This window comes from Streptosporangium amethystogenes (assembly GCF_000721075.1).
GTDB lineage: Bacteria > Actinomycetota > Actinomycetes > Streptosporangiales > Streptosporangiaceae > Streptosporangium > Streptosporangium amethystogenes.
In genome coordinates, this window is the sequence record NZ_JOEQ01000007.1 from 173,015 (window position 1) to 230,028 (window position 57,014).

The window sequence follows — 57,014 nt, forward strand, 5'->3', positions numbered from 1 at the left end:
CGCTCGGTGGGCTTGTCGGCCCGTCGCAGGGGCGCCGCCCCCTGGTGCGGCGGCAGGATCGCCTGTCCGGACTCGGCGCTGATCCGCTGCCTGGGGACGGTCCGCTGAGAGTCCGGCCAGCTCACCGGCCACTGGGGAGTCCGCCCGTTGCCTTCTTTGATGCTGTTCAGCGTGATGGCTATCAGCGATACGGCGAGACCGGCCACCACGAAGACGGCCACGAGGATCAACAGGATGATGTCACCGGTCATGATGGTGTTTCCGATGTTCATGATGTCTCCCAACCTCCACCGGACGCTCGGTCCGGCCCCTTTCCAGCTTCTCTCGTTTCTTCGGACATATGTGAACAAAAGACGCATATGCCATTAATGCTTGTCCCAAATATGTAGTTTTCATACGATCTGTCCCCTGGTGCTCGCTGGAGAAGAGGCGGGTCGACTCCCACCCGACCGCGAAGGTCGGACACGATCGCGAGGGCCGTACCCTCTAGGAAAACGGCGCCCGCACGGAGGACCTACGACGATGCCCGAGTTCGACTACACCGACCTGCTTCCCATGGGACCGGACGAGACGGAGTACCGCCTGATCACCACCGAGGGGGTGCGGGTCGTCGAGGCCGCCGGGCGCAGGTTCCTGGAGGTCGAACCCGAGGCGCTGCGGCTGCTCACCGAGACCGCCGTCCACGACATCTCCCACTACCTGCGGTCGTCCCACCTGGCCCAGCTCCGCAAGATCATCGAGGACCCCGAGTCGAGCGGGAACGACCGCTTCGTCGCCCTCGACCTGCTGAAGAACGCCTCGATCTCGGCGGGCGGCGTGCTCCCGATGTGCCAGGACACCGGCACCGCGATCGTGATGGGCAAGCGCGGCCGCCACGTGCTCACCGACGGCGCCGACGCCGAGCACATCTCCCGCGGCGTCTACGACGCCTACACCCGGCTGAACCTGCGCTACTCCCAGATGGCCCCCATCACCATGTGGGAGGAGAAGAACACCGGCTCCAACCTCCCCGCGCAGATCGAGCTCTACGCCGAGGACCCGCTCGGTCACCCCGACGAGTACAAGCTGCTGTTCATGGCCAAGGGCGGCGGCAGCGCCAACAAGTCGTTCCTGTACCAGGAGACGAAGGCCGTGCTCAACGAGAAGCGGATGCTCCAGTTCCTGGAGGAGAAGATCCGCTCCCTCGGCACCGCCGCCTGTCCGCCGTACCACCTGGCGGTCGTCGTCGGCGGCACGTCCGCCGAGTTCGCCCTGAAGACCGCCAAGTACGCCAGCGCCCGCTACCTGGACTCCATCCCCACCGAAGGCTCCCCCTCCGGCCACGGATTCCGGGACACCGACCTGGAGGCCAAGGTCTTCGAGCTCACCCAGAAGCTCGGCATCGGCGCGCAGTTCGGCGGCAAGTACTTCTGCCACGACGTCCGCGTCATCCGCCTTCCCCGGCACGGCGCCTCCTGCCCCGTGGCCATCGCGGTCTCCTGCAGCGCCGATCGCCAGGCCCTGGCGAAGATCACCCCTGAGGGGGTCTTCCTGGAGCGGCTGGAGACCGACCCGGCCAGGTTCCTGCCCGAGACCACGGACGAGCACCTGTCGGACGACGTGGTGAAGATCGACCTCAACCGCCCGATGCAGGAGATCCTCTCCGAGCTGACCAGGTACCCGGTCAAGACCCGCCTGTCGCTGACCGGACCGCTCGTGGTGGCCCGCGACATCGCGCACGCCAAGATCGGCGAGCTGCTGGACGCCGGCGGCGAGATGCCGCAGTACCTCAAGGACCACGCGGTCTACTACGCCGGTCCCGCCAAGACCCCCGAGGGCTACGCCTCCGGCTCCTTCGGCCCGACCACCGCGGGCCGGATGGACTCCTACGTCGAACGCTTCCAGGCCGCCGGCGGCTCCAAGGTCATGCTCGCCAAGGGCAACCGCTCCAAGCAGGTCACGGACGCCTGCAAAACCCACGGCGGCTTCTACCTCGGTTCCATCGGCGGTCCCGCCGCCCGCCTCGCCCAGGACTGCATCAAGAAGGTGGAGGTGCTGGAATACCCCGAGCTGGGCATGGAGGCCGTCTGGAAGATCGAGGTCGAGGACTTCCCTGCCTTCATCGTGGTCGACGACAAGGGCGAGGACTTCTTCACGGACACGACCGGGCCCGTCCTGAGCATCGGCCGCCGCTGACCGCCCCCGGCCTTCTCCGGACTCCGTCGTACCGGCACCCGAGGTCGACGAACTCGACCTCGGGCGCCCATCGACGGCCTTCGACGGCCTTCGATGCCGGAAACATGCTCATTACCTATAGTATCGCCGCATACGTCCTGATTATCGGGAGAAGCCATGGCCCCTCGGCAATTTGTCAGATATCACGCAGCGTTTCTCAACAGTTACGAGCGCGAAAATCTGACCGAAGTTGGCAAGAAGATTCGGCCCGGTCTCTACTGGTCTCATTACGCAAATCGGTAAGCTGCACCACATGCGTGCGCCGCCCGGATACCTTCTTGCAGCGCGCTACCGGCTGTCAGAACCGGTTGGGCGCGGTGGCATGGGCACTGTCTGGCGCGCACACGACGAGTTGCTCAACCGCGAGGTGGCCGTCAAGGAGGTCCGCCTCCCCCTGGTCCTCGACGAGGATCTCCGCGCCGAGCTGTGCGCCAGGACCGAACGTGAGGGTCGGGCGACCGCGATGGTCGCCCACCCCTCGGTCATCACGGTCTTCGACGTCGTCACCGAGGACGAGCGCCCCTGGATCGTGATGGAGCTGCTCCGTGCCAGATCGCTGGAGCAGCTCCTGCAGGACCACGGCCCGCTGCCGCCACGCCAGGTGGCGGAGATCGGCCGTCAGGTCCTGGGGGCGCTGCGCGCCGTGCACGCCAAGGGGATCCTCCACCGCGACGTGAAGCCCAGCAACGTCCTGGTGACCGACGACCGGGCGGTGCTCACCGACTTCGGCCTGGCCGCACTGGAAGGTGACGTGTCGATCACCCAGGCGGGCATCGTGCTGGGCTCGGCCGGATACATCGCCCCCGAGCGCGTGCTGGGCTCCAAGGCCAGCCCGTCCGGCGACCTGTGGTCACTCGGCGCGACCCTCTACACCGCCGTCGAGGGCCGGGGCCTGCACGGCCGCCGTACGGCCGCCGCCGCGCTCGCCGCACTGACCAGTGGCGAGCCGATCCCCATGGAGCGGGCGGGCCCGCTGACGCCGGTGCTGCGGGGTCTCCTCACGATCGACCCGAACTCCCGGCTCGACACGGGACGGGCCTCGCTGATGCTCGCCCGGGTGGCGGCCGGCGGGCTGGTCGAGGATTCCTTCACCATGCCTCCGGCCCGGCCCGCACGGCCCGATGTCAGATCCGACATCAGGCCCGCCAGGCGCCCCGACGGCAGGCCACCCGTGGGCGGGTCCGGCGGGACCCTGGTTCCGCCGTTCAGCCGTCGTTCCCAGCACCGCGGGCTGCACCGGTTCGGCTCGGTGCCGACGCCGACCTCGGCGCCGCGGCTCTCGTCCCCCATGTCGGCCCCGCCACCGTCCGGACCGATGTCTGCACCGGTGTCCCAGCCTCGCGCACATCGGCGTCCGGGCGAAGGGGTGCACAGAAAGCCGACGGAGGTTTCGCCGACCTATCGCCCATTTGTCCGTTTTATGACACCCCTTATAAGGTTGATGCTCCCGCGTCTTCTCTGGCCGAGGGAACTCCGTAAGCGCGGGTAAAGCGCTTCTCAAGGTGGAATGGCTATCTTCTTCTCATGCCGGAACAGCAGATGCGTGTGCTCGCGGACCGTTACGAGCTGATCGCGCCGCTCGGCCGGGGCACGATGGGCACAGTTTGGAAAGCCCGTGACCGTTCCCTCGGCCGTGAAGTCGCGATCAAGGAGATCCGTCAGGAACCCGGCCTCAGCGAGGCGCAACGCGCCGAACTTCGGGAGCGGATGATCCGCGAGGGCCGCACGGCCGCCCGCATCAGTCATCCCTCGGTGGCCACCGTCCACGACGCCATCGTCGAGGACGGCAGCCCCTGGATCATCATGGAGCTCGTGCAGGCACGCTCCCTGGAGCAGGTGATCGAGGAGGAGGGGCCACTCCCGCCCCGCCTGGTCGCCGAGATCGGGGCCGACCTGCTGGGGGCGCTCCGCGCGGCCCACGCCCAGGGGGTGCTGCACCGCGACGTCAAGCCCGGCAATGTGCTGATCACCGAGAACGGCCGGGTGGTCCTCACCGACTTCGGCATCGCCAAGGCCGAGGGCGACACGAGCCTCACCAAGACCGGCATGGTGATCGGCTCTCCCGGATACACCGCGCCCGAGCGGGCCCGCGGCGAGCACAACGGCCCCGAGTCGGACCTGTGGTCCCTCGGCGCCACGCTGTACTTCGCGGTCGAGGGCCGCCCGGCCTACGAGCGGGCCTCGGTGGCGGAGACCCTGGCCGCGCTGATGAGCGAGCAGGTCGACCCGCCCACCCAGGCGGGGCCACTGCGCCCGGTGCTCGAACAGCTGCTGGAGAAGGACCACACGGCGCGGCTGACGGCCGCTCAGGCGGGCGCGATGCTCCGGGCCGTGGCGGACACCCCCTCACACCTCGCGGACTCCATCCCCGCCGTCCCCGCCCCCGCACCGCCCCCTTCCGCCCCGGAGACGCCCCTCGCACCGGACGCGGAGGAGGACGACGCCGACGGCTTCGACGCCGACCGCACCATGGTGGTCATCCGCCCCAAGGGCGGCCTGCGCATCCCCGGCGGAACGGCGCCCGTCGCGGAACCTCCCTCCACCGCGGCCCCCGGCCGTCCGACTGCCTCGCCCTACCCGGACAGCCAGCCCCCGGGGCGGCAGGGCCCTCCCGGTCTCGGGACTCCGGTCGCCCGGGGACCCGCGACCGCCGGTCGCGGCCCGGGCGCCTTCGGGCAGCAGGGAAACGAGCACGGATTCCCCGACAGCGGAAAGCCTGACCTCTCCGCCACCCCGCCGCACGGCTTCCCCCCGGTCGATCCGGAGTTCGGGGCGCCCGTCCCCGGACGCCCGGAAACCCCCGCCGCCCTCCCGCCGCACGGCCCACTCCCCGGCGACCGTCCCGCCGGCCCGGGAGTCCCGATGTCCTCGCAGCCCTGGCGCCCGCCGGGGCCTGAGTCCTCCGACGGCGCCTTCGGCCGCTCTCCCGGCCTGGGCACCGACCTGTTCGCGATCGCGGGTCAGAACGGTCGGCACGTCCCCGGTGCCCCCGGTGCTCCTGGGGAGCGGCAGACCCCCTCGAAAAAACCCCCGATCGGCATCCTCGCCCTCATGGGCGTGGCCGCGATCGCGCTGGTAGTGATCATGATTCTGGTGGTCGCCGCCCTCTCCTGAGTACTCCCCCGGTAAGGACCCGCACCTGCCGGTTTGATTCCCTCCCTGGGACGCAGACTGGACGTATGAGCGAGTATCGGATCGAGCATGACTCGATGGGCGAGGTGCGGGTGCCTGCGGGCGCGAAGTGGCGGGCGCAGACCCAGCGGGCAGTGGAGAACTTCCCCGTCTCCGGGCGCGGGCTGGAGATTCCACACATCTCCGCACTCGGCCTGATCAAGGCCCTCTCCGCCGAGGTCAACGCCGAACTGGGGGTGCTCGACAAGGAGATGGCGCAGGCGATCGCCGAGGCCGCCACCGACGTCGCGGAGAACGAGTGGGACGGTGAGTTCCCCGTCGACGTCTTCCAGACCGGCTCCGGCACCTCCTCCAACATGAACGCCAACGAGGTGATCGCCACCCTCGCCGAGGAGCGGCTGGGCCGCCCCGTCCACCCCAACGACCACGTGAACGCCTCACAGTCGTCCAACGACGTGTTTCCCACCTCCATCCACGTCGCCGCCCTGACCGAGGTGTCATACCACCTGATCCCCGCCCTACGGCACCTGGCCACCGCGCTGCGGGACAAGTCGCTGGAGTTCGACGGCGTGGTGAAGGCGGGGCGCACGCACCTGATGGACGCCACCCCGGTCACGCTGGGCCAGGAGTTCGGCGGGTACGCCACGCAGATCGACAACGCCATCGGGCGGGTGCGCGGCGCGCTCCCGCACCTCGCCCAGCTGCCCCTGGGCGGTACGGCGGTCGGCACCGGTGTCAACACCCCTCCCGGCTTCGCGGCCAAGGTCATCGAGAAGCTGCGCGAGGCCACCGGGCTGCCGTTCTCCGAGGCTCCCGACCACTTCGAGGCCCAGGGGGCCCGGGACGCCATCGTGGAGCTCTCCGGCCAGCTCCGTACGGTCGCGATCTCGCTCAACAAGATCGCCAACGATCTCCGCTGGATGGGTTCCGGCCCCCGGGCGGGGCTGGGCGAGATCAACCTGCCCGACCTCCAGCCCGGCTCGTCGATCATGCCGGGCAAGGTCAACCCGGTCGTCCCCGAGGCGGTGACCATGGTCGTCGCCCAGGTCATCGGGAACGACGCGGCCATCGCCTTCTCCGGTGCCTCGGGCACGTTCGAGCTCAACGTGATGCTCCCGGTCATCGCGCGCAACATCCTGGAGTCCATCCGGCTGATCGCCAACGCCTCCCGGCTACTGGCCGACCGTTGCGTGCACGGCGTGACCGCCAACGTCGACCGCCTGCGCGAGTACGCGGAGTCCTCGCCGTCGATCGTCACCCCGCTCAACCCCTACGTCGGGTACGAGGAGGCCGCCAAGATAGCGAAGCAGGCCCTGGCCGAGCGCAAGACCATCCGCGAGGTCGTCATCGAGCGCGGCCATGTGGCCAACGGCACCCTCACCGAGGAACGGCTCGACGACCTGCTCGACGTACTGTCCATGACCCGGCCTCCGTCATAGCTGCCGCCTGTCACGGTCGTCCGGGCGGCGCCCCGCCGTGTCGTCGGCCATCGCGGCACGCCGCCGCTTTCCCACCTCGTGCGGCACCACCTGGCCGATCCTCGCCACGGCGAGATCCGCGGTGACGGGGCCCAGAACGGCGACCCGACCGATGCCGTGGGGCGGCCGCCTGCGAGACTGCGAAACATGACCCAGATCAAGTTCTATGGTCGGCGGGACGTGTGGTCCGGCCGGCGTCAGGAGATCTCCGACGCCGTCCACGGCTGTCTGGTGGACGTCTGGCGACTCCCCGAGGACAAGCGGTTCCACCGGTTCCTGCTGCTGGACGCCGAGGACCTGATCTGCCCGCAGCGGAGCGAGCGGTACCTCATCGTGGAGATCGTCTGTTTCGGCGGCCGGTCGGACGAGGCCAAGCGCGCGCTGATCCGCGCCCTGTTCGCCAGGACCGGGGAGGAACTCGATCTCCCCGCCGAGGACCTGGAGATCGTGATCCTGGAGTCGCCCAAGGTCAACTGGGGCATCCGCGGTCTCCCCGGCGACGAGCTGACGCTCATGTATCCGGTCACCATCTGAGACGCCGCCTTCCCTCCGGCGGTGGCCGGCCCGGGAGGCTCGTACTCTGGCCCCCATCGGCATCCCCCGGGCCGGGCGGGAAGGCGGAGCCAGGCCACATATACCGGGAATGGAGTGTGGGGGTGGGCTACATGGGCTGGGATTCAGGTCATTGCCTAGATTCGGCAGCATGATGGACCTAGCGGGTCGACGAGCCGTGGTGACCGGCGCGGGCAGCGGGATCGGGCGCGCCTGCGCGCACCGGCTGGCCGAGGCCGGAGCACACGTACTGGTGGTCGACATCGACGCCGAGGCCGCGACCAAGGTCGCCGCGGAGATCTCGGGAACACCCGTCGTCGCGGACCTGTCGGCACCGGACTTCACCCGGGCGATCCCGCCCGGCACGGACATCCTGGTGAACAACGCGGGATTCCAGCACGTCGCCCCGATCGAGAAGTTCCCCCCCGAGGTGTTCGCCAGAATACTCAAAGTGATGGTGGAGGCCCCCTTCCTGCTGGTCAGGGAGACGCTGCCGGGAATGTACGAGCGCGGCTGGGGCCGGATCGTCAACATCTCCTCGGTCCACGGGCTCCGCGCCTCGCCCTACAAGTCCGCGTACGTCACCGCCAAACACGCTCTCGAAGGGCTGTCCAAGGTGATCGCCCTGGAGGGCGCCCCGCACGGCGTCACCTCCAACTGCGTCAGCCCCGCCTATGTCCGCACTCCCCTGGTGGAGAACCAGATCGGCGCCCAGGCCGGAACCCACGGCATCGGCAGGGACGAGGTGGTCGAGCAGATCATGCTCGCCCCCGCCGCCGTCAAACGGCTCATCGAACCCGCGGAGGTCGCCGAACTCGTCGCCTACCTCTGCGGCCCGCATGCCTCCTCCATAACCGGCGCCTCCCTCCCCCTGGACGGCGGCTGGACCGCCCGCTGACCCCCCACGAGACCGCGCCGGCGACTGTGCTGAAGAGTGAAGGAGCCGGATCCCAGCGGCCGGACCGCGACGCGCCAGCGTCGCCAACAACACGTAAGGACACAACACAGGGACGGGCCAAACGCCCCATCTCAAGGGACTACCCGCGAGGACGCGCCGGCGACTGGACTGAGGAGTAAAGGAGCGAAGCGGATGAACGACGAGGGAAGGAGCCGGACAAGAGCGTCCGAACCGCGACGCGCAGCGTCGCCAACAACACGCGTCGCCAACAACACTGTCTTCCTTGAGCTGCTGGCCCGGGAGGCGTCGGCGGTCGAGTTCGAAGGACCCGTTCTCGCCGCGAGGAGCGCCGGGATCGGCGCGGAGGCACTGGCCGAGCTGGAGGAGGCCAAGCTCACCGCGTTGAAGGTACGGGCGTTGCTGCGGCGCAGGGCGAAGCGTGAGGCGGAACTGTCCGCGCTGTTCGACACGGCCGGCGACCTCGCGGGACTACGGGATCTGGACGCCGTCCTGGAGGCCATCGTGCACCGGGCCAGGCAGCTGCTCGGCACCGATGCGGCCTACATGACGCTGCACGACCCCGAGCGGGGCGACACCTGGATGCGGGTGACCGACGGATCGGTCTCGGCGAAGTTCCGGGCGCTAAGGCTGCCCATGGGCGCGGGTCTCGGCGGGCTGGTGGCCCAGACCGCCACCCCGTACTCGACCGCCGACTACTTCGCCGACGCGCGCTTCCGGCACAAGAGCGACATCGACGACGCGGTGCTTGAGGAGGGGCTGGTCGCCATCCTCGGCGTGCCGCTCAAGCTGGGCACGCGGGTGATCGGGGTGCTGTTCGCGGCCAACCGGAGCGTGCGGCCCTTTACCCAGGACGAGGTCGTGCTGCTGGGCTCGCTGGCCGCGCACGCGGCGGTGGCGATCGACAACGCCCGGCTGCTGCAGGAGACCAGGAACGCGCTGGAGGAGCTCAGCGAGGCCAGCCGGCAGGTGAACGCGCACAGCCAGGCGGTGGAACGCGCCGCTCTCGCGCACGACCGGATGGCCGGTCTGGTGCTGCGCGGCGGCGGGGTCGAAGACGTGGCCGCGGTGGTGACGGAGGTCCTCGGTGGCTCGCTGACGGTGCTCGACGACGCCGGTCGTCCGATCGCCGGGGACGCGAGCGTGCTGGAGGGCACGCTGGACGAGGAAACGCTCGACCGGGCGGAATCCGAGCAGAGGTCGGCGCTGAGATCCGCACAGAGGTCGGCGCGGAGGTCCGGCGCCGGGCGCAAGGAGAGCGCCGGGCAGCCGCCGCGGAAGGCGGCGGACGTGATCGCGGACGCCGCGCGGTCGTCGAGGACGCTCGGGCGCACCGTGTGGCGGGGGAACCTGCTGGTCGCGTCGGTGGAGGTGAGCACGGAACCGCTGTGCACGCTGGTGTTGCGCAACGGCGTGCGGATGTCGGACGCCGATCACCGCATCCTGGAACGGGCCGCGCTGGTCACCGCGCTGCTGCTGTTGTTCCGGCGTACGGTGGCCGAGGCGGAGGGCCGGGTCAGGGGTGAGCTGCTCGACGACCTGATCTCACGGCCCGCCCTCGACGGCCTGGCCGACCGCGCCCGGCGGGTGGGGGTGAACCTGGACGCCGACCACGTGGTGGTCGTGGTCCGCCACGGCGGCGGGCGGGAGCGGGCCGCGTTCTGGGCGTCCTCCCAGGCGGCCCTGCACCAAGGCCTGGCCGCCCAGCGCGGTGACGAGGTGGTCCTGCTGTTGCCGGGGGACCGGCCCGGCCTGCTGGCGAAGCGGGTGGCGACCGAACTGAGCGCCTCGCTGGGCCACCCGGCCACGGCGGGCGCCGGAGGACCCGTACGCGGCGCCGCCGAGGTGGCCGCGGGGCACCGGGAGGCCCAGCGCTGCGCCGACGCCCTGGTGGCTCTGGGGCGTGCCGGAGACGGCGCCGACGCCAGGGAGCTCGGCTTCGTCGGACTGCTGGTCGGTGAGGGACGCGACATCGGGGCGTTCCTCACCTCGACGCTCGGCCCGGTGGTCGACTACGACGCCCGCAAGGGCACCACGCTGGTGCGGACGCTCGCCGCGTACTTCGGCGTGGGCGGCTCGCTGTCGCGTACGAGCGAGGCCCTGCACATCCACGTCAACACGGTCACCCAGCGCCTGGATCGGATCGGCCAGCTCCTCGGCGACGACTGGCAGGCCCCCGACCGAGCCCTGGAGATCCAACTTGCCCTCCGCCTGCACCGCCTCAGCGGCTGACCCCGCAGCTGATCCCGCGGCCGCGTGGCCGTCCCCACCTCGGCGGCCGAAGCCGGCCACCCGATCACACCCCGCCCGGCCCCGGCCCGATGGTCGGCCACGGCCGCATCGGGCCCCGCCCGCATGGCGTCGTGGCCCACCTCGGGCGTACCGCGCGGCGGCTCCGAACACCCACATAGGACGCCTGTCGGCTATGGCTGTCACCCCCATAGGAGTGACGCCGGTCACTACGTACGGTAGCCGGAATCCCCCCAACAGCGACTCCCCCTGGTGAGTGAGATGGCAGAGAAAACCCGAACACCCATCGGAAAGATCGTCGGCGGCAGCCTCATCGGCACCACGATCGAGTGGTACGACTTCTTCCTTTACGGTTCCGCCGCCGCCCTGGTCTTCCCGAAGCTCTTCTTCCCCGGGTCGGAGCCGCTGACCGGCACCCTGCGCGGCCTGGCCCCGCTGAGCGCCTACGGGTCGTCGCTGCCGGCCATGCTGTACGTGGTCGGCGCCGCCGTACTCACCCTGATCACCGTGTACGTCTCACGTGAGACCCGGGGACGTGACCTCGTCACCCTCGGCACCCGCGACGAGGCCCCGACCACCCACCGAGCATGATGGAGAGGCATCCGATGCGCATCGAGAACCGGCGGGTACCCACCGCCCGCATCACCCAGAACGTACTGTCCGCCGCCGATGGGACGGCGGGTGGCGAGACGGTGCTGTTCGTGCACGGGAACGTGTCGAGTTCCGCCTTCTGGCGGGACACGCTGCTCGCCCTGGCGGAGGCGGGCCACCGGCCGCTCGCCGTCGACCTGCGTGGCTTCGGCGACACCGAGCCGGCCCCGGTCGACGCCACCCGTGGCCTGCGGGACTACTCAGACGACGTGCTCGCCCTCGTCGACGCCCTCGGGCTGGACGACGTGCACCTGGTCGGCTGGAGCATGGGCGGCGGGGTGGTGATGCAGGCGCTGCGGGACCGGCCGGCCGGCGTGCGGAGCGTGACGCTGGTCAACCCGGTCTCCCCGTACGGCTTCGGCGGCACGCACGGCCCCGACGGGGTGCTGAACCACCCCGACGGCACGGGCGCCGGCGGCGGGTCGGCGAACCCGGACTTCGTGAGGCTGCTCGCGGCGGGGGACACCTCCGACGACTCCCCGGCATCACCGAGGAACGTGATGCGGACCACGTACGTGAAGCCCGGCACCGTGATCAAGGACGAAGACGCCCTGGTCGCGTCGATGCTCTCCACGCGGGTCGGCGATGACCACTACCCGGGCGACGTGGTGGCGTCGGAGGAGTGGCCGGGGGTGCGTCCCGGCACGCGGGGCGTGCTCAACTCCTTCTCACCGCCGAACTTCCGGCTCGACGACCTGCACACGATCGACCCGAAGCCGCCGATCCTGTGGATCAGGGGCGAGGCCGACGTGATCGTCTCCGACACCTCGCTGTTCGACCTGGCCCACCTGGGCGCGCTGGGGGTCGTCCCAGGCTCCCCCGGCACCCCGGCGCAGCCGATGATCGCCCAGACCCGCGCCGCCCTGGAACGGTACGGCCCGTACACCGAGATCGTCCTGGACTCCGGTCACAGCCCGCACATCGAGCGCCCGGAGGAGTTCCGCACCGCCTTGAACGACCACCTGAAGCGGAGCTGATCGTGTCCATGGCAACACCATCGCGTCGCGGCTGGGCCGGAGGGCTCGGCTGCCGCCGTCTTCGCCGCTCTCCTGGCGGGCGGCCCCGCGGCGAGCGCGGGGACTGCTCCCGCGCACTGCGCCCGGCTGGACCGGGTTCTGGTGCCGGGGGCCGAGCACCAGGTGGTGGACAGCCTCTACGCCGCCTACCCCGACAGGCTTCGCCCGCTGCTGCCGTGCTTCCGCAGCGCGTTCGAGGCCATGGAGGACTGGGTGGAGCGCGGGCAGAACCCGCCGCCGAGCGCGACCCTGCCGAGGCCCTCCGGCGGTGACCTGCCCAACGAGTGCCGTCTCGGCACCTGACATGGCCGTGCGGTACGGGTGACCGGCTCAGCTGAGCATGTAGCGGCGCTGCACGGTCTTGGTGACCCGGACCGCGTTCCTGACCCCCGGTATCCGCAGCGCGAGGCGTTTCAGCAGTGGGTACCAGGGCTCGGGAGGCCGGGCCGCGGCGGACTTGAGGATCTCCACCCGCCCACCGCGGTTCATCTCCATCTTGAAGCGGAGCCCGGTCTCCTTGCCGTCCACCCGCAGGAAGGGCGCCCAGACGCCCGGCGCGAGGAAGCCTTCCCGGTACGCCAGCCGGGTCGGGATCTTGGCGATCAGCCGCCCGGCGAGCTGCCCGGGGACGCCCGGCTCGACCAGGGCGGGCGCGGCGACCTCGCGTTCCCTGCCGGTGGTCTGGCGGAGCACCAGCTCCACGGGCGGCCCCCCGCTCGGCGGCACGTACGGCACGGGCACGACCACGAAGACGTGCTTGCGCTGCCTGATGACCGTCGTACCCGGCGAGACCAGGACGATCGACTCGGAGAACGAGCGGGGCTCCACGCAGATCCCCAGCTCTCCCCGGTCCGACCACCAGGGGACGACCAGCCGCTTGGAGTAGTCGGCGACCACCCCGGTGCAGTTCAGCGGGGATCCGGTCACCCGGGTACGGGCCTGCTGAGCCCCCCCGTACATGCGCACGTGGATCTCCCAGAGCCCCGGCGGCAGCGGACCGTCCACGGCCGCCGAGTCGACGTCCAGCCGGGCTGTGCCGGTGACCTGGAGCCTGACCCCGTTGCGGTGACGGCAGCGGATCATCGAGCACTCCACCGGCAGGAAGTAGACGACCCCGGTCTCCTCGTGCCTGATGTAGACCTCGAACCGTGCCCTGGCCGCGGCCTGGCTGACGTCGGCCATCTCGGGGGGGAGGCGGAGCCCGTCCAGGGGCACCGGAGGCTCCCAGAGCAGGCCGTCCTCTCCGTAGGGGATGAAGCGCATCGGGGTGCCGTCGGACTGCATGATCTCCACGGTCAGCCCCATGGTGAGCACACCGTCGTCCCAGACGACGTCCGTCAGGTCGGCCTGGAGGTGGATGCCCTGGCTGGCTCCGGCCAGCATGACGAGCTGGTCGAGCCTGCCCGCCCGCAGCAGCGCGGCGCGGGCCCGCAACTGCACCGGTAGCAGCAGGTCGAGGCGCGGCGGAAAGCGCTGGACCACCAGCTCGCGCAGGGTCGTGAAGGTGGCCGCCCTGCCCAGGGAGGAGGTGGCGAACGTGCCTCCGCCGAGCCGTCGCAGCACCGCGGTGCGGAACCACTGGGCGTACATCCGGTCGCGCCTGGGGCCCTCGGGGACCTCGTCGTCGATGATGTCGAGCAGCTCGCGCAGCTCGGCGGCCCAGACGTACGGGTCCTGGAGCGGCTCGGGCCGCTCGGCGACGTGACAGCAGACCTGGTCGGCCATGACCACGATGATCTTGGCCCGCAGGTAGGCGCGGACGACGAAGGCCTGCTCGGCCAGGCGCCCGCCGGGGTCGGAGAAGTTCAGCGCCTCGTCGTCGAGAAAGGCCCTGCGGAAGAGCTTGTGCGGGGTGAGCAGCGTGAGCAACCGGTCCTTGACCACGTCGGCACGCTCACGGTTGACGTCGAAGACCGGGGAGGGCGGTTTCCGGTCGTCGACCAGCCGCCCGATGAGGATGTCGGCCTCGGTCTCCACGGCACGCCAGTACATCAGCTCCAGGGCCGTCCGTTCCAGACGGTCGGTCTGGCCGAGCATGTAGACGTACTCGCCTCTGGCCACCATGAGGGCGACGTTGCGGCCGCGCATCGGCGATCCGGTCCGCTCAAGGTGGAGCACCTTGACGTTCGACCGCACCGCGGCCACGGCGTCGAGGCGCTGCTGGATCCCGTCATCGGAGCCGTCGTCGGCGAAGATCACCTCGTAGTCGTCGGAGGCCATCGACTGTTCCAGCACCGACCGGATACAGGCGTCGGCGCCATCACCGGGGTTGTGCACCGGCACTACCACGCTGACCTTCACATCCATGCGGCCAAGGGTGCGATGCCCGGGGCCGGGAGGCGGTCAGACTTGCCGAGTCCTGGTCTCTCAGTACCAGCCTTTGGCCTGGGAATGGGCCCAGGCCCCGCAGGGCGTGCCGTAGCGGCCCTTGATGTAGCTGAGCCCCCACTCGATCTGGGTGGCCGGGTTGGTCTGCCAGTCGCTTCCCGAGCTGGCCATCTTGTGGCCGGGGAGGGACTGGGGGATGCCGTAGGCGCCGCTGGAGGTGTTCATGGCGCGCTCGTTCCAGCCGCTCTCCTTCATCCAGAGCTTCTCCAGGCAGCCCCACTGGTCGGCCCAGCCCCGGGACTCCAGCATCTGCTTGCCCAGCGCCCTGTTGCCGGTCGGGTTGGCGGTGCCCGGGGGGAGCCGCTGCGGGTTGAACCCGCCACCGCCCGGCGCCTCGTCAACGATCTTGACCGGGCTGAGCACCTCACGGTTGTCCCGCTCGGCGGCGATCTTGTCGGCCTTGAGCGCCTGGGCCGCCTGGGCCTTCAGCATGTCGGACTCCAGGTCGGAGCCGAACGGGTCGGAGCCGAGCATCTGCGCCATCTCATCCAGGGTGAGCGGCTGCGTGGGCGGGGCCGAGGCGTTCTGGATCGCGGTGTAGGCGGTGAAGGCTCCGCCGCCCACCACGATCACGACCGCGGTGCCCAGGATCAGGACGCGTTTGGGAGTCAGACGGCCCGGCGTCTTCGTCTTGGCCGTTCTGCGGTTCGAGCGACGGGCACGGGGCGCCGCCGAGCGGTCCTTCAGTTGCTGTGATCCTGGACTCACGACCTATGAGCTTGCCGTGCGGAGGGGGGTGGTCCGCAACCAGAACGGAGGAGTTGGTCGGCGCCATACGAGATCCACCGGGCTTCTCCTAAGCTAATCACCAGGCCACGAGCGCTTTCCCGGCCAGGAAAAGATGGGAGTGATTTTGCTCACATTTTACCCTACGGTGCTGCTTCGCCTCTCTATGTGATCACAGGAGCGTCCGAATCACGGCTTGACTGCCTTATTCGGGTACTGTTTGCCCTATGTCGGGGTTCGTGACCTGGCAGATCCATCCAAGCCTTGGGAGAATGATTACCCGGTGGCAGGCATCCTCCTCGTCGAAGACGACCCCTCGGTCAGGACCGGGCTGGAACTGGCGCTCACCCGGCAGGGCCACTCCGTCACCGCATACGCCAGCGGTGAGGAGGCGCTTGAGCACATCAGGTCCCGCCGCCCCGAGATCGCCATCCTGGACGTCATGCTGCCCGGCATCGACGGCGTCGAGGTGTGCCGCCGCATCCGCAGGCTGGACCAGCTGCCGGTGATCCTGCTCACCGCCAGGGGCGACGACCTCGACGTGGTCGTGGGGCTGGAGGCCGGGGCCGACGACTACGTGGTCAAGCCGGTCGAGCCGCGCGTGCTGGACGCCCGCATCCGCGCCGTTCTGCGCCGGATGGAGTCGGTCGCCTCCGACCGCATCACCTTCGGCGACCTGGTCATCGACAGGGGCGCGCTCAAGGTGTCGCTGAGCGGCCGTGAGGTCCACCTCACCCCCACCGAACTGCGGCTCCTGCTCGAACTCGTCCGCCATCCCGGCCAGGTGCTCAACCGCAGATACCTGCTGCGGGCCGTCTGGGACCACACGCACGTCGCGGACTCCCGGCTGGTCGACGCCTGTGTCCAGCGGGTCCGCGCCAAGATAGAGGCGGTTCCCGCCGAGCCCGAGTTCATCCATACGGTACGGGGATTCGGCTACCGGTTCAGCCCACCGTGAAACGTACCCACACCGGCCTGCGCGGCCGTCTGGTGATCACCTTCACCCTGATCGCCGTCACCGCCTCCTCGCTGGTCGCCGGGATCGGCTACGAGTTCGTCAAGATCCGCATGATCGGACGCGCCGAGCAGGTGGCCGTGAGCGAAGTACGCGACATCCTGGAGGGCATCAGGGTGCCCATCGGCGCACTCTGGCCCGGGGACAGCCCGCCGACCGACGACGAGATCAGCGCGCTGCAGAAGAGCCTGCGCCCACAGGGCGGCAGGGTGGTGGTCCGCTACGAGGACTACCTCTACCCCGACGGCGAATTCGGCATCAGGGACGTCCCCGGCGACCTCGCCGCCAGGGCCACCCAGCGGATGGTCGCCAAGCGGCAGGTCGTCAACGGCGACATGTGGCTGCTCATCGGCACCCCCGTCTGGCGGATCGAGCCCATCCACACCGCCCAGCCCACCGGGATGACCGTCTACGTGTTCGCCCCCCTCATCGAGGAGGAGCGCCTTCTCAATGGCCTGCGGCAGCCGCTGGCCGTCGCCAGCGTCGCCATGCTGATCATCGCGCTGGCCCTGGGACTGCTGTCGGCTCGGCAGCTCCTGCTGCCGGTCAGGAGGCTCGGCTCCGCGGCCCGCGCGCTCGGCGCCGGCCACCTGGACACCCGCCTGCCCGTGCAGGGTCAGGACGAGCTCGCCGAACTCACCGCCACGTTCAACGACACCGCCGCCGCCCTGGAGCGGAGCGTCTCCGAGCTCCGCTCGCTGGAGGCGATGTCCCGCCGCTTCGTCGCCGATGTCTCCCACGAGCTCAGGACCCCGCTGACCGCGATGACCGCGGTCACCGACATGCTCTCCGAGGAGGCCGAGCGGCTGCCACCCGAGCCCGCGGCCGCCGTGCAGCTGGTGCTGCGGGAGATCGCGCGGCTGCGGACCCTGGTGGAGCAGCTCATCGAGGCGAGCCGGTTCGACTCGGGCACCGCGACGCTGAACGTGGACACGGTGAACATCATCGACGTGATCTGGGACTGCCTGGAGATGCGCGGCTGGTCGGACCAGGTACGGGTGAACGTGCCCCAGGGACTGGTCTTCTCCGTCGACCCCAGGCGATTCGACGTCATCGTGGCCAACCTGGTGGGCAACGCCCTACGCCACGGTGAGCCCCCCGTGATGGTGACCGCCCGCAGCACCCCGAACGGTCTGGAGGTGAAGGTGCGCGACCACGGCAAGGGCATCCCCGCCAAGGATCTGCCGTTTGTGTTCAACCGCTTCTACAAGGCGGGCGCCCGGGGCGACGGCAGCGGACTCGGCCTGTCCATCGCGCGGGCCAACGCCCAGTTGCACGGCGGCACGATCTCGGTCCGCGCGCAGCGGCCGGGAACCCTCTTCACGGTCTGGCTGCCCCCGGCATGAGACGCCTCACCTGCCTGCTCGTCGCCCTCGCGGTCCTGTGCGGATGCGGCATCTCTCCCACCGAGGTCCAGGACTACGGCCGCCCGCCGGTGATCAGCTACAGCCCGACCTGGGTGACCGTCTATCTGCTCCGTGACGGACGGCTGGAACCGGCCAGGATCCCGGTGGTCTCCGACTCGGCCAAGAACATCATCGACACCCTCTTCCGGGCGGGCAAGCAGCCGCCGAAACGGGGGCTGACCAGCGCGCTCAACAACTTCAGCCACTACGACACCAAGACCACCCGGTACTCCGACAACACCGACCAGCGCAACGATCCGGACGACAGCCTGGGCTACCGGCTGAATGTGATCATCACGGGCGAGGGCAAGCTCTCCAAGGAGGGCCTCGCCCAGATCACCTGCACCATCCGGCAGAACAAGCAGGAGAGCATCTGGAGCGTCGAGATCACCCGGCTCTTCCCCGGGGTCCCGGAGTCGATGGGCGAGCACACCTGCTTCGAGTTCCGCAAGCTCGCGGCCCCCGGCGTGCGACTGCCGCCGTGAGCGCTCCTTGACGCCCGGTGTCCGTGGTCCACGACCGGCGCCCGCCGACCCGCGAACGACGCGCGAAGCGCGGTCGCGGGTGCCTCACGACACCCGCGACCGCGCTTCGCACGATCATGCCTGGAGGTCCAGGACACCCGTCACATCGTGATGTCCTCCAGCATCTCGGTGACCAGCGCCGCGATCGGCGAGCGCTCCGAGCGGGTCAGTGTGACGTGCGCGAACAGCGGGTGCCCCTTGAGCTTCTCCACCACCGCCACGACGCCGTCGTGCCGGCCCACCCGCAGGTTGTCGCGCTGGGCGATGTCATGGGTGAGGACGACCCGGGAGTTGGCGCCGATCCGGCTCAGCACGGTGAGCAGCACCCCGCGCTCCAGCGACTGCGCCTCGTCCACGATGACGAAGGCGTCGTGCAGGGAACGACCGCGGATGTGGGTGAGCGGGAGCACCTCCAGCATGCCCCGGTCCATCACCTCCTCGATCACCTCGGGCGTGGTGACCGCGCCCAGGGTGTCGTAGACGGCCTGGCCCCACGGGCCCATCTTCTCGTTCTCGGAACCCGGCAGGTAGCCCAGTTCCTGACCGCCCACGGCGTACAGCGGACGGAAGACGATGACCTTGCGGTGCTGGCGGCGCTCCAGTACCGCCTCCAGGCCCGCGCAGAGGGCCAGCGCGGACTTTCCGGTGCCCGCCCGGCCGCCCATCGAGACGATGCCGACCTCGGGGTCCATCAGCAGGTCGAGCGCGATCCGCTGCTCGGCGGAGCGGCCGTGCAGGCCGAACACCTCGCGGTCGCCGCGCACCAGCCGCACCGACTTGTCGGGCAGCACCCTGCCCAGCGCCGATCCCCTGCTCGACAGCAGTCGCAGGCCGGTGTGGGTGGGCAGGTCGCGAGCCTCCTCCAGGTCGGCGGTGCCGTGCTCGAAGAGCGTCTCGACGTCATCGGAGGTCACCTGGAGCTCCGCCATGCCTGTCCAGCCGGACTCGACCACGAGTTCGGCGCGGTACTCGTCCGCGGCGAGACCGATGGAGGCGGCCTTCACCCGCATCGGCAGGTCCTTGGAGACCAGCACCACGTCGTGTCCCTCGGCGGCGAGGGTACGGGCCACGGTCAGGATGCGGGTGTCGTTGTCGCCGAGCCGGAACCCGACGGGCAGGATGGATGGGTCACTGTGGTTGAGCTCTACCCGGATGGTGCCCTCGCCGATCGGCATGGGCTCGTCCAGCCGTCCGTGCGTCACCCTCAGGTCGTCGAGGTACCTCAGCGCCTTGCGCGCGAAGTATCCGAGCTCTGGATGATGGCGTTTGCCCTCCAACTCGGTGATGACGACGATCGGGATGACCACCTCATGCTCGGCGAAACGGCTCATCGCCGTTGGATCCGCCAGGAGCACCGAGGTGTCCAGGACGTACGTGCGCCGCTTGACTGCCGGCGACGTGGGTGAGGACGAAGGGTTTGCCACGCGTTCTCCCCCGGGCGCCAAGGACGGCGCCCTGCCATGAGCTGGGATGCGGACCGGCCTCGGACCCGCTCACGAGAATGCCGAGCAGGGACCGGTGACCGGCTCTCCTCAGCGAATCGTGACGCAAAGGCGGGCCCTCTCCGGCGTAGGTGAGTCGTGCTCTCCTACTTCTTACGGTACGTCCTGAATGCCCTACTTCCAACTGCTTAAGACTGACCGAAAGGGGCCGTTCATGTGCTGTTTCAGGAACCGTACCTACGGTGCCGCGCGGCGTATGAGCGGAGGGCCCGCAAGAAGTCGACCCTGCGGAAGTCAGGCCAGTAGGCCTCGCAGAAGTAGAACTCGGAGTGGGCGCTCTGCCAGAGCAGGAAGCCGGAGAGCCGCTGCTCTCCCGAAGTACGGATGACCAGATCCGGGTCGGGCTGGCCGCGCGTGTAGAGATGCTTCGCGATGTGCTCCACATCGAGGACCTCGACGAGGTCCTCGATACTCGCGCCCTTGCTCGCGTGCTCCTGGAGAAGGGAGCGCACCGCATCAGCGATCTCACGCCTTCCTCCATACCCAACGGCAACGTTCACAATCAAACCGGGACGATGTGATGTCGCTTCTTTTGCATCTTTGAGCACACGGGCCGTGTGATCCGGCAAAAGATCCAGCGCACCCACGGGCTTGATGTGCCAGCCGTCGGCCACGAGTTCCTGGACCACGTCCTCGATGATCTTCATCAGGGAGCCCAGCTCGTCCTTGGAACGGTTGATGTTCTCGCTGGAGAGCAGCCACACGGTGACGACCTCGACACCGGCCTCGCGGCACCAGCCGAGCAGCTCCGAGATCTTGTCCGCGCCCTTGCGATGTCCGCGGCTCACGTCGTCGATGCCCATCGAGCGTGCCCAGCGGCGGTTACCGTCAACGATCACGCCGACGTGCCGGGGAAACATCTCCCGCTGACGGGACAGCTTCGCTTCGAGCCGGCGCTCGTAGAGTCGATAGACGAGATCGCGCACGCCCATTGGAGCCCCTCCCTCAGCACCCGCCATGAATGGGCGCTGACAGGCAATTATCGCCGTCCCGCGGACCCCTCCGCCCCCTCTACAGGGATCTGGCCGACTTGCCCGGTTTGTGTGGTCCTAGGCACCCTTCAGCTTCCGTGATGATGTCCTCCACGAAAACCCCCAGCTCAGCCGAAGTGAGCACGGCGCGCATACCCACTCCGCCGCCGCCCCATGCCTCCAAGAACGCTCTCCTGGTGAGCCGCCATGCCCCGGCCGATCCTCGCCGTCCGGGAACCCAGATCGGAATGGTGCGCAGTTGGCAGCGGAGTTCACCCCCGCCGACGACGCCGTTCCTGGCCCGGTAACGAAAGGCGAACAGTTCCGCGTCGCCCGGGAAGCGGTCGTCGGGATCGGGCCACCGCGCCTCGTGGCCGGCGCGGGCCTCCGCGACCCCGCGCGCCAGCCGGGTGAGAATCCAGCCGCAGCGCTCACCCACCGTCCCGTACAACGCGCCGTCGCGATGGAGTTCGAGCGTTATCTCGTACGGCATACCGACACTGTCCCGGCACGCCACCGGCGTAACGGTCAGATAAGAACCATCAAGACAACGCACTCCCCCCACCTCAGAGAGGGTATCCCCGGCTCAGACCATCAAAACGTGATCAACGCCATCCATGTCCCCGCCAGCCGGACGGCTGGTGCCACTCGGTCCATCCGTACCCCAGGCGCCCGTCGGAGGCCTCGAACCGGCACAGGGCCCGCGGGAAGCGGGCGATCTCCCCGTCCGGCGACGTCATGGCGACCGGGGCGAAGGCGAGCGGGACGACGGTCATCGGCATCCCCGGCACCTCCAGCCGCGCCCCGGACGGGAATCCGTCCTCCCCGAACTCGCTCGCCGCGGTGAAGCCCTCGCGGTGCTCCAGTGCCCCTCCCAGCGGAGCCGTGAAGCAGGGCCAGGGCATCTCGAAACCGACGTTCGCCCGCATGCCGTGGAAGAACGTGCCGTCGTCGAGCCGGCCCGAGCTCCACAACCACGACAGACCCCACCAGTCACGCTCTCCCCAGCTGTGATCGCGCTCACCATGACCGGAGAAGGCGATCTCCTCGCTGCCGACCCGGATGGTCCCCTCGACCTCGCAGGGGACCTCATAGCGCGGGACGAAGCTGTAGGGGTAGGCCTCGCCGGCACTCCGCCACTCCAGGTCGAACGCCAGCGGGGTCGTGGCGGCGCCCTCCAGGTCCCGGTACGCCAGGGCGGGGTCGGAGAGGACGGCGGCCGCCCCTGCTTCGAGGCTCACCCGCAGGGACCGCATGGGGAGCGTCACGTCGTGGGTGGCCTGGAAGTTCTCGCCCCGCACCGCGAGGTCGGGACCGGGAAGCGGGACATGGTGATCGACCAGTAGCACCGTGGGCCTGCCGGCGCCGACCAGGCACGCCCAGTACCAGGCGCGGTTCCAGTTGGGATACAGGCCCAGCCGGACGTAACCGGCGAGCGTGCCGTCCTCGGTCGTGAAGTCGAGATAGACCGACTCGCTCCACAGCGGCTCGGCGCCGACCGGATGCGTCCCCTCGTCCTCGGGGCGCAGCGGCCAGGTCGCGTGATCGGCGAAATTCCCCATGGTCACTCCCGGCACAGGAACTCGATCATGTACTGGCTCAACCTAACCGACGGCGCCGCCGCCGCACAGGGCCCTTGGCAGCCGTCGCTCCGGCCTTCCGGCCCCCGGCGCCGGTCGACCGGCGGGCGCGCGAGGAGTGCACGGCCAGGCGTAGCGCGATCAGCCCGGCGACCAGAAGGAGCACGACGAGCACGGTGATGATGATCTTTGCGATGTGCATGCCGACCTCCGGGACGACTTCCCTTCCCGGGGTCCACTACCCAGTGGAGAGACAGGAAAGGCCGCAAGTTTCTAACGGCGCCTGGCGAAAGGCGACCATCGGCGGGGCCCGGAGCCGGGCTCAGGGGCGATGGACTCCTCCGGCAGCCGCCCCGTCGCGCGCAGCCGGCCGGCGAAGTCACGGGCGTCGGCGTGCGAGCCGCCCGGCGGCTTGGGGCGGCCTCGCGCGTACGCGTCGAACTCCGCAGCGAAGTCGTCACCGAGCAGTGCGGCCAGGTCTGGCCGGAGACGGGCCACCGTTCTGCGCCGTTTGGAGATCAGGCTGGACTCCTGGATCAGCAACCGCTCCCTGTCGAACCCCGGCGGCGCCTCCTCCCCCGCCACCAGGGCGGCCAGCAGCGCTGCCTGCGCTCCGGCCAGTGCCTCCCTGGCCGCGTCCTCAGACACCGGACATCGCGCCGCGGATCCGGCCCAGCTCCCGCTCCAGCGCGCCGTCGCTGGGGTAGTCGTCGTCCCATTCGAGCAGCACTCCCGGCGGATCCACCCTGGCGCACAGCTCCGAGAGGATGTCCAGCACCTCCTCGGGGACGTGGGCGGTGTGGGTGTCGTGCCACAGCCCTCCACGGGAGTGGCCCCCGGCGACATGGACGTAGGCGAGTTCGGCCAGCGGCAGGCCGTCCAGCGCGGCGGTGGCCGACAGACCCAGGTTGACCTGGTTCGTATAGAGGTTCGCCACGTCGACCAGGAGCCCGACGCCGGTCATCTCCACCAGTTCCCCGAGAAAGGCGGCCTCGGTCATCTCGTCCTCCGGCCAGCCGAACAGTGCCGCGACGTTCTCCAGGGCCAACGGGACGGGAAGCGCCTCCTGTGCCCGCCGCACGTTCTCCGCGACAACGGCCAGCGCGGCCCTGGTACGCGGCACCGGCAGCAGGTGACCGGCCTCCATGCCGCCCGCCCTGACGAAGGCCAGGTGCTCGCTGACCAGCGGCGCCTCCAGCGCACGCGCGCAGTCCGCCAGCCACGCCAGCCGCCGGGGGTCGGGATGCCCGGCACCGCCGATGCCCAGCCCGACGCCGTGCGGGATCACCGGCACTCCCCGGGCGCGGAGCACCCGCAGCGACTCGGGGAGCCGGGCCGGGTCGATGTTCTCGGCGACGACCTCGACGAAGTCGACCCCGGGCAGCCGTTCCACGGTCAGGTCGATCTCCGGCCGCCAGCCGATGCCCACACCCGGCCCGGCCGCCGCCGGGAGCACCCCGTTGGCGAGCGGGGGACGCTCACCCACCGCAACCGCCCCCGCCACACCCACCACCGCAACCGGACCCGCCACCGTCACTCGATCCACCACCGTCACTCGACCCGCCACCCGAGTCGCTCCAGCTCCCGGACCCGAAGTCACCGCCACCGCCACCGCAGGCGCCGACCGCGCAGCCGCTCCCGGAACCACTCACGCTCTGGCGCTGGAGCTCCTCCACCAGGCCCGGCTCGTCGAGCTCCCCCAGCCCGTACAGCGCGACGGGGATGCCGACGGCGAAGGCCAGGCCGGGCGCGACGGGGCGGGCGCCCCGGATGTAGGTCCGGCGGGCGGAGGCGAGCACGTCGTGGCCCGCGTGGCTCAGGACGTCGCGCAGCAACCGCTTGTGCCTCGCGTAGACGAAGAACCCTAAGAGCGCCGCGATCACTCCCACCAGCAGCGCCGCGACGCCGAGTCTCCCCCTGACACCCGAGACCAGGATGCCCACCGCGAGGACCAGCGCGACGATCGAGGTGACCAGGAGCCGGTTCAACAGTCCCCGCGCGTGGTCGAGCGCGCTCTCGGGCACCAGCAGGCCCAGCCCCAGCAGCCGGTAGCGCAGGCCGTCGACGGCCTGTCCACCGGCCACCGCGTGGCGGAGCTCGCCCACCGGGGCGGCGCCGCCACGCTGGGCGAGCTCCGCCGTGACGGCGTGCTCGATCGGGTCGGGAGAGGGCACGGCCCCGGCGACCAGGCTGACCTGACCGCCCCGCGAGACCCGGATCACACCGGCTTTGGCCAGCATGCCGAGCGCGGTGTTGACCACCCGGCGCGGGCCTCCGGAGAGGTAGGCGAGCTCGTAGGGGGTCGGTGGCCCGCCGTGGTGGCGGATCACCGCCGAGCGGACCCGGCGGTGCTCACGGCCAAGCGTGAACGCCGTGGAGACGATGGCCAAGGCCGCGGCGAAGGCGATGACGAACAGCGGGAACCCCATGTCCGCCTCCTCGGGGGAAAGGGATCGCAGGCGTGACGTCCCGGGTATTCGATTGGACGCGCAAAGCCTGTCAGAAGTTTCCCCCGTCTTCGACCCCTTTGCAGCTGTCAGCCCAGGCGGGCGACGAGTGCCTCGTACTCCTCCCAGAGCTCACGGGGCAGGTGGTCGCCGAAGGTCTGGAAGAAGGCGGGCATGAGCGCCGCCTCCTGCCGCCAGATCTCCTCGTCGACGCTGAGCAGCGTCCGCATGTCCTCCTCGGAGACCGCGAGACCGTCGGTGTCGAGCTCGGCGGGGAGCAGGCCGATGGGGGTGCGCACCGCCTCCGCCTGGCCGTTGAGGCGGTCGACGATCCACTTGAGCACGCGGGAGTTCTCCCCGAAACCGGGCCAGATGAACTTGCCCTCGTCGTTCTTGCGGAACCAGTTCACGTAGTAGACGCGCGGCAACTCGGCGTGCTCACGCTGACCGATCTTGAGCCAGTGGGCGAAGTAGTCGCCCATGTTGTAGCCGCAGAAGGGCAGCATCGCGAACGGGTCGCGGCGCAGTTCGCCGACCTTGCCCTCGGCGGCGGCGGTCTTCTCCGAGGCGATGTTGGCCCCGATGAAGACGCCGTGCTGCCAGCTCAGCGCCTCCGTCACCAGCGGGACCGCGCTGGCGCGGCGCCCGCCGAACAGGATCGCCGAGATCGGCACGCCCGCGGGATCCTGCCACTCACGGGCGATCGTCGGGCACTGCGCGGCCGGGACCGTGAAGCGGGCATTGGGATGCGCGGCCGGCTCGCCGGACTCCGGCGTCCAGTCGCGGCCCTTCCAGTCGGTCAGGTGCGCCGGGGGCTGGTCGGTGAGCCCCTCCCACCACACGTCGCCGTCGTCGGTGAGGGCGACGTTCGTGAAGATGCTGTTGCCCCAGAGCGTCTCGATCGCGTTGGCGTTGGTGGACTCGCCGGTGCCGGGAGCGACGCCGAAGAAGCCCGCCTCGGGGTTGATGGCCCGCAGCCTTCCGTCGGCGCCGAAGCGCATCCAGGCGATGTCGTCGCCGATCGTCTCGACCTTCCAGCCCGGGATGGTCGGCTGGAGCATGGCGAGGTTCGTCTTGCCGCACGCGCTCGGGAAGGCCGCCGCGACGTAGCGCGTCTCCCCTTGCGGCGGGGTGAGCTTGAGGATGAGCATGTGCTCGGCCAGCCAGCCCTCGTCCCGGGCCATCGTGCTGGCGATTCGCAGTGCGTAGCACTTCTTGCCGAGCAGGGCGTTGCCGCCGTACCCCGAACCGTAGGACCAGATCTCGCGGGTCTCGGGGAAGTGGCTGATGTACTTGGTGGCGTTGCACGGCCACGGCACGTCGTCCTGACCGGGTTCGAGCGGGGCGCCGACCGAGTGGACCGCCTTGACGTAGCCGCCGCGCTCCTCGATGAGCCGCAGCGCGTCCTCGCCCATCCGGGTCATGATGCGCATCGACACGACCACGTACGGCGAGTCGGTGATCTCCACACCGAGCTGGGAGATCTCACCACCCAGCGGCCCCATGCAGAACGGCACGACGTACATCGTCCGGCCGCGCATGCTGCCCTTGAAGATCTCGCCGAAGGTGCGGCGCATCTCGGCGGGGGCGATCCAGTTGTTGGTCGGCCCGGCGTCCTCCTCGCGCTCTGAGCAGATGTAGGTCCGGTCCTCGACCCGGGCGACGTCGCTGGGGTCGGAGGCGGCGTGGAAGCTGTTCTGCCGCTTGACCAGGCGTGTGAAGGTCCCTCGCTCGACCAGCAGGTTCGTCAGGCGCGTCCATTCGGCCTCGGAGCCGTCGCACCATTCGATCCGGTCCGGCTGTGTCAGCTCGGCGATCTCCCTGACCCATTCGGCCAGTTCCGCATGACTGGTCGGGCTGGTGGTGTTCACGTCTACGGTAAGGGACACTGCTCGGGCTCCTTTACGCTTCACGGGGCCAAAACATCATTAACGACGGAACCGCGCTTAATCCAATTGGCGTAGACCAGTGAATTCACGCGATCAGATGTCAAGGCGCTTCCGGCCCGGCGCCTCCAGCGGTGTATAGCCTGGCAGGAGCCGCAGGGCTGTGCAGCCCCCTACCCAGAAAAAACGGCCCTAAAAAAGCCTTTCCAGCACTGGTATAGGCCAATGAGAAAGGTCTAAACCAATCGGCCGACAGGTTCAGACCAATTTATCGGCCATTCCCGCTGCCCAGCCTCAGGAATTCACGTCGGGCCCGGCGGCCCGGACACGGTCGACATGCCGTAGCGCGTCCCTCAGATCCGCCAGCCAGGTGTCGGTGTGGTCGCCCACCAGACGTACGCACCAGGCGAGCGCGTCACTGCGACTGCGGGCCACCCCCGCGGCCACGAGGGTGTCGAGCACCCGGCGCTCCGACTGTCTGAGCCTGGTCATGACGGGCACCGACAGTGTGGTGAACATCACCGTCTCGCCGCCCACCGCGACCCCCCAGGAGACCTTCCTGCGGAATCGGTGCTCGGCCTCCAGCGCGATCTCCACGCGCCGCTCCCTGGTCTCCTCGCGGAAGCGCAGGATGCCGCCCTCCAGCGCGGCGGAACGCTCCACCTCCGAGACGTCGTCGCCGAGCACGGGAGCCCGGAGCCGGCCGACCACCGCGATCTCCTCGCGGTCCAGCACGATCTCGGGCTCGCCTTCGAACCACTCCCGGGGCAGCCTTCCCGAGAACCAGCCGCGCAGCTTCTCCATTGTTTTATCTTTTTCCATGTAATTTAGATTACAACGTTCGCGGCCGCTGTCCATGGAGATCGCCTCCCGTACCGGTCGCGATCCCCGCGACCTCGCCGTCGAGACCTTCGCCGCCGCGGTGCTCGGCGCCATGCTCCCCTCCATCGCCCGCTGGGCCGCGAACCCCTCGGAGAACCTGCCCGACCTCCTCGACACCGCCCTGGTCCAGCTCGCCGCCGGCCTCCCGCTCACCGGCACCCGGTAGGCGAGGTATCCGAGGGGCAGGGCCTAGCGGACGCGGGCCGCGACCGCCGGGCTGACACGCACGGCCCCGGCGAAGTTGCGGGTGGTGACGGGGACGAGCTTGACCACGTCGCCGGTCCTGGGAGCGTGCAGCATCTTGCCGTCCCCCCAGTAGATCGCCACGTGCGAGACGTAGCCGGGGTTGGTGGGGTCGTGCCGCCAGAACAGCAGGTCCCCCGGCTGGGCCTGGGCGAGCGGGATCTGCGGGCCCGAGACGAACTGCTGGTGCGTCACCCGGGGCACCGTGATCCCCGCCTGGGCGTACGCCCACTGGACCAGGCCCGAGCAGTCGAAGCTGTCCGGCCCTTCCGCACCCCACACGTACGGGCGGCCGAGCTTGCTGATCGCGGCGGTGAGCGCGGTCCTGACCTGGGGGGTGGTCATGAAGGAACCGGCCGGCCAGTTCGTGCTCCGGGGGGCCGTCAGCACCGGGTTGATCATGGCGACCTGCCCTCCCTTGGGCAGTATCCGCAGGAGCGCGCGGCGCAGCTTCGCGGAGTCGGCCTTCGGGGCGCTCACCACGAGCGCGTTGTTCTCCGGGATGCCCAGTGCGCGGGCGGTCGGCCGGGAGACCACCGCGTCGATCGCGCCCATGCCCATCGTGGCGTAGGCGCCGACCCTCAGGTTCTGCCCGGCGGTGGTGAACGTCTTGCCCAGCGGCATGCCCCCGTCGTTGCCCAGGACGAAGGAGACGGCGACCTCCCCCGCCGAGACGTTCCGCCATAGCCTGTCGGAGCGCGCCGTCGGCTTGGGGGTGTAGGCGCGGAACGTCGAGGGGTTCACCCCGAGCGTCTGAACCCGCTTGCCGTCCAGGATCACCTCCGCGGCGTCGGCGCGCTCCACCGCCCGCACCCCGGAGAGCTGGGCGACCTTGGCCACCACCGCCGAACTGAGCGGCTTGGGCGCCACCACGAAAAGATGCGGTTTCCGCATCGAGGTCAGCGGAGCCACCGGAGCGGGCGCCTGCGCGGACTGGACGGGCTTCGCCACCTGGGTCGGCACGGTGGCGACGGACCTGCGCATGGTGACCGTCTCCGGATCGGCCTTCGGTATCTGTGTGTAGATCATCAGACCGGTGGCCAGCACGCCGACGAGCAGAACGGCGAGGATCGGGACCGCCTGCCTCATCAGACGGGCGACGCGGCGGTCGTAGCGGAGACGGGGACGGTAGGCGAGGTCCTGGCGGGCCTCCCGAATCAGGTCGGAGACACGTGGCCGCCGATCGAACACGACATATCCCCTTCTCCCGCCGGGCCGGCCCTATGAGAGTGTCGTACACCGCCCAGCGATGCACGTGAACCCGCCAAAAATCGCCTTATCTGCGATACGGCCGAAAGACTACAAACCCCCCGCAAAATCCTCCAAGACATGGCAATCCGCCGGGACACCCGTCCCGGCGGATCAACGGAGTACGCGGAGGTCAGTTGCCGACGTACGGCACGGCCTCAAGGATCTCGACGGTGTTGGAACGGCCGTTCGGCATCGTGTAGGTCGCCTTCTCACCGATCTTCTTGCCGTTGATCGCCGAGCCGAGAGGCGACTTGGGCGAGTAGACGTCGATCGGGGCACCGCTCTCCTCGCGGGAGGCCAGCAGGAAGGCGACCTCCTCGTCGTCGCCCTCGAAACGGACGGTGACGGTCATGCCCGGGCCGACCACGCCTTCGGTGCGAGGTGCCTCACCGACCTTGGCGCTGTCCAGGATCTGACGGAGATGGAAGATGCGGGCCTCCATCTTGCCCTGCTCGTCCTTGGCGGCGTGGTAGCCGCCGTTCTCCTTCAGGTCGCCCTCTTCGCGGGCCGCCTCGATCTTCTTGGCGATGTCGATGCGCCCGGGCCCCGAGAGATGCTCGAACTCAGCCTTCAGGCGGTCGTACGCCTCCTGAGTGAGCCAGGTGACGCTCTCGTTGTGGGAGTCGGCCACGGGTTCTCCTTGCTTCCTCTAGGGGGCTTCGTACTTGGGGGTTGCGGACGGTCGAATCTCGACAGGCTAACAAGTTAAGCCTTCGTCCGCCTCCTCAAATGTCTCACTATACGAGATAGCAGTACTGGACGTGACCAGAAGTGGCCTGAGCACTGGTCTCTAGCCGTTCAGTAAGCCGAACATACCCCTCACCAGCTGGAATATTGACCTCCTTGCTGCCGACCTCGACGTGGCTGACGTCGGTGGCCCGCAGCCGGCAGAGCGCCGCGCGATCAGACGGTTTGACGACCTCGAACATGATCTGCACAGAATCGCCGCGGCTGGCATCGAATGCGATGAGCTGGTCGATGACTTCCGTGTTGCCCTTGGACGCCCACATCACGTAGCCCCAGCCCCCCGCGCACACAGCGCAGAGGACCGCGATCACGACGTGCACGACGAAGCGTCCCCTGCGCTCCGGACGGTCGGGAAAATCGTCCGGGGTGCCAAGGATCGGGCCGTTCTGACGGCCCTTCTCGGCTTCGCTGGTGGCCATGACGGAATCTCCCTGCACTACCTCGGTGTTATCCGAGACAATTGTCCCCTGCGGGGGCCTCGCCCTCGCGACCGCCCAAGAGAAACTAACCTCTTCACAGAGTGACGTAAGCCAAGGGCGCGCGGGGCACCGCGTCGAGCGGAGCGGAGGATACGGCCAGGTTAGGCCGTCCGCGAGGCGACCGACGACGATCCGAAGCGCGACCGACACAGAGGAGACACCGAGCCCGTGAGTGCACCACTCAGGCTGATGGCCGTCCACGCGCATCCCGACGACGAGTCGAGCAAAGGCGCCGCCACCATGGCGCGCTACGTGGCCGAGGGCGTGGACGTGCTGGTCTGTACGCTCACCGGGGGCGAGCGCGGGTCGATCCTGAACCCCAAGATGGAGCGTCCGGAGATCCTGGAGAACATCGGCGAGGTGCGGCGTCTGGAGATGGAGCGCGCCCGCGAGATCCTCGGCGTGCGGCAGCGCTTCATGGGGTTCATCGACTCCGGCCTGCCCGAGGACGAGAGCGAACCGCTACCCGAGGGCTGCTTCGCCCTGCAGCCCCTCCAGATCGCCTCGGCCTCGCTGGTGGCGGCCGTCCGCGAGTTCAGGCCGCACGTCATCCTCACCTACGACGACGACGGCGGCTATCCGCACCCCGACCACATCATGACCAACCGGGTCTCGGTGGAGGCGTTCGAGGCGGCGGGCGACCCCGACCGCTACCCGGGCACCGGCGAGCCCTGGCAGCCCCTGAAGCTCTACTACCACATGGGTTTCACCAAGGACCGGTTCGAGGCGCTGCACGAGGCGATGAACTCCCGCGGCATGGGCTCCCCCTACGCCGACTGGATCTCCCGCTGGGAGGACCGCCCGCAGAAGTGGCCGGTGACCACCCGGGTCCCCTGCGGCGACTACTTCGAGATCCGCGACGAGGCGCTGCTCGCACACGCCACCCAGGTCGATCCGGACGGCTTCTGGTTCGTCTGCCCGCGTGACCTGCAGCGGGAGATCTGGCCGACCGAGGACTACCACCTGGCCCGCGCGCTCGTGGACGTCGAACTTCCCGAGGACGACCTGTTCACCGGAATCCACGCGGACACGGTCTCGCACGCCTGCCACTGACGCGACCGTGGGGTGGCGGTGGCAGACTTGACGTGTGATTACACCTAACGTCCTCGATGAGTCCGTCGTCAACCCGGGCCTCGTGGGCTTCCTCATCGTGGCGGCGATGGGGTTCGCCCTCTACCTGCTCGTCAAGTCGATGAACAGGCGGATCTCCAAGATCGAGGTCCCCTCCGAGGCCGAGCTGAGGAAGCAGCGGAACACCGCCGGCACCACGACACCGACCGCCCCCTAGCCCGATCCCGCGTACGTCCCCGGCCTACCGGGGCGATCGAGGGACGACCGGGGGGTGATCGGGAGCGATCACCCGCATCGCCGGATCCGTGGACCCGGCCGATGACGGCATGACACGCGCGAAAAACCCGCCCGGCAGGGCCGACACCCCGAGGACGAGCATGGCCGACGACATCGAGGTCTCCGACAACCCCGAGGCCGCCCGCTTCGAGATCCTGCTGGACGGCGGGGTCGCCGGGTTCGCCGCGTACCGGCTCCGATCCGGCAAGATCATTTTCACGCACACCGAGATCCTCCCCGAGTTCGAGGGCAGGGGCCTGGGTGGGCGGCTGGCCGCCGCGGCCCTGGACGCGAGCCGCGCCTCCGACCGGATGGTCGTGCCGCTCTGCCCGTTCATCGCCCGCTACATCCGACGCCATCCCGAATACCGGGATCTGGTGCCGGAGAGCTACCTCGACCTCCTGGACGAGGACGCCTGACCTCGGCGACCGCACAGCGGGCCTCCGGTTCTCCGGACCTGGCCGACCGGCCCCTCCGCGCGTCCCGGCTGTCAGCCCGTGGACCGGACCGCGGCCCTCGCCCTCAGTCCCCGAGGGTGTCCGTCGAGGACCAGGCCCGCTCCAGCGCCCTGGGCAGGCCCCAGCGGCCCAGCGGGGTGAGCACCTCGGTCCTGTCGACGATTCCGAGGCACGCCCAGAGCGGGGTGACCGAGCTGAAGAGCGTCTCGGCCGCTTCCAGGTCCTCCGGCTCGTCCATGTCGACGTCGATGTCCTCCGACTCGGCGATGAGCCGGGCGATCCGCTCGGGCGAGGCCAGCACCCCGGGACCGCGCCTGGCCAGGGCCGCGACCACGGCCAGCCAGTCGGCGTGGTGGATCGCGCACAGGGCGGCCAGCACCGAGTCCTCGTGGCTGAGCTCCCCGTCCAGGTCGCTGAAGATCTCCAGCCGGTCCTCCTCCTCCGGCAGGTCGGAGATCGGCCCCGCGATACCCGCCGTGACGGTCAGCCAGAGCTCCTCGTCGTCGGCCGGCAACGGTTCCCCCTCGTACCCGGCGCAGGCCCGCAGCACGTTGCCCGGATAGCCGGGGCCGGCCAGCACCTCGCGCAGCCGGGTGGCCGCGGCCCGCAGCTCCCTGACAGGCCGCTCGGGCTCGGGCAGCTCGGCCAGGATGCGCCGCAGCTCGCCCAGGGCGAACGCCTCCTCCTCGTCCCAGGCGGCGAACAGCTCCTCGTCCTGCTCGTCGGAGACCGCGGTTCCCGGGACCCGCCCGTCGGGCAGCGGGCCGGTGAGCCAGCGCTCCTGGAAGTCCGCGTAGACCTCCCTGGCCTGCTCGTCACCCCGCGCGAGCGCGTCCGGGTCGATCTCCCCCGCGGCGACCCGCTCCTCCAGGTAGGTGACCAGCCGGTTGAACATCTCCTCGCCGACCGGCCCCCGTTCGTCCTCCTCGGGCCAGACGAAGAAGCTGCGGGTGAGCAGGAGCGGCTCGGTGCCCGTGGACTCCATCCAGCGCTGCACGTCCCCCACGGTCGCCCCGCCGGACTCGATCGCGCTGAGGGTCGCCTTCGCGGAGTCCCAGAACGGCACCGACAGCGGGTTGCCCGCCGCCAGCAGCGCCCGCCTCAGATCGGGCAGCGCCACCAGCGCCACCCCGGACGGCACGGCGAGCAGCGCGCGGGCAACATCACGCCGGGTCAGCTCGGAAGCCGCCCTTCCGGCGTGCACACAGACGAAGTCGAGATCCACGCCCAGTGAGCCTACGCCCGAAGCGCGGTGAACACACCTTCCCGCCCGGTGTCACCTCCAGCCCCTCGGCCGGCACGGCCTTCATCGGGCGGCCGGCGGGGAGAACCCGGCGGCGAACCCCGAACGCCCGGCGAGGCGATCGTCATCTACGGCGCGGGCCCGGTCGGGCTCACGGCCACGCTCTCGACGACCGCCACCCCGACCGTCTAGCCCTCGTCGAGCAGCCCGGCGGGATCCCCATCGACGGCTCCAAGGGGTCGAACGTCAAGGGCCACGATCGCGAGCCGCTCAGCCTCATCCTCGGTCTAGTGTGAGAAGAACCGGGACGCGCGACCTCCGCGCACCTCGCGAGGAGAAGTACGCACCGCGTACACCGGAAGGGTCTTCATGAACCGCTTGACGGACGCGACGAGTCCCTACCTGCTGCAGCACGCGGACAATCCCGTCGACTGGTTCGCCTGGGGGGACGAGGCCTTCGCGGAGGCACGGCGACGGAACGTGCCCCTGCTGATCAGCGTCGGTTACTCGGCGTGTCACTGGTGTCACGTGATGGCTCACGAGTCGTTCGAGGACCCCGGCACGGCCGCGCTGATGAACGAGCACTTCGTCAACGTGAAGGTCGATCGCGAGGAGCGTCCGGACGTCGACGCGGTCTACATGACGGCCACCCAGGCCATGACGGGCCAGGGCGGGTGGCCGATGACCGTCTTCGCCACCCCGGAGGGCCATCCCTTCTACACCGGCACCTACTTTCCCAGGCAGCAGTTCCAGCGGCTGCTGGCCGGGGTGTCGAACGCCTGGAACGGCGACCGGGAGGCGGTGCTCGAACAGAGCTCGAAGATCGTGGAGGCGCTGAACGAGCAGTCGGCGCTGCCGTCGGGACCACTGCCCACACCGAGCACGCTCACCCGGGCCGTGCGGAGTCTGGCCGAGTCCTTCGACTCGGCCCGCGGCGGCTTCGGCGGAGCGCCCAAATTCCCACCGTCGATGGCCCTGGAGTTCCTGCTGCGCTACGGCGCGGCCCCCGCCGGCGAGGACGCGCGGGCGACCGCGAACGCGGCGACGTCCATGGCCGACCGGACGCTGGAGGCCATGGCCAGGGGCGGCATCTACGACCAGCTGGGCGGCGGGTTCGCCCGCTACAGCGTGGACGCGGACTGGGTGGTGCCGCACTTCGAGAAGATGCTCTACGACAACGCCCTGCTCCTGCGGGTCTACACGCACTGGTGGCGTTCCACCGGCTCCGCCCTGGGCAGGCGGGTGGCGCTGGAGACCGCCGACTGGCTGCTGGCCGAGATGCGCACCCCCGAGGGGGGCTTCGCCTCCGCCCTGGACGCCGACAGCGAGGGCGTGGAGGGCAAGTTCTACGCCTGGACCCCCCACGAGCTCCGCGAGGTCCTCGGTGAGGAGGACGGCGCCTGGGCGATCGACCTGTTCGAGGTGACGGGGACGTTCGAGCACGGCGCCTCGGTGCTCCAGCTCCTCTCCGATCCCACCGATCCCGAGCGGTTCGCCCGGGTGCGCTCCGCGCTGCTGGCCGCGCGGGCCCGCCGGGTGCGGCCCGGGCGCGACGACAAGGTGGTGGCCGCCTGGAACGGCCTGGCCATCGCCGCTCTCGCCGAGACCGGCGCCCTGTTCGGCCGGCCGGACCTCGTCCAGGCGGCACGCGAGGCGGCCACCCTGCTCGACGACCTCCACCTGGACGGCGACCGGCTGCTGCGCACCTCCCGCGACGGTCGCGCCGGCACCAACGCGGGGGTCCTTGAGGACTACGCCGACCTCGCGGAGGGCCTGCTGACCCTTTCCGGGGTGACCGGGGAGGTCCGCTGGTTCCGGCGGGCCGAGTCGCTGCTGGAGACCGTCCTGGAGCGGTTCTCCGATGGCTCCGGCGGGTTCTACGACACCGCCGACGACGCCGAGCGGCTCTTCCAGCGCCCGCAGGACCCGACGGACAACGCCACCCCCTCCGGCCGGTTCGCCGCCGCGGGGGCGCTGCTGTCGTACGCGGCGCTGACCGGTTCGTCCCGGCACAGGACGGCGGCCGAGGCGGCCCTGGGCACGGTCACCACCCTGGCCGACAGGCACGCCAGGTTCGCCGGGTGGGGCCTGGCGGTGGCACAGGCGGCGGTGGCCGGCCCGATCGAGGTCGCGGTCGTGGGGCCGGGCGACGATCCGGCGACGGCGGCCCTGCACCGGGTCGCTCTGATGTCACCCCTGCCCGGCCTGGTCCTGGCGCTCGGAGAGCCCGATTCCGGCGAGATCCCGCTCCTGGCCGGCCGGGGCCTGGTGGGAGGCGCGCCCGCGGCCTACGTGTGCCGTGATTTCACCTGCCGGATGCCCGTCACCACCCCCATGGCCCTGCGAGCCGAGCTGGCGGGCGGGGCGTAGGGTCACTCCCTCCCCGCGGGGGCGACGACACCGCGGCCCAGGTCGTTGAGCCCGAGCTCGTCCTCACCTCCGCCGTCCTGGCCCTCCGGGCCGTTACGGGGGGCACTCTGCCCGTCGTCGCCCGGAGCCGAGGTCTGGCCGGGGCCGGGGGTCTCCTGTCCGGGACTCGCGCTCTGGCCGGGGCCGAAAGTGCCGGGCCCGTCGGGGGTGGGGGTGACGGTGCCCTGGTCACCGCCCTGGTCGTCGTACCGGCCGTCGGAGCCGTAGCCGTCGTACGGGTTGGAGTAACCGTAGCTGGACGGCTCCTTGAACTCCTTGACCGGCTTGCCCTCCATCGCCTCGGTCATGAAGGCGCGCCAGATCTGGGCGGGATAGGACCCGCCGTACTGGGCGCTGCCGTTCACGGTCACCGGCTTGTTGTCGTCGCGGAACATGTTCACCGCCGTCGCCAGCTGCGGGGTGAACCCGGCGAACCACACGGCCGCCGACTCGTCCGTGGTGCCGGTCTTGCCCGCCACGGGGCGGTCGTACAGGCGGGCGCCCGACCCGGTGCCCGCCTCGACGACCTGGGTCAGCGCGTAGGTGGCGTCGATGGCGGCCTGCTCGCTGAAGGCGCGCTTCCCCTTGACCGAGCTCTTCACCACCTTTCCGTCGGCGTCGGTGACCGAGCGGATCACATGGGCCTCGCGGTGGACGCCCTCCGCGGCGAAGGTGGCGAAGCCCGAGGCGTTCTGCACCGCGCTCACCGAGGCCACGCCGAGCGGAAGGGTGGCCGCGGCCCGATGCGGGTCGAGCTGCCCGCTGGGGATTCCGGCGGCCTCGGCGACCTTGACCACCTTGTTCAGGCCGACCTTCTGGGCGAGGTCGACGAAGGCGGTGTTCACCGAGCTCTGGGTCGCCTTGACGAGGTTGACCTCGCCGTAGGAGTAGCCGCCCGAGTTGGGGATGTCGGCGGAGGCGATCCGCAGCGGCGAGTTGCCGTCGACCCTGGTGTCCAGGCCGAAGCCGTTGTTCAGGGCCGCGGCCAGCGTGTATGCCTTGAAGGTCGATCCGGCCTGCACCTTGGCCGAGAACGAGTTGTCGAACTTGTTGGCGGCGTAGTCGCGGCCTCCGTAGAAGGCGAGGACCTCACCGGTCGCGGGATCGACGGCGGCCAGCCCGGCACGGACCTTCTTGGGGGTGTTCTCCGGCAGGACCGAGGTGACGGCGCGCTCGGCGGCGGCCATCAGGTTCTTGTCGAAGGTCGACACGATCTTCAGCCCGCCCTGGTTGATGACCTCGTCGGTGTAGCCCCTGCTTTTGAGCTCGGCCGCCACCTGGTCGAGCATGTAGCCCTCCTGCCCCTTGGGCGCGAAGATCGCCTTGGGCTTTCTGAGGGTGGGGAAGGTCACCTCGGCGGCCTCGGTGGAGGTGACGGCCCCGATGGCCACCATCCCGTCGATCACCGACCTCCAGCGGTCCCTGGCCGCGTAGAGGTCCGCGCCCTGCGGGTCGGCGAACCTGGAGGGCTGCTGGATCACCGCGGCGAGGTAGGCGCCCTCGGCGAGGGTCAGCTTGCCCACGTCCTTGCGGAAGTAGGCGTCGGCCGCCGCCTGGACCCCGTCGGCGCCCCGGCCGAAGTAGATCGTGTTGAGGTACTGCTCCAGCACCCAGTCCTTCGACTTCGACTGGTCCACCTTCAGGGAGATCATGATCTCCTTGAGTTTGCGGATTATGGAACGTTCCTGACTGAGGCCGCTGTAGTAGTTGCGGACCATCTGCTGGGTGATCGTGGAGCCGCCCTGGAGCTGCTGCCCGGTGACCGTGGACCACATTGCCCGGAAGGTGCCCTTGAGGGAGATGCCCTGGTCGTCGTAGAACGAGCGGTTCTCCGCGGCGATGACCGCGTTCCGCAGGCTCTGCGGAACCTTGTCGAGGGTCACGCTCTTGCGGTTGACACCCTGCTTGGCCAGCACGGTCTTGCCGTCCCGATAGAAGATCACCGAGCCCTGCGCGGTGGCTCTGGGCTGGGTGCTGTCCGGGATGGGGGTCATCGCCCACACCACCCCGAGCAGGCCGATCACCGAGATGACACCGACGCCGAAGACGATGAGTGTGATCCTCAGGAGCTTCCTCCTGGGACTGCCCGTCCCGCCCTTTAGCACGCGTGACCCCCGATCGGATCCGTCGCAGACCCCCGACGGCTGCACGGACCGTTAAGGGTAAACGATGGATAACGGTGTCTGGCCCCCGCTTGGCATGGTACGGCTAGCTCCTCCCCTTGCGCGGGACATCGGCCACCAAAGGCAGAACACGGTATGGCACAGGGGTGTCCAAGGCGATCACCGACGAGGTCCTGACCACGCCTCGGACGTCAACGATCAGGTCAATTACCCGCTGCAGATCGGCATTGCTGCGCGCCACCACGCGGCAGTGCATGTCGTCACCACCGGTGATCGTGTGCACCTCCAGCACCTCGGGGATGGCCGCGAGTTGCACGGCGACCGGGTCGTGCCCGCTGACCTGGCGGATCTGCAGGGTCACGAACGCGGTCACGTCGTAACCGAGCGCCGCGGGGGCGATGTCCGGGCCGAACCCGGTGACCACCCCCCGGGCGACCAGCCGGTCGAGGCGCGCCTGCACGGTCCCCCTGGCCACTCCGAGCCGCCGCGAGCACTCCAGCACCCCGAGTCTGGGCTCCGCCGCGAGCAGGGCGATGAGGCGGGCGTCGAGCTGATCGATCGTCATGATGTACAGATGCTCCGCGATGATAGACACCTGATTGCGCATATTGTGCACTATTTCAAGTGAGTGTTGCACAAACAGACCAGCAAATCAGAAAGTACTCGCATGAGCGACATCTTTCCGGTGAACGGTATGGACTCCGTGGTCTTCGCGGTGGGCAACGCCAAGCAGGCCGCCCACTATTACTCCAGCGCGTTCGGCATGCGGCTCGTGGCCTATCGGGGCCCGGAGAACGGCAGCCGGGACGAGGTGGCGTACGTCCTCACCTCGGGCGCCGCCAGGTTCGAGTTCCGCGGGGCGGTACGCCCCGGCACCGAGGTCGCCCGCCATGTGGCCGAGCACGGTGACGGTGTGATCGACCTCGCCATCGAGGTCCCCGACGTGGACACGGCCTACGCCCACGCGCTCGCCCAGGGCGCGCGGGGACTGTCGGAGCCGCAGGTGCTGGAGGACGAGCACGGCAAGGTGGTGGTCGCGGCGATCGCCACCTACGGCGAGACCCGGCACACCCTCGTCGACAGGTCCAACTACAGCGGCGTCTACCTGCCCGGCTACCTTCCGGCCGAACCTCTGGTCGCGGCCCCCGACGTGAAGAACGGCCGCCTGTTCCAGGCCGTCGACCACTGCGTCGGCAACGTGGAACTCGGCAAGATGGACGAGTGGGTGGAGTTCTACAAGCGGGTCATGGGCTTCACCAACATGGCGGAGTTCATCGGCGACGACATCGCCACCGAATACTCGGCGTTGATGTCCAAGGTGGTCGCGGACGGCACCCGCAAGGTGAAGTTCCCGCTCAACGAGCCGGCGATCTCCAAGAAGAAGTCGCAGATCGACGAGTACCTGGAGTTCTACGGCGGCCCCGGCGTGCAGCACATCGCGCTGGCCACCAACGACATCCTCGGCACCGTCGACCGCATGCGCGAGGCCGGGGTCGACTTCCTGGACACTCCCGCCTCCTACTACGACGACCCGGAGCTGCGGAAGCGCATCGGCGAGGTCCGCGCGCCGATCGAGGAGCTGAAGAGGCGCGGCATCCTGGTCGACCGGGACGAGGACGGCTACCTGCTGCAGATCTTCACCAAGCCGGTGCAGGACCGTCCGACCGTGTTCTTCGAACTGATCGAGCGGCACGGCTCGCTCGGCTTCGGCAAGGGCAACTTCAAGGCGCTCTTCGAGGCGATCGAGCGTGAGCAGGACCTCAGGGGAAACCTTTGACCACGGCTCAGAGGTAACCCACAACCGCCGTTGGCTTTGTGATGGCACTCTTCTGGCAATCACTCATAAATGGGATCAATACCGCCGCCGCCGGATGACCGGGGATCGGACCCGTGGTCCGATCCCGCTCCACCGGGGCCGGGCCACCCGGGTCCCGGCCCCGGTCCCCACTACGGCCCCGGCCCGGAACCCGGCCCCGGCTACGGTCCCGGCCCCGGCTACGGCGAGGGGCCCTTCGGCGGGTCCCCCCGGGACGGGGGCATGCGGCTGGGTGGGCGATGGCGCCGCCTGTTCGCGGGCATCCTCGACCTCGTCATCATCAGCCTCGTCTCCGCACCGTTCAGCTACCGGACCGTCAGCACCGTCACGGGCACCGAGGGCTTCGTCGCGATAACACCCCGCGCGGAGACCCTCCTGGTGGCGGTGATCGGCTTTCTGTACTACTGGCTGCTGACCTCCTTCTGGAACGGGCAGACGCTCGGCAAGCGTCTCTTCCACCTGCGCGTGGTCGACCTCGGCGGGCGGAGGGCCGGCGTCGGGCAGACCGCGATTCGCGAGCTGGTCCGGTGGGTGATGTACATCACCTGCTGCCTGGGGTGGATAGACCTGGCTTTCATCCTTTTTCAGTCACGCAAGCAGGCCGTGCATGACATCGCGGCCAGAACGCTTGTCGTAGACGCCTGATCGACGCAGGTCAGTCGCGTAGTGTGCCATGCACGAGCTCGGCTCAGCGGGCCGGGGAAGGGGTGTTAGGGGTATGGCGTCCAAACGGCTGGCCACCATGGCGACCGCCGCTCTGCTCAGCACGCTCGGCACCATCGGCACGGTCGCCTGTGCCGCGTCGAGCGGTGAGAGCGCCCCGGCGGCGGACTCGACGGTGAACTCGACGGTGTCGGGCCCCTCCGCCTTCCCCCTGTCCAGCCCCGCCGCCGACACCGGGGCCAGGCCCGGCGCCCCCGGGATCGGCGACTCCGACTTCCCCACCGACGGCAACGGCGGCTACGACGTCGACCACTACCTGCTCAGGCTGGGCTACACCCCGTCCGCCAAGCACCTGGCCGGGACGGCCAGGATCGAGGCCCGGGCCACCCAGCACCTGGCGAGCTTCAACCTCGACCTCTCAGGCTTCACGGTCAGCCGGGTCACCGTGGACGGCAGGCCCGCGAGATTCGATCGGGCCGGAAGCGAGCTCACCGTCACCCCCGCCGAGTCCATTCCGAACGACGCGACGTTCGCCGTCGACGTCACATACGCCGGAGAGCCCAAACCTGTTCGGAACTCCTCCAATCTGGGCACGTACGGCTTCATCCCGACCCGGGACGGTGCGTTCGTCACGGGCCAGCCCAACGGCGCCAAGACCTGGTTCCCCAGCAACGACCACCCCGCCGACAAGGCACGCTATGACTTCGAACTCACCGTGCCCACGGGGCTGACGGCGCTGGCCAACGGCGAGCTCGTCGGCGAGCCGAAGACCGTCGGGGGCAAAACGACCTTCCGGTGGCGGGAGAGCCACCCGATGGCCAGCTACCTGGCCACCATGACGCTGGGCAGGTTCGAGGTGCTCCAGGGCAGGACCCCCGGGGGTCTGAAGAATCTGGCGGCCGTCGACCCGACCTTCCGTGGCTCGCTGCAGAGGTTGTACGACGTGTCGGGCAAGGTCACCGACTACTGGAGCACGCTCTTCGGCCCCTACCCCTTCTCCTCCACCGGGGGCGTGGTCGACGACTTCCCCGCGGGCTACGCGCTGGAGAACCAGACCAAGCCCATGTACGGCGGATTCGCCCCCGACGAGGACATCATCGCCCACGAGCTGGCCCACCAGTGGTTCGGCGACAGCCTCAGCATCAAGCGGTGGAAGGACCTGTGGCTCAACGAGGGCTTCGCGACCTACGCCGAGTGGCTCTGGTCGGAGCACGAGGGCCGGGCCACCCCCGAGCAGCTCTTCCGCAGGCACTACGCCGCCGCCGCCGACGACCCCATCTGGAGCTACGCCCCCGGCCGGGCCAGGCCGGAAGACCTGTTCAACAATTCCGTCTACACCCGGGGCGGTATGACGCTGCACGCGCTCAGGCAGCGGATCGGCGACCCGGCGTTCTTCAAGCTCCTGAAGCAGTGGGTCGCCACGCACAAGTACGGGAGCGTCACGACCCCGGAGTTCATCGCGATGGCCGAGAAGATCTCCGGCAAGAACCTCGAAGCCCTCTTCGACGCCTGGCTGTTCACCGCCGAGAAGCCGTCCACCTGGTGACGCGGGCCTGACGCGGCGAGGAGCCGGGCGCTCAGCGACGGCTCAGGCACAGATGATCTTGTACCCGTCCGTCCGCAGGGAGCCCAGCACCTCCTCGGAGTGCACCGGCCCCCTGGTCTCCAACTGGAGCTGGACCTCGACCTCGCCGGGGTGCATGCCCAGCCGCTCGTGCACGATGTCGAGCACGTTGGCGCCGAGTTCCGCGAGCCTGGCCAGCAGCGTCGCCAGCGCACCCGGACGGTCGGAGAGCGGCACCCGCGTGGTCAGATAGCGCCCCGCCGCGGCCAGGCCGTGCCGGAGAACCTTGGCCAGCAGCAGCGGGTCGATGTTGCCCCCGGAGAGCACCGCCACCACGGGCGGCTCGAAGACCCGCGGGTGGGCCAGGATCGCGGCCACTCCGGCCACCCCCGCCGGCTCGACGACCTGCTTGGCCCGTTCGATGCAGAGCACCAGCGCCTGGGAGATCTGGCTCTCGGTGACGGTGACGACGTTGTCGACCAGGTAGTGGATCAGCTCGAAGGGCAGCTCGCCCGGGCGGCCCACGGCGATGCCGTCGGCCATCGTCGAGGCGGGCCGGACCTCGACCGGATGCCCGGCGGCCAGCGACGCCGGGTAGGCGGCGGCCCGCTCGGCCTGGACCCCGACGATCCGCACGCCCGGCCTCAGTGACTTGACCGCCAGCGCGACCCCGGCGGCCAGCCCGCCGCCGCCCAGTGACATCACGATCGTGCCGACCTCGGGAAGCTGCTCCACGATCTCCAGCCCGATCGTGCCCTGCCCGGCGATGACGTCGGGGTGGTCGAAGGGATGGATGAACACCGCTCCGGTCCGCTCGGCATGCTCCTTCGCCCGCTCCAGCGCGACGTCCACGGTGTCGCCCGCGAAGATCACCTCGGCGCCGTACGAGCGGGTGGCGGCCACCTTGGGCAGCGGCGCCCCCTGCGGCATGTAGACCGTCGAGGAGGTCCCGACCAGTCCGGAGGCGAGCGCCACGCCCTGCGCGTGGTTGCCCGCGCTGGCCGCGACCACCCCTCGCCGCCGCTCGCTCTCGGTCAGTCCGGCGATCCTGACGTACGCCCCCCGGATCTTGAAGGAACCCGAGCGCTGCAGGTGCTCGCACTTGAGGTGGACGGGCCCGCCGATGACGCCCGACAGCACGTGTGAGTGGAGCAGCGGGGTGCGCAGGGCGACGTCGGCCAGCGACTCGCGCGCAGCGACCACATCCTCGTAGGTCACCCGAGACTCCGACATGCGGGCCATCGTACGGCGCGCGCTCGTGCTTTCGCACCGGACCGGGCGGGAGCGCGCGCCGGACGGGGCTCCGGCCACCACCCGCGATCGCCCCCAGTCGCTTACAAGGACTTCACAAGACGGTGCGGGCAGACTCGGACGGAGACGGGATCGGAATCGGTTCCCGGACAACACGGAGCGCAAGATGTACGCGGTGGCTTACACCGAGGGGTGGGGTGTCCTGAGATGACGGACGGGCGATTCACGGAGGAGGAGTACGTCGAATGGGCGAGGCGGTGGCTCGGCGACCGCCCGATCCCCGACGAGCTGATGCGGATGGTCGCCATCCAGGCCGCCCGGCCCCTCGGCGCGGGCCCGGACGCCGACCCGCTGCACGAACTGGAGATCACCGTGCTGGGGCCGGGGAACACCCACCCGGTGTTCGACGACGCCGCCAACCAGGAGATCGGCGGGTCGTGGTCGGAGGTGCTGAGCCACCTGTTCCCCGTCGTGGAGACGTTCAACTCGCCCTCGCTCGGCGACGGCGTGTACGGATACTGGCTGCACCCGGATGAGCGGGCGGAACGGCCGCCGATCGTCGCGATCGACAGCGAGGGAACCTTCTTCGCGCCGAGAGGCAGCACCCTCCTTGAGGCGTTGCTCAACGATTCCGGCGTCGACGGTCCGGCGTTCGGGCGCCTGGCGGACCGGTTCGCCGCCGTCGGCCTGCCGATCTCCCCGCGCAGCCGCGCCGAGATCCCCGAGTCCGGCATCGTCATGGCCCCCGAGGCACTGGAGAAGATCGTGGACGCCGAACACCGAGCGGCCCGCACCGCGAGCGGGCTCCTCGTCTCGCGATGACCGTCCAGTCCGAATGACGGGAGCGACCGTTTCCCGGCCCACCCCGGCTTCGGCGACGAGCAGCTCAAGATCGACTGATCCTACGGCCGGCCGATCTTACGGCTGGACGGCCGACGGGCGGGCGGAGAAGACCAGGACCGAGGCGGTGAAGCCATGGACGTGGTTGTGGCCGCCCACCGGGCCCACCTCTCCCGCGGCGAAGAATCCGGCCACCCCGATGGGGCCCAGGGTGTCGCGGACGGCGACGGCGTCGTGGTCGGCGCTGCCGAACATGGCCGAGCCCCGGCCGTTGCAGGAGAACAGCAGGGCACCGTCCACCCGGCCGAACGCCTCTCGGTGGGCGTCGAGCAGCTCGTACAGGTCCTCGTCGGCGGTGGCGGCGTCGCGGACCTGGAACCGGACGGTACGCCCGATCTCGACGACGTCACCGATGGCCACCGCCTCGCGTTCGGGGTCGATGCCGAGCACGCCCCTGATCAGGAAGTCGCCGCGCTCGTGCCGTTCCGCGTACTCGTCCATGGCGATGCCGATCTGCAGCCCCGAGGCGACCAGGTCGCGGTCGTCCTCGTCCAGGGCGCTGACGATCTCCTCCAGCCGTGCCAGGGCGGGCTGCCCCGCGAGTTCGAGCAGCAGGTTGTCCTCGACGGAGGTGACGGCCATCGTCGGGCCGATCGGGCGGCAGCCCTGGCTGACCACGGTGCTGACGTTGAGGTCACCACTGAGCAGCACCCCGACGGCCCCCTCGGTGTAGATCCTCCCGTCGGCGAACAGCCGCACCGCGCCGCGGCCCTGGATCGCGTTGGCCAGGCCGCCGATCAGCGGAAGATCTCCCATGACCTCCTCCGACCGCTCGACGAAACCGTCGGTGGGGAAGGTGTAGGGGTCGGCGAGCAGGATGGCGGCGTGATCGTCGGGGCCGCGGTCGGGCAGGCCGACCACGACGAAGCGGTCGTCGGTCCGCAGCGTGTCGAGCGCGAAGGTCGTCAGCCTGGCCCCGCCGAGGGTGGCGGCCCAGGCGCTGACCGCCGGGGTGACCTCCACCCCCTGCCCGTCACCGATGACCCCGGTGGCGCTGCAGCCAAGGACGGCGGCGCCCGGTGCCATGCTCATCGCACGCAGTCCGGCACGGGAGACGTCGTCGGGATCGTCCCCGCAGATGAAAAAGCAGAGCAGGTCAGCGGGTCCGGACAGACCGGACAGAGCTTGGCGCACCGCGGTCTCGGCTGCGGCGACCAGATCGGACCCCACCGCGAGGCCATCGGCGAAACGGCTCGTCATCAGCGCCACTCGTCTCGCCTCTCCCTCTTGTCTGACGGCTCGCCCGGGAGTGACCGTGGTCTCGCCCGAAGCTCGCCGTGAAGTTCGTGAATGCCGGAACCGTCCGACGTCCCCCCCGAGGCCGTCCTGACGCTTGATCCTGAAGTCATCCGGCGTCTTGTCTTGGAGCGATTCTCCCCACTGCCGACACAAGCACTCGTGTCAAGCCCCACCCAATAGTCAAGATCCGAAAGAGGGATGAGAGTGCCGGATCGGGTGTTGTGGACGTAGGCTCGATCCCGTGCCTCAAATCCCAGAGCCACGTACTCTGCGCGAGCTGCGCGCGAGCGGCCATATTCACCGTACGGTAAAGGCCGAGATCCGTGAGAACCTCCTGGCCCGCCTGCGGGCAGGGGAGTCGCGGTTCCCCGGCATCGTGGGCTTCGACGACACCGTCCTGCCATACCTGGAGCGGGCGCTGCTCGCCGGGCATGACCTGGTCCTGCTCGGTGAGCGCGGCCAGGGCAAGACCCGGTTGATCCGCACCGTGACCGGGCTCCTCGACGAGTGGACCCCCGTCGTCGAGGGCTGCGAGATCAACGACCACCCCTACCAGCCCTCGTGTGTCCGCTGCCGCCGCCTGGCCGACGAGGCGGGTGAGGAACTGCCGATCTCCTGGAAACACCGGGGCGAGCGGTACGGCGAGAAACTCGCCACCCCGGACACCTCCGTCGGCGACCTGATCGGCGACATCGACCCGATCAAGATCGCTGAGGGGCGCACGCTCGGCGATCCGGAGACCGTCCACTACGGCCTGGTCCCCCGGAGCAACCGGGGCGTGTTCTCCGTCAACGAACTGCCCGACCTGGCCGAGCGCATCCAGGTCTCGCTGCTCAACGTGCTGGAGGAGCGCGACATCCAGGTCAGGGGCTACAACCTGCGCCTGCCCCTGGACATCCTGCTGATCGCCAGCGCCAACCCCGAGGACTACACCAACCGCGGCCGGATCATCACCCCGCTGAAGGACCGTTTCGGCGCCGAGATCCGCACCCACTACCCGCTCTCGATCGAGGCCGAGCTGGTACTGATCCGTCAGGAGGCCGCTCTCGATCAGGTGGGCGCCGACCTGCCCGACCATTTGATCGAGGCGATCGCCCGCTTCACCCGGCTGGTCCGCGAGTCCACCGCCGTGGACGCGCGCTCGGGCGTCTCGGCCCGCTTCTCCATCGCCGCGGCCGAGACCGCGGCCGCCTCAGCCGTCCGGCGTGCGGCGCTGACCGGCGAGGACCACGCGGTGGCCAGGGTCGCCGATCTGCCGGGGATCGTGCACACGCTCCGCGGCAAGGTGGAGTTCGAGGTCAGCGAGGAGGGCCGGGAGACCGAGGTGCTCTCGCACCTGCTCCGCAGGGCGGTGGCCGAGACGTTCCGCGGCACGCTCGGCGGCACGGACCTGACCCCGCTGCTGGACAGGTTCGCAGAGGGCGTCCAGGTCGAGTCGGGGGTGACGGTCCCGGCGGCCGAGCTGCTGCGCAGGATCGGCCCTGTGCAGGGCCTGGCGAAGATCATGTCCCAGCTCGGCATCGGCGACGAGTCGCCCGGCCACGCCGCCGCCGCGCTGGAGTTCGCCCTGGAGGGCCTGTATCTCCTGCGTCGGCTCTCCAAGGACGAGGTGGACGGCACCACGACCTACCGCACCTGAGGTGTCTGGCATGAGCTATCGCTATGGCGAATACCGGGACGGGCCCGACCCGCTCGCCCCTCCGTACGACGTCCGTTCGGCACTGGACCGGATGGGCGACGCGATCCTGTCCGGTTCCAACCCCGCCCATGCCCTGCGGGACCTGCTCAAGGAGGGCCTGCCGGGCGCGCAGAATCGGCGAGGGCTTGACGATCTGCTCCGCGAGGTGCGGCGCCGGCGCCGGGAGCTGCGCGAGCGCGGGCGCCTGGACGGCACGCTGGAGCGGGCCAGGGCACTGCTGGACAAGGCGATCGGCCAGGAGCGTGCCGAGCTGTTCCCCGACCCCTCGGACGAGGCCAGGCTGCGTGAGGCGGAGCTGGCCGCTCTCCCCGACGACACGGCGAGCGCCATCCGGGAACTGGGGGACTACCGGTGGCGCTCGGCCGCCGCCAGGCAGACCTTCGAGGAACTGCGCGACCTGCTACGCGGGGAGGTGCTCGACAGCCAGTTCCGCGGCATGCGGCAGGCCCTGGCCAATCCCGACCCCGCCGCCATGGAGCGGGTCAGGGAGATGATGTCCGACCTGAACGACATGCTCGACCGGGACGCCCGTGGCGAGCACACTCAGGCTGATTTCGAGAAGTTCATGTCGAAATATGGGGACATGTTTCCGGAGTCGCCGCGGAACCTGGAGGAGCTGGTCGACACCCTCGCCCGGCGGGCCGCGGCCACCCAGCGCCTGCTGGCCTCCCTGACCCCGGCCCAGCGCGAGGAACTGGGCCGGCTGATCGAGCAGACGCTCGCCCAGGCCGGGCTGGACGAGCAGATGCGCCGCCTGGGCGAGTCCCTGTACACCCGCCGACCCGACCTGGCCTGGAACGCCCCGGAGCGGCTGAGCGGCGACGAGCCGATGGGGATGTCCGACGCGGTGAGCGCGCTGGACGAGCTCGCCGACCTGACCCAGCTGGAGGCCGCGCTCCGCCAGGACTACCCCGGCGCCCGGATGGACGACATCGACGAGGCCGCGATCCGGCGTGCCCTCGGCCGGGCGGCCGTCGACGACCTGCAGGCGCTCAGACAGGTCGAGCGCGAGCTGGAGCAGCAGGGCTACCTGCTGCGTCGGCGCGGCAAGCTGGAGCTCACCCCGAAGGCCGTCAGGCGCCTGGGCGAGACCGCGCTGCGCCGCGTCTTCGCCTCCCTGGAGAGCGGACGCCGCGGCGATCACGACCAGGTGGACGCCGGCTCGGCCGGTGAGCTCACCGGCTCCTCACGGCCCTGGCGGTTCGGCGACGAGCAGCCGATCGACGTGGTCCGCACAGTGATCAACAGCGTCCGGCGCGGAGGGAGCACCGGCGCGGTGGCCCTATCCGTCGACGACTTCGAGGTGGCCGAGACCGAGCGGCGTACGGCGGCGGCGGTCTGCCTGCTGGTCGACCTGTCCTACTCGATGGCGCTCCGCGGCACCTGGGCGGCCGCCAAGCAGACGGCGATGGCACTGCAGGCGCTGGTGGCCTCGAAATTCCCGCAGGACTCGGTGCAGATCATCGGCTTCTCCAACTACGCCCGCGTGCTGCAGCCCGACGAGTTGGCGGGACTGGAGTGGGACATGGTCCAGGGGACGAACCTGCACCACGCCCTGCTGATCGCCGGGCGCCACCTGGACCGCCACCCCGACTTCGAACCGGTCGTGCTCGTGGTCACCGACGGCGAGCCCACCGCCCACCTGCGGCGCAACGGCTCGGCGGCCTTCGAGTGGCCGCCCACCCAGGAGACGCTGGAGCTGACGCTCGCCGAGGTCGACAAGATGACCCGGCGCAGGGCGACGCTCAACGTCTTCATGCTCGCCGATGACGAGCGTCTGAAGGATTTCGTGAACGAGGTCGGGCGGCGCAACGGCGGTCGGGTCTTCTCTCCCGGCGCCGACCGCCTGGGAGAGTACGTCGTCAGCGACTTCCTGCGGGCCCGCCGCACCCGCTGACGGGTCCCCGGCCTACCTGAGGGCCCAGAAGTCTGCGTAGCCGTCGAGTGCCAGGTCGAAGCCGTCGTGGTAGTGACGGTAGGAGCGGTAGCAGGGACGCCACGCCGTGCTGTTGCCGACACCCGCGCGGGCGTCGGCGATCGCGGAGGGGATCCGCCGAGGAGAGAGCAGGAGGCCGCCGCCGAGATAGCGATCGTCGGCGAGGACCGTGGGGGTGCCCGGGTCACCGCTCGCGTAGCGGCCACGGCGCCAGCCGCTCTCCTCGTCCCAGACCAGCGCGTCTCCTCCCGTCAGGCGGACGGTGACGGCGCGCGGGTCGCAGGGTCCCTGCCACCAGCTCTCGACCTGGTCACCCAAGGCTTCGATGACGAGGCCGACATAGTGGGCCGGCTGGTCCCGCCATTCCTCGGTGTACGGCTCAACGTGTTTGACAGCCACGGCTGGCACTCCTTCGTGCCGTTTATCTCTGTTCGGCGGAAGGCCCGCCCGGCACGACCACGACTTCGCCGCCGGTCTCATCACACGGGAACGGACTCTTTCGATCCTACTCATCCCCGAGGGTGCTCAGAGCAGGATCCGAAGATCGGCCACCCGGTAAACCGTGACCCTTCCGTAACAACGTCTTCGGGACTGCCGCCGTCTACCTAGTAAAGAAAGTTCACCAATTCAAGGGGGAGGAATGAGTCCGATGCTCGCGGGGATTCTCGTGGCACTGATGCTCATTGTCTGCGTCTGCTTTGAGGTGTGCATGGTCCCGCACGGCCGGGACAGGCACGACACCGTCGACGGCGAGTGATCTCCCCGGATGTCCGGCAGACCCGGTCTTCACGGCACCCGCGGGACGACCAGGGGGCCGTGACCCGCCCATCCGTCGCACCGGAACCTCCTTCAAAAGATCACTGCAGGTCGGTGACGGCCAAGCGAGCCGTACCCAGAAGAGATCGACGAAGACTAATGTCTGGCGCATGACAGACCTGCTGCTCTGGCTGCACATCGGCTTTTCGATCTTCGCTCTGGGCCCGGTGACCGCCGCCATGATGTCCACTCCCAGATTCATCCGTGCCAAGAACGTCGACGTCCTGCGCTACCTGCACAAGACCACCCGTATCTACGGCTTCGCCTCCCTGGGGATCTTCCTGTTCGGCCTGTTGCTAGGCCGCGAGTTCCTCGGCAGGCCGTACCTGTCGGCCTCCATGACGCTCTTCATCGTCACCCTGGGGCTGCTGTTCATGGTGGCCCGCGACCAGGGCGCCGCCATCCGGGTCCTCTCCAGCGAGAGCCCGGAGGACGACGCCAAGGTTCAGGTCGGCCGGATCGCCGCGTTCTCCGGCGTGATCGTGCTGATCTGGATCGTCATCCTGGCGCTGATGGTCTGGTTCAACCCGGCCTGAGCGCGCCGCGTTCCTACCCCAGTGCCTGGGTGAGGTCGGCGAGGAGATCGTCGACCGACTCGATGCCGACCGACAGGCGGACCAGGTCGCCGGGGACCTCCAGCGGCGAGCCCGCCACGGAGGCGTGGGTCATCCGGCCGGGGTGCTCGATCAGCGACTCCACACCGCCGAGCGACTCGCCCAGGGTGAACAGCCTGGTCCGGTCGCACACCTCGACCGCCTCGGCCTCTCCCCCGGCCATCCGGAAGGAGACCATGCCCCCGAAGCGCCTCATCTGCTTGGTCGCCACCTCGTGACCGGGATGATCGGCCAGGCCCGGATAGAGCACCGAGGTCACCCGCGGATGGGCGAGTAGCAGATCCACCACCCGCTCGGCGTTCTCGCAGTGGCGGTCCATCCGCACCCCGAGCGTCTTGAGACCGCGCAGCGTCAGCCAGGCGTCGAACGGCCCGGCCACCGCGCCCATCGCGTTCTGGTGGTACGCGAGCTCCTCGCCCAGCCCGGTGTCGCGTGCGACGAGCGCGCCGCCGACCACGTCGGAGTGGCCACCCACGTACTTGGTGGTGGAGTGCACGACGACGTCCGCACCCAGCGCCAGCGGCTGCTGCAGATACGGGGAGGCGAAGGTGTTGTCCACCACCAGCAACGCGCCGCAGTCGCGCGCGAGCTGGGCCAGGGCCGCGATGTCCGCGATGCCGAGCAGCGGGTTGGTGGGTGTCTCCACCCAGATGATCCTGGTCTTCTGGGTCACCGCGGCCGCCACCGCCGCCAGGTCGCCCAGCGGCACCGGGTCGTAGTGCAGCCCCCAGCGCTCGTGCACCTTGGCGAACAGGCGGTAGGTGCCCCCGTAGGCGTCGTTCGGGATGATGACATGGTCGCCCGGCTTGCAGATCGTACGGAGCACCGTGTCCTCGGCCGCCAGGCCCGAGGCGAAGGCCAGACCGCGGCCGCCGCCCTCGACCGCGGCCATGGCCTCTTCCAGTGCGGCCCTGGTCGGGTTGGCCGACCGGCTGTACTCATAGCCGGCGCGCAGACCGCCCACGCCGTCCTGCTTGTAGGTGGACACCGCGTAGATCGGCGGAACCACCGCCCCGGTGTAGGGGTCGGGTTCCTGACCTGCGTGGATGGCCAGCGTCTCGAATCCTTGGTTCATGGGGTCAACGCTACTCGCAACATCGGCGCCCCCAGAGCACACGCAACCGCTCAGCACCCCCGGCACACCCCCGCCAAGGAGCACACACAACCGCTCGGCGCGCACCCCCACTAAGAAGCACACGCAACCGCTCAGCACCCCCGGCACACCCCCGCCAAGGAGCACACACAACCGCTCGGCGCCCCCCACTAAGAAGCACGCACCACGGCTCCCGCCACCCCCTCGGCGCACCCGCCGCCAAGGGGCACGGACAACCGCTCCGCACCGCCCTCCGCGGCTCCCTCGGCGCGCTCCCCGGTGATCCTTGAGAGCAGGACCGGGTCGGCGAGCGTCAGGCCGACGCCGACCAGCAGGCCGACGACCGGCAGCAGAATTCCGATGACAGTCATTTCTCCCCTTTCGACATGTCAAGCATCGGTGCGGCCGCCCCGGCACCGCCTCCGCTGAAGGACCGGTTCGAACCGGGACGGCTCAGCCGAACGGCCGATATGCCCCCTCCCCATTCAGGTTTAGGCTCTGGGACCGTGGGGGAAACGAACCGGCTCGTCTACTGGGTCAAAAGGCTCAGCGAGATCGCGTTGATCGGCTGGCTCCTCCTGCTCCTGCTGCTCGACGTTCTGATCGTGACGAGCGCGAGCGGGGAGGCGACGTGGCCGGTTCTGGTGTGCGGTGTGGTGGGCGTCGCAGCGGTGCTGTGGCGCCGCCGCCGGCGGGTCGGCGGGTTCGTCGCCCTGCTGACGGTGTCGTTCCTGTGCAGCCTGGCCATCGGCATCGCCGGAGGTAACGGCGGACCCGGCCTGGCCGAGATCGGAACTCTGCTGGTCCTCACCGTCGGCGGGCTGCGCGCGATCGAGCCGGTGCGGCGGGCCGCGCTGTTCTCGCTGGCGGCGATGGTCGTGCTGGAGGCCTCCTCCGTACGCCTGAACGAGACGACCGCCAGCGTGGTCACCGGCTTCCTGCTCTTCGTGAGCTGGTCGTTCGCCGCCGGTATCGGCGCCTACCTCCGCTTCCAGCAGGAGCGCCGCAGGGAGGCCGTGGAATCGGTACGGCGGGCCGAGCGTCTGGAGCTGGCCAGGGAGCTGCACGACCTGGTCGCCCACCACATCACCGGGATCGTGGTGCAGGCGCAGGCCGCCAAGATCGTCGCCGAGCGGAAGCCGGAGGCCGTGATCCCCTCCCTGGAGGCGATCGCCGGCGCCGGGGCCGACGCGCTGACCTCGATGCGCCGCCTGGTCAGCGTGCTCCGCGCGCAGAACGAGGCCGCCCGCTCACCGGGCAGCACGCTCATGGACATGCGCACGATGGTCGAGCGTTTCTCCACCACCGGCCCCCAGGTCGCCTTCGACATCGGTCAGGGCATCACCGACGGCACCGTGGCCCCGGAGGTGATGACCACCCTCCACCGGGTTCTCCAGGAGTCGCTGACCAACGTCCGCCGGCATGCTCCCGGCACCGGCTGGGTCGAGGCGGACCTGAGGCTGACCGACGGCTCCGACCTGCGCGCCTGGGCCGAGAGCAGGCGCGCGGGGAGGGGCTGGGAGCCCGGGAACCGGGAAAACGCGGCCGGGGACGCCGTGCGGCTGCGGGTGCGCAACTACGGCTCGGTGTCCGATGTCAGGATCTCCCACCTCGGCGGCGGCTTCGGCCTGGTGGGCATGGCCGAGCGCGTCGAGGCGCTCGGCGGCAGGCTCATGGCCGGGCCCACCCATTCCGGCGCCTGGGAGGTGGCGGCCGAGTTTCCCCTCTGACCCACGGGGACTGCCCGAACCCCGACCGGTGCCTCCAGGCCGGCATTCGGGTGGTCTCAGTGATCGGCGAACTCAGTGATCGGCGAGCTCAGTGGTTGGCGAGGAAGGCCAGCAGGTCCTGGCGGGTGAGCAGCCCGACGGGCTTGCCGTTGTCGAGGACGACCGCGGCGTCGGCCTTCTCCAGCGCATCGACGGCGATGGAGACCGGCTCCCCCGCGCCGATCGTCGGCAGCGGCTGCGACATGTGGGCCGCCAGCGGGTCGGTCGGCCGCACCCGGCCACGGTACAGGGCATCCAGCAGGTCTCGCTCCAGGATCGAGCCGACCACCTCGGCGGCCATGACCGGCGGCTCCTCCTTCATCACCGGAAGCTGCGACACGCCGTACTCGCGCATGATCGAGATGGCTGTGTCGACCGACTCGTACGGGTGGGTGTGCACGAACTCCGGCATGCCGGAGTTCTTTCGGGTCAGCACGTCCTTGACCAGGCCCTCGTCGCTGTAGGTGGTCAGGAAGCCGTAGTCGGCCATCCACTCGTCGTTGAAGATCTTCGAAAGGTAGCCGCGGCCACCGTCGGGCAGCAGCACCACGACCACGTCGTCAGGGCCGGCCTGCGAGGCCACCCGCAGCGCCGCCACCGTCGCCATGCCGCAGGAGCCGCCCACCAGGAGCGCCTCCTCGCGGGCCAGACGGCGGGTCATGCTGAAGGAGTCCTTGTCGGAGACCGCGATGATCTCGTCGCAGATCGTGGTGTCGTAGGTGGCCGGCCAGATGTCCTCGCCGACGCCCTCCACCAGGTACGGCCGCCCGGTGCCGCCGGAGTAGACCGAACCCTCCGGGTCGGCGCCGATGATCTTAACCCGGCCGCCGGAGACCTCCTTGAGATAGCGGCCGACGCCGCTGATCGTGCCACCGGTGCCGACACCCGCCACGAAGTGGGTGATCCGGCCCTCGGTCTGCTCCCAGATCTCCGGGCCCGTGGAGTGGTAGTGGCTCTCCGGGTTGTTCGGATTGGAGTACTGGTCCGGCTTCCAGGCGTTCGGCGTCTCCTTGGCCAGCCGGTCGGAGACGGAGTAGTAGGAGTCGGGGTGGTCGGGTGAGACCGCCGTCGGGCAGACCACGACCTCGGCACCGTAGGCGCGCAGCACCGCGATCTTGTCCTGGGCCACCTTGTCCGGCACCACGAACAGGCACTTGTAACCCCGCTGTTGCGCCACGATGGCCAGGCCGATTCCGGTGTTGCCCGAGGTGGGCTCCACGATCGTGCCCCCCGGCCGCAACTCGCCCGACTTCTCGGCGGCGTCGATCATCCGCACCGCGATGCGGTCCTTCACCGAACCGCCTGGGTTGAAATACTCCACCTTCGCCAGCACCTGGGCGGAAATACCCTCCGTCACCTTCTGCAGCCGGACGAGAGGGGTGTTGCCCATCAGTTCGACGAGCGAGTCATGTACACGCACCGGGATATCACCTCGAAATACCAAAGCTCTGTCAGCTTGTTGTGTTGATCGCCGTGATCCCATGGGGGTGGCGGGACCTCGACCATGTTTCAAGGCAACGCTACCGCCCCGTACGGAGGGAGCAACGTCACGTGATCTGGACACCCGGGACGGCGCGAGCCGCCCGCCGCATCGCCGCGGCGGCCGCACTGGGAGGGGGAGGCGTCACCGTGCTCGGCGCGGCGACCTACGGGCTGCTGCTGGCCGAGGCGATGGTGGCCCGCCGCGCGGTCGGCCGCCCGCACGGCATGGACGGACCGCCTTCTGACGGCGTGTACGGAGCCTTCGGCGGCGCGCCGATCCGGATGGCCATGCTCGGTGACTCAACCTCCGTCGGCCTGGGTACCGCGGACCCCGCGGAGACACCCGCCGTGCTGATCGCCAACGGGCTGGCCGTGATCGCCGAGCGGCCGGTGCGGCTGACCGTGGTGGGCAGGTCGGGGGCGACCTCCGCGGAGCTGGGCGACCAGGTCGACGAGGCGCTCAAGGCCCGGCCCGAGATCGCGGTCGTTTTCATCGGTGCCAACGACGTCACCTCGCAGGCCGTGCCGGCCCAGGCCGTACGGCACCTGCAGAAAGCGGTCCGGCGGCTGCGGGAGGCGGGGGCCGAGGTGGTCGTGGGCACCTGTCCCGACCTCGGCACGGTCAGGCCGATCGCGCAGCCGCTGCGCTGGATGACCAGGCGATGGAGCCGCCAGCTGGCCGCCGCGCAGACCGTCGCCGTGGTCGAGGCGGGCGGGCGGACCGTGGCCTTCGCGGACCTGCTGGGGCCGGAGTTCGACATGAACCCGGCGGAGATGTTCGGCCTTGATCGTTATCACCCATCTAGCCAAGGCTATCTCCAGACAGCTTACGCAGTGCTACCTTCCGTATGCAGTGCGTTGGAGTTGTGGCCCGAACCTCGCGTCCAACGCGCTGAGTCGATCTACCTCGCGGCGGCCAAGGCCGCGGAGGAGCCCGGCGCCGAGGTCTCCGCGACCCGTGTCGCCGGTCGAGCGACCGGACCCCAGGGACGATGGGTGACCTTGCTCGGCCGGAGGCCCGGAAAGCGACCCGACCGCGCCTGAACACGGTCACCCTCCGCCGCGAAGCCGTAACGCCTCGCCCGCATTGGAGTGGAATACCCGTGATCCGGCCCCTCGCGAAACCGGCCCTGGTGCTCGCCGGAGCTTTGACCCTGGGCGGCTGCTCCGGCAGTGAAGCGGCCACCCCTGACCATCCCACCTGGCACAACACCGAGGTGAACGCGGTCAGCCGCACCACCGTCGCCGATGGCGTCGCCATGACGACCTCCATGAAGCCGGACGGCACGCTTGAGGCGGTGGCCGTCGATCTCGCCACCGGCAGGAAACTGTGGTCCCACCCCTCGACCATGGCCGGCCGCCTGCCGGGGATGGGGGTGCCCGCTCCCGCGATCGTCGAGACCGCCGGCGGGCAGACCGTCGCGGTGACGGTCGACCCCGCCAGGCGGGGGCGCTGGAAGGCCACGATCGTCGGCCTCGACGCCAGAACCGGGACACGCAGATGGAGCCGCCCGGTGCACTCCACCTTCGGCCCCCAGCGGTGCGGAACTTTCGTGTGCGTGTCCGAGCACACCGCGCTCGCGAGCGCCCGCGTCGTCGTGCTCGACCCGGTCACCGGCAGGATCGCATGGAAGCTCCCCGGCATCGCCGAGGTCGAGTGGTCCGACGCCTCCCGCGTGGTCTTCCTCCGCCTCGCCCGCCATCCCGTCCTGGAGTCGCACGACCTGAAGACCGGCAAGGTCGTCTGGCGGGTCCCCGTCGAGCAGGCCCTCGGCTCCGGGGTCGACCTGTCAGGTGGCTGGTCCTTCGGCGCGACCACGGGAAATCTCGTCGGGTACGTCGCTCCCTACACCAACCCGAAGACGAGCAAGGTCTCCGCCTTCGGCCTGTTCTCCGTCAAGCTCGCCGACGGCACCGTCAACTGGATGCGCCCGTCGGTGGTCCGCGTCTATCCCAGCGGCAGCCCCGGCTTCGCACCGGTGGTCCGCCCGGTCGACCAGCAGGGCCAGTACGGCGGGTTCGCCCGGTTGGAGGCCGACAGCGGCCGGGTGCTCGGCCAGATCTCCGCCGAACAGGTTCCCGAGTCCGGCTGGTGGCTGGCCTTCCCACCCCGGATGGAGAAGGTCGGTTTCCTGCGACACGACAAGCCGGGCAACACGTTCGACCTTTCCACCGGCCGCAACGCCGACGTCAAGGACGAGCACGGCTGGTCCTTCTGCGTGACCGACCCCAAACCGCTCGCGCTCAAGGGCCAGAACTCCGGGTTCTACTCGGTGGCCTCGCTGTGCGAGTTCAGGCTGGCCGACGGCAAGCGGGTGTCCGGCCCGGGTGTCCCG

General features: G+C 69.8%; 52 protein-coding genes and 1 pseudogene (2 of these 53 running past the window's edge). 28 read left to right on the top strand and 25 right to left on the bottom strand.

Annotation, left to right across the window (positions count from 1 at the left end; all coding sequences use genetic code 11):
• Positions 1-272, bottom strand: partial view of a hypothetical protein gene (locus IG98_RS0113285; RefSeq protein ID WP_030910831.1) — the 5' portion only. Its footprint begins 76 nt before the window's first position; only the first 272 of its 348 coding nucleotides appear in the window; its start codon is at positions 270-272; the stop codon falls past the left edge of the window.
• A gap of 250 nt (positions 273-522) precedes the next feature.
• On the opposite strand from IG98_RS0113285, the gene IG98_RS0113290 reads away from it, so the two are divergent.
• The 10 genes and pseudogenes from IG98_RS0113290 (at position 523) to IG98_RS0113340 (ending at position 12,512) form a co-directional block, all read left to right on the top strand.
• Positions 523-2,175 carry a fumarate hydratase gene (locus tag IG98_RS0113290; protein WP_030910833.1) on the top strand — a complete coding sequence of 551 codons (1,653 nt, stop codon included), beginning with the start codon at positions 523-525 and terminating at the stop codon, positions 2,173-2,175.
• A gap of 361 nt (positions 2,176-2,536) precedes the next feature.
• Positions 2,537-3,703 (top strand): serine/threonine-protein kinase, encoded by a 1,167-nt coding sequence (locus IG98_RS0113295; RefSeq protein ID WP_245651536.1) that lies wholly within the window; start codon positions 2,537-2,539, stop codon positions 3,701-3,703.
• Positions 3,704-3,738: 35 nt separating this feature from the next.
• Positions 3,739-5,328 (top strand): serine/threonine-protein kinase, encoded by a 1,590-nt coding sequence (locus tag IG98_RS46830; RefSeq protein WP_051752040.1) that lies wholly within the window; start codon positions 3,739-3,741, stop codon positions 5,326-5,328.
• Positions 5,329-5,393: 65 nt separating this feature from the next.
• Entirely contained in the window at positions 5,394-6,785 is a 1,392-nt protein-coding gene (locus tag IG98_RS0113305) for a class II fumarate hydratase (RefSeq protein ID WP_030910842.1), read from the top strand.
• 186 nt (positions 6,786-6,971) lie between these two features.
• Positions 6,972-7,358: a tautomerase family protein gene (locus tag IG98_RS0113315; RefSeq protein ID WP_030910845.1), complete on the top strand. Its 387-nt coding sequence runs from the start codon at positions 6,972-6,974 to the stop codon at positions 7,356-7,358.
• Positions 7,359-7,530: 172 nt separating this feature from the next.
• Entirely contained in the window at positions 7,531-8,274 is a 744-nt protein-coding gene (locus tag IG98_RS0113320; protein ID WP_211263967.1) for a 3-hydroxybutyrate dehydrogenase, read from the top strand.
• 192 nt (positions 8,275-8,466) lie between these two features.
• Positions 8,467-10,524 (top strand): helix-turn-helix domain-containing protein, encoded by a 2,058-nt coding sequence (locus IG98_RS0113325; RefSeq protein WP_084195329.1) that lies wholly within the window; start codon positions 8,467-8,469, stop codon positions 10,522-10,524.
• A 279-nt stretch (positions 10,525-10,803) separates the two neighbouring features.
• A pseudogene (locus IG98_RS50430) lies at positions 10,804-10,962 on the top strand (MFS transporter); the annotation flags it as partial.
• Positions 10,963-11,147: 185 nt separating this feature from the next.
• Entirely contained in the window at positions 11,148-12,170 is a 1,023-nt protein-coding gene (locus tag IG98_RS0113335) for an alpha/beta fold hydrolase (RefSeq protein WP_030910857.1), read from the top strand.
• A 141-nt stretch (positions 12,171-12,311) separates the two neighbouring features.
• Entirely contained in the window at positions 12,312-12,512 is a 201-nt protein-coding gene (locus tag IG98_RS0113340; RefSeq protein WP_030910860.1) for a hypothetical protein, read from the top strand.
• Positions 12,513-12,539: 27 nt separating this feature from the next.
• Here the strand turns inward: IG98_RS0113340 and IG98_RS0113345 are convergent, their stop codons facing one another.
• Both IG98_RS0113345 and IG98_RS0113350 read right to left on the bottom strand, forming a co-directional pair.
• Positions 12,540-14,516 (bottom strand): glycosyltransferase family 2 protein, encoded by a 1,977-nt coding sequence (locus tag IG98_RS0113345; protein WP_084195330.1) that lies wholly within the window; start codon positions 14,514-14,516, stop codon positions 12,540-12,542.
• A 60-nt stretch (positions 14,517-14,576) separates the two neighbouring features.
• Positions 14,577-15,305 (bottom strand): aggregation-promoting factor C-terminal-like domain-containing protein, encoded by a 729-nt coding sequence (locus IG98_RS0113350; protein ID WP_245651537.1) that lies wholly within the window; start codon positions 15,303-15,305, stop codon positions 14,577-14,579.
• 301 nt (positions 15,306-15,606) lie between these two features.
• Between IG98_RS0113350 and IG98_RS0113355 the strand changes: the two genes are divergently transcribed.
• The 3 genes from IG98_RS0113355 to IG98_RS0113365 are packed head-to-tail and all read left to right on the top strand — an operon-like array spanning position 15,607 to position 18,229.
• A complete protein-coding gene (locus IG98_RS0113355) occupies positions 15,607-16,281 on the top strand; it encodes a response regulator transcription factor (RefSeq protein ID WP_030910870.1) in 675 nt (224 codons plus the stop codon).
• Positions 16,278-17,684, top strand: coding sequence for a sensor histidine kinase (locus tag IG98_RS0113360; RefSeq protein ID WP_030910873.1), 1,407 nt, complete (start codon positions 16,278-16,280; stop codon positions 17,682-17,684). The genes IG98_RS0113355 and IG98_RS0113360 overlap by 4 nt, the downstream gene beginning before the upstream one ends.
• Entirely contained in the window at positions 17,681-18,229 is a 549-nt protein-coding gene (locus IG98_RS0113365) for a hypothetical protein (RefSeq protein ID WP_030910877.1), read from the top strand. The genes IG98_RS0113360 and IG98_RS0113365 overlap by 4 nt, the downstream gene beginning before the upstream one ends.
• A 140-nt stretch (positions 18,230-18,369) precedes the next feature.
• Here IG98_RS0113365 and phoH2 read toward each other — a convergent pair whose 3' ends face one another.
• From phoH2 to IG98_RS0113415, 10 genes are all read right to left on the bottom strand, one after another.
• Positions 18,370-19,692, bottom strand: a complete 1,323-nt coding sequence (gene phoH2 / locus IG98_RS0113370) for an RNA 5'-3' helicase PhoH2 (RefSeq protein ID WP_084195331.1) — start codon at positions 19,690-19,692, stop codon at positions 18,370-18,372.
• A 242-nt stretch (positions 19,693-19,934) separates the two neighbouring features.
• The gene (locus tag IG98_RS0113375) at positions 19,935-20,702 is read right to left on the bottom strand and encodes an isoprenyl transferase (RefSeq protein ID WP_030910884.1); all 768 of its coding nucleotides are present in this window, start codon (positions 20,700-20,702) and stop codon (positions 19,935-19,937) included.
• Between the two features lie 79 nt (positions 20,703-20,781).
• Positions 20,782-21,234: a hypothetical protein gene (locus IG98_RS0113380; protein WP_084195338.1), complete on the bottom strand. Its 453-nt coding sequence runs from the start codon at positions 21,232-21,234 to the stop codon at positions 20,782-20,784.
• A 112-nt stretch (positions 21,235-21,346) separates the two neighbouring features.
• Positions 21,347-22,303 (bottom strand): DUF7064 domain-containing protein, encoded by a 957-nt coding sequence (locus IG98_RS0113385; RefSeq protein WP_030910892.1) that lies wholly within the window; start codon positions 22,301-22,303, stop codon positions 21,347-21,349.
• 37 nt (positions 22,304-22,340) lie between these two features.
• Positions 22,341-22,523 (bottom strand): hypothetical protein, encoded by a 183-nt coding sequence (locus IG98_RS0113390; protein WP_030910895.1) that lies wholly within the window; start codon positions 22,521-22,523, stop codon positions 22,341-22,343.
• Positions 22,524-22,594: 71 nt separating this feature from the next.
• Positions 22,595-22,969 (bottom strand): SCO6045 C-terminal-like domain-containing protein, encoded by a 375-nt coding sequence (locus tag IG98_RS52480; RefSeq protein WP_030910899.1) that lies wholly within the window; start codon positions 22,967-22,969, stop codon positions 22,595-22,597.
• Complete coding sequence (locus tag IG98_RS0113400) at positions 22,962-23,807, bottom strand: MbnB/TglH/ChrH family RiPP precursor modification enzyme (protein WP_051752058.1); 846 nt, start codon at positions 23,805-23,807, stop codon at positions 22,962-22,964. Before IG98_RS0113400 ends, IG98_RS52480 begins: the two co-directional genes overlap by 8 nt.
• Positions 23,800-24,750: a TIGR04222 domain-containing membrane protein gene (locus IG98_RS52485; RefSeq protein ID WP_030910903.1), complete on the bottom strand. Its 951-nt coding sequence runs from the start codon at positions 24,748-24,750 to the stop codon at positions 23,800-23,802. The genes IG98_RS0113400 and IG98_RS52485 overlap by 8 nt, the downstream gene beginning before the upstream one ends.
• A 107-nt stretch (positions 24,751-24,857) precedes the next feature.
• Positions 24,858-26,657: a phosphoenolpyruvate carboxykinase (GTP) gene (locus IG98_RS0113410; protein ID WP_030910905.1), complete on the bottom strand. Its 1,800-nt coding sequence runs from the start codon at positions 26,655-26,657 to the stop codon at positions 24,858-24,860.
• A gap of 291 nt (positions 26,658-26,948) precedes the next feature.
• A complete protein-coding gene (locus tag IG98_RS0113415; protein WP_030910908.1) occupies positions 26,949-27,476 on the bottom strand; it encodes a hypothetical protein in 528 nt (175 codons plus the stop codon).
• Between the two features lie 34 nt (positions 27,477-27,510).
• Here IG98_RS0113415 and IG98_RS0113420 point away from each other — a divergent pair, with 34 nt between their 5' ends.
• Positions 27,511-27,702 (top strand): acyl-CoA-like ligand-binding transcription factor, encoded by a 192-nt coding sequence (locus tag IG98_RS0113420; RefSeq protein ID WP_030910910.1) that lies wholly within the window; start codon positions 27,511-27,513, stop codon positions 27,700-27,702.
• 23 nt (positions 27,703-27,725) lie between these two features.
• Here IG98_RS0113420 and IG98_RS0113425 read toward each other — a convergent pair whose 3' ends face one another.
• The 3 genes from IG98_RS0113425 to IG98_RS0113435 form a co-directional block, all read right to left on the bottom strand.
• Positions 27,726-28,970: a C40 family peptidase gene (locus tag IG98_RS0113425; protein WP_051752043.1), complete on the bottom strand. Its 1,245-nt coding sequence runs from the start codon at positions 28,968-28,970 to the stop codon at positions 27,726-27,728.
• 190 nt (positions 28,971-29,160) lie between these two features.
• The gene (gene greA, locus IG98_RS0113430; protein ID WP_030910916.1) at positions 29,161-29,661 is read right to left on the bottom strand and encodes a transcription elongation factor GreA; all 501 of its coding nucleotides are present in this window, start codon (positions 29,659-29,661) and stop codon (positions 29,161-29,163) included.
• Between the two features lie 106 nt (positions 29,662-29,767).
• Positions 29,768-30,196: a DUF4307 domain-containing protein gene (locus tag IG98_RS0113435; protein ID WP_030910919.1), complete on the bottom strand. Its 429-nt coding sequence runs from the start codon at positions 30,194-30,196 to the stop codon at positions 29,768-29,770.
• 228 nt (positions 30,197-30,424) lie between these two features.
• On the opposite strand from IG98_RS0113435, the gene mca reads away from it, so the two are divergent.
• The 3 genes from mca to IG98_RS0113450 all read left to right on the top strand — a co-directional run bounded on the left by mca (position 30,425) and on the right by IG98_RS0113450 (position 32,022).
• On the top strand, positions 30,425-31,309 hold the full coding sequence (gene mca / locus IG98_RS0113440; protein WP_030910921.1) for a mycothiol conjugate amidase Mca: 885 nt from the start codon (positions 30,425-30,427) through the stop codon (positions 31,307-31,309).
• Positions 31,310-31,343: 34 nt separating this feature from the next.
• A complete protein-coding gene (locus IG98_RS50435) occupies positions 31,344-31,544 on the top strand; it encodes a hypothetical protein (RefSeq protein WP_030910924.1) in 201 nt (66 codons plus the stop codon).
• 109 nt (positions 31,545-31,653) lie between these two features.
• Positions 31,654-32,022, top strand: a complete 369-nt coding sequence (locus tag IG98_RS0113450; protein ID WP_342666820.1) for a GNAT family N-acetyltransferase — start codon at positions 31,654-31,656, stop codon at positions 32,020-32,022.
• 103 nt (positions 32,023-32,125) lie between these two features.
• Here the strand turns inward: IG98_RS0113450 and IG98_RS0113455 are convergent, their stop codons facing one another.
• On the bottom strand, positions 32,126-33,286 hold the full coding sequence (locus IG98_RS0113455) for a hypothetical protein (protein ID WP_030910930.1): 1,161 nt from the start codon (positions 33,284-33,286) through the stop codon (positions 32,126-32,128).
• Positions 33,287-33,673: 387 nt separating this feature from the next.
• Here IG98_RS0113455 and IG98_RS0113460 point away from each other — a divergent pair, with 387 nt between their 5' ends.
• The gene (locus IG98_RS0113460; RefSeq protein ID WP_030910933.1) at positions 33,674-35,674 is read left to right on the top strand and encodes a thioredoxin domain-containing protein; all 2,001 of its coding nucleotides are present in this window, start codon (positions 33,674-33,676) and stop codon (positions 35,672-35,674) included.
• Positions 35,675-35,676: 2 nt separating this feature from the next.
• Here the strand turns inward: IG98_RS0113460 and IG98_RS44800 are convergent, their stop codons facing one another.
• Positions 35,677-37,818, bottom strand: a complete 2,142-nt coding sequence (locus IG98_RS44800) for a transglycosylase domain-containing protein (protein ID WP_051752044.1) — start codon at positions 37,816-37,818, stop codon at positions 35,677-35,679.
• 103 nt (positions 37,819-37,921) lie between these two features.
• Positions 37,922-38,401, bottom strand: a complete 480-nt coding sequence (locus IG98_RS0113470) for an Lrp/AsnC family transcriptional regulator (protein WP_030910940.1) — start codon at positions 38,399-38,401, stop codon at positions 37,922-37,924.
• Positions 38,402-38,503: 102 nt separating this feature from the next.
• On the opposite strand from IG98_RS0113470, the gene hppD reads away from it, so the two are divergent.
• From hppD to IG98_RS0113485, 3 genes are all read left to right on the top strand, one after another.
• Positions 38,504-39,613, top strand: coding sequence for a 4-hydroxyphenylpyruvate dioxygenase (hppD, locus tag IG98_RS0113475; RefSeq protein WP_030910942.1), 1,110 nt, complete (start codon positions 38,504-38,506; stop codon positions 39,611-39,613).
• A gap of 69 nt (positions 39,614-39,682) precedes the next feature.
• Positions 39,683-40,297, top strand: coding sequence for an RDD family protein (locus tag IG98_RS0113480; RefSeq protein ID WP_084195332.1), 615 nt, complete (start codon positions 39,683-39,685; stop codon positions 40,295-40,297).
• A 73-nt stretch (positions 40,298-40,370) separates the two neighbouring features.
• Positions 40,371-41,861: a M1 family metallopeptidase gene (locus IG98_RS0113485; protein WP_030910948.1), complete on the top strand. Its 1,491-nt coding sequence runs from the start codon at positions 40,371-40,373 to the stop codon at positions 41,859-41,861.
• Positions 41,862-41,903: 42 nt separating this feature from the next.
• Here the strand turns inward: IG98_RS0113485 and ilvA are convergent, their stop codons facing one another.
• Positions 41,904-43,112 (bottom strand): threonine ammonia-lyase, encoded by a 1,209-nt coding sequence (gene ilvA, locus IG98_RS0113490; protein WP_030910953.1) that lies wholly within the window; start codon positions 43,110-43,112, stop codon positions 41,904-41,906.
• Positions 43,113-43,337: 225 nt separating this feature from the next.
• Here ilvA and IG98_RS46835 point away from each other — a divergent pair, with 225 nt between their 5' ends.
• Positions 43,338-43,952: a hypothetical protein gene (locus IG98_RS46835; RefSeq protein ID WP_030910956.1), complete on the top strand. Its 615-nt coding sequence runs from the start codon at positions 43,338-43,340 to the stop codon at positions 43,950-43,952.
• A 96-nt stretch (positions 43,953-44,048) separates the two neighbouring features.
• Here IG98_RS46835 and IG98_RS0113500 read toward each other — a convergent pair whose 3' ends face one another.
• Positions 44,049-45,230 (bottom strand): FIST signal transduction protein, encoded by a 1,182-nt coding sequence (locus IG98_RS0113500; protein ID WP_030910959.1) that lies wholly within the window; start codon positions 45,228-45,230, stop codon positions 44,049-44,051.
• Positions 45,231-45,510: 280 nt separating this feature from the next.
• On the opposite strand from IG98_RS0113500, the gene IG98_RS0113505 reads away from it, so the two are divergent.
• Together IG98_RS0113505 and IG98_RS0113510 are read left to right on the top strand one after the other, a co-directional pair.
• Entirely contained in the window at positions 45,511-46,908 is a 1,398-nt protein-coding gene (locus IG98_RS0113505) for a sigma 54-interacting transcriptional regulator (protein WP_030910962.1), read from the top strand.
• Positions 46,909-46,918: 10 nt separating this feature from the next.
• Positions 46,919-48,865 (top strand): vWA domain-containing protein, encoded by a 1,947-nt coding sequence (locus tag IG98_RS0113510; RefSeq protein ID WP_030910965.1) that lies wholly within the window; start codon positions 46,919-46,921, stop codon positions 48,863-48,865.
• 12 nt (positions 48,866-48,877) lie between these two features.
• On the opposite strand, the gene IG98_RS0113515 is transcribed toward IG98_RS0113510, so the two are convergent.
• Positions 48,878-49,303 carry a DUF6292 family protein gene (locus IG98_RS0113515; protein ID WP_030910968.1) on the bottom strand — a complete coding sequence of 142 codons (426 nt, stop codon included), beginning with the start codon at positions 49,301-49,303 and terminating at the stop codon, positions 48,878-48,880.
• 527 nt (positions 49,304-49,830) lie between these two features.
• Here IG98_RS0113515 and IG98_RS0113525 point away from each other — a divergent pair.
• Positions 49,831-50,256, top strand: a complete 426-nt coding sequence (locus tag IG98_RS0113525; protein ID WP_030910971.1) for a hypothetical protein — start codon at positions 49,831-49,833, stop codon at positions 50,254-50,256.
• Between the two features lie 13 nt (positions 50,257-50,269).
• On the opposite strand, the gene IG98_RS0113530 is transcribed toward IG98_RS0113525, so the two are convergent.
• Both IG98_RS0113530 and IG98_RS0113535 read right to left on the bottom strand, forming a co-directional pair.
• Entirely contained in the window at positions 50,270-51,409 is a 1,140-nt protein-coding gene (locus IG98_RS0113530; RefSeq protein ID WP_030910974.1) for a cystathionine gamma-synthase, read from the bottom strand.
• A 188-nt stretch (positions 51,410-51,597) separates the two neighbouring features.
• Positions 51,598-51,798: a hypothetical protein gene (locus tag IG98_RS0113535; protein ID WP_030910976.1), complete on the bottom strand. Its 201-nt coding sequence runs from the start codon at positions 51,796-51,798 to the stop codon at positions 51,598-51,600.
• A 135-nt stretch (positions 51,799-51,933) separates the two neighbouring features.
• Here IG98_RS0113535 and IG98_RS0113540 point away from each other — a divergent pair, with 135 nt between their 5' ends.
• Positions 51,934-53,157 carry a sensor histidine kinase gene (locus tag IG98_RS0113540; RefSeq protein WP_030910977.1) on the top strand — a complete coding sequence of 408 codons (1,224 nt, stop codon included), beginning with the start codon at positions 51,934-51,936 and terminating at the stop codon, positions 53,155-53,157.
• Between the two features lie 88 nt (positions 53,158-53,245).
• Here IG98_RS0113540 and IG98_RS0113545 read toward each other — a convergent pair whose 3' ends face one another.
• Positions 53,246-54,616, bottom strand: coding sequence for a cystathionine beta-synthase (locus IG98_RS0113545; RefSeq protein ID WP_030910978.1), 1,371 nt, complete (start codon positions 54,614-54,616; stop codon positions 53,246-53,248).
• A 131-nt stretch (positions 54,617-54,747) separates the two neighbouring features.
• Here IG98_RS0113545 and IG98_RS0113550 point away from each other — a divergent pair, with 131 nt between their 5' ends.
• Both IG98_RS0113550 and IG98_RS0113555 read left to right on the top strand, forming a co-directional pair.
• Complete coding sequence (locus IG98_RS0113550) at positions 54,748-55,722, top strand: SGNH/GDSL hydrolase family protein (RefSeq protein ID WP_030911103.1); 975 nt, start codon at positions 54,748-54,750, stop codon at positions 55,720-55,722.
• A 59-nt stretch (positions 55,723-55,781) separates the two neighbouring features.
• On the top strand, positions 55,782-57,014 hold the 5' portion of the coding sequence (locus IG98_RS0113555; protein ID WP_245651538.1) for an outer membrane protein assembly factor BamB family protein. The gene runs 111 nt beyond the window's last position; only the first 1,233 of its 1,344 coding nucleotides appear in the window; it begins with the start codon at positions 55,782-55,784; its stop codon lies beyond the right edge, outside the window.

Excerpts from the sequence above, each read along its gene's own strand:
- IG98_RS0113290 (WP_030910833.1), top strand. The coding sequence starts at position 523 with ATGCCCGAGTTCGACTACACCGACCTGCTTCCCATGGGACCGGACGAG.
- IG98_RS0113295 (WP_245651536.1), top strand. The coding sequence starts at position 2,537 with ATGGGCACTGTCTGGCGCGCACACGACGAGTTGCTCAACCGCGAGGTG.
- IG98_RS46830 (WP_051752040.1), top strand. The coding sequence starts at position 3,739 with ATGCCGGAACAGCAGATGCGTGTGCTCGCGGACCGTTACGAGCTGATC.
- IG98_RS0113305 (WP_030910842.1), top strand. The coding sequence starts at position 5,394 with ATGAGCGAGTATCGGATCGAGCATGACTCGATGGGCGAGGTGCGGGTG.
- IG98_RS0113315 (WP_030910845.1), top strand. The coding sequence starts at position 6,972 with ATGACCCAGATCAAGTTCTATGGTCGGCGGGACGTGTGGTCCGGCCGG.
- IG98_RS0113320 (WP_211263967.1), top strand. The coding sequence starts at position 7,531 with ATGGACCTAGCGGGTCGACGAGCCGTGGTGACCGGCGCGGGCAGCGGG.
- IG98_RS0113325 (WP_084195329.1), top strand. The coding sequence starts at position 8,467 with ATGAACGACGAGGGAAGGAGCCGGACAAGAGCGTCCGAACCGCGACGC.
- IG98_RS0113335 (WP_030910857.1), top strand. The coding sequence starts at position 11,148 with ATGCGCATCGAGAACCGGCGGGTACCCACCGCCCGCATCACCCAGAAC.
- IG98_RS0113345 (WP_084195330.1), bottom strand. The coding sequence starts at position 14,516 with ATGGATGTGAAGGTCAGCGTGGTAGTGCCGGTGCACAACCCCGGTGAT.
- IG98_RS0113365 (WP_030910877.1), top strand. The coding sequence starts at position 17,681 with ATGAGACGCCTCACCTGCCTGCTCGTCGCCCTCGCGGTCCTGTGCGGA.
- IG98_RS0113375 (WP_030910884.1), bottom strand. The coding sequence starts at position 20,702 with ATGGGCGTGCGCGATCTCGTCTATCGACTCTACGAGCGCCGGCTCGAA.
- IG98_RS0113380 (WP_084195338.1), bottom strand. The coding sequence starts at position 21,234 with ATGCCGTACGAGATAACGCTCGAACTCCATCGCGACGGCGCGTTGTAC.
- IG98_RS0113385 (WP_030910892.1), bottom strand. The coding sequence starts at position 22,303 with ATGGGGAATTTCGCCGATCACGCGACCTGGCCGCTGCGCCCCGAGGAC.
- IG98_RS0113390 (WP_030910895.1), bottom strand. The coding sequence starts at position 22,523 with ATGCACATCGCAAAGATCATCATCACCGTGCTCGTCGTGCTCCTTCTG.
- IG98_RS52485 (WP_030910903.1), bottom strand. The coding sequence starts at position 24,750 with ATGGGGTTCCCGCTGTTCGTCATCGCCTTCGCCGCGGCCTTGGCCATC.
- IG98_RS0113415 (WP_030910908.1), bottom strand. The coding sequence starts at position 27,476 with ATGGAAAAAGATAAAACAATGGAGAAGCTGCGCGGCTGGTTCTCGGGA.
- IG98_RS0113420 (WP_030910910.1), top strand. The coding sequence starts at position 27,511 with ATGGAGATCGCCTCCCGTACCGGTCGCGATCCCCGCGACCTCGCCGTC.
- IG98_RS0113435 (WP_030910919.1), bottom strand. The coding sequence starts at position 30,196 with ATGGCCACCAGCGAAGCCGAGAAGGGCCGTCAGAACGGCCCGATCCTT.
- IG98_RS0113450 (WP_342666820.1), top strand. The coding sequence starts at position 31,654 with ATGACACGCGCGAAAAACCCGCCCGGCAGGGCCGACACCCCGAGGACG.
- IG98_RS0113460 (WP_030910933.1), top strand. The coding sequence starts at position 33,674 with ATGAACCGCTTGACGGACGCGACGAGTCCCTACCTGCTGCAGCACGCG.
- IG98_RS0113470 (WP_030910940.1), bottom strand. The coding sequence starts at position 38,401 with ATGACGATCGATCAGCTCGACGCCCGCCTCATCGCCCTGCTCGCGGCG.
- hppD (WP_030910942.1), top strand. The coding sequence starts at position 38,504 with ATGAGCGACATCTTTCCGGTGAACGGTATGGACTCCGTGGTCTTCGCG.
- IG98_RS0113480 (WP_084195332.1), top strand. The coding sequence starts at position 39,683 with ATGGGATCAATACCGCCGCCGCCGGATGACCGGGGATCGGACCCGTGG.
- IG98_RS0113485 (WP_030910948.1), top strand. The coding sequence starts at position 40,371 with ATGGCGTCCAAACGGCTGGCCACCATGGCGACCGCCGCTCTGCTCAGC.
- ilvA (WP_030910953.1), bottom strand. The coding sequence starts at position 43,112 with ATGTCGGAGTCTCGGGTGACCTACGAGGATGTGGTCGCTGCGCGCGAG.
- IG98_RS46835 (WP_030910956.1), top strand. The coding sequence starts at position 43,338 with ATGACGGACGGGCGATTCACGGAGGAGGAGTACGTCGAATGGGCGAGG.
- IG98_RS0113500 (WP_030910959.1), bottom strand. The coding sequence starts at position 45,230 with ATGACGAGCCGTTTCGCCGATGGCCTCGCGGTGGGGTCCGATCTGGTC.
- IG98_RS0113510 (WP_030910965.1), top strand. The coding sequence starts at position 46,919 with ATGAGCTATCGCTATGGCGAATACCGGGACGGGCCCGACCCGCTCGCC.
- IG98_RS0113525 (WP_030910971.1), top strand. The coding sequence starts at position 49,831 with ATGACAGACCTGCTGCTCTGGCTGCACATCGGCTTTTCGATCTTCGCT.
- IG98_RS0113530 (WP_030910974.1), bottom strand. The coding sequence starts at position 51,409 with ATGAACCAAGGATTCGAGACGCTGGCCATCCACGCAGGTCAGGAACCC.
- IG98_RS0113535 (WP_030910976.1), bottom strand. The coding sequence starts at position 51,798 with ATGACTGTCATCGGAATTCTGCTGCCGGTCGTCGGCCTGCTGGTCGGC.